Annotated in this window: 52 protein-coding genes (2 of these 52 only partly in view); 27 read left to right on the top strand and 25 right to left on the bottom strand. The window is 69.9% G+C overall.

Annotated elements, in window-relative coordinates:
• A protein-coding gene (locus CIW48_RS02630; RefSeq protein ID WP_149309281.1) for an RNA methyltransferase crosses the window boundary here: on the bottom strand, positions 1–694 show its 5' portion. The gene continues 131 nt to the left of window position 1, outside the view; only the first 694 of its 825 coding nucleotides appear in the window; the start codon lies at positions 692–694; the stop codon falls past the left edge of the window.
• Positions 695–698: 4 nt separating this feature from the next.
• Positions 699–1,172 (bottom strand): 3-hydroxybutyryl-CoA dehydratase, encoded by a 474-nt coding sequence (gene croR, locus CIW48_RS02625; RefSeq protein ID WP_091775021.1) that lies wholly within the window; start codon positions 1,170–1,172, stop codon positions 699–701.
• Positions 1,173–1,361: 189 nt separating this feature from the next.
• Between croR and CIW48_RS02620 the strand changes: the two genes are divergently transcribed.
• The 3 genes from CIW48_RS02620 to CIW48_RS02610 all read left to right on the top strand — a co-directional run bounded on the left by CIW48_RS02620 (position 1,362) and on the right by CIW48_RS02610 (position 3,876).
• A complete protein-coding gene (locus CIW48_RS02620; RefSeq protein ID WP_091775018.1) occupies positions 1,362–1,967 on the top strand; it encodes a cation transporter in 606 nt (201 codons plus the stop codon).
• 22 nt (positions 1,968–1,989) lie between these two features.
• Positions 1,990–2,841, top strand: a complete 852-nt coding sequence (locus tag CIW48_RS02615; RefSeq protein ID WP_173009160.1) for a metallophosphoesterase — start codon at positions 1,990–1,992, stop codon at positions 2,839–2,841.
• A gap of 141 nt (positions 2,842–2,982) precedes the next feature.
• Entirely contained in the window at positions 2,983–3,876 is an 894-nt protein-coding gene (locus tag CIW48_RS02610) for a transporter (protein WP_149308813.1), read from the top strand.
• 288 nt (positions 3,877–4,164) lie between these two features.
• Here CIW48_RS02610 and CIW48_RS02605 read toward each other — a convergent pair whose 3' ends face one another.
• Positions 4,165–5,610, bottom strand: coding sequence for a saccharopine dehydrogenase NADP-binding domain-containing protein (locus CIW48_RS02605; RefSeq protein ID WP_149308811.1), 1,446 nt, complete (start codon positions 5,608–5,610; stop codon positions 4,165–4,167).
• Between the two features lie 376 nt (positions 5,611–5,986).
• Between CIW48_RS02605 and CIW48_RS33085 the strand changes: the two genes are divergently transcribed.
• The 4 genes from CIW48_RS33085 to CIW48_RS02590 all read left to right on the top strand — a co-directional run bounded on the left by CIW48_RS33085 (position 5,987) and on the right by CIW48_RS02590 (position 10,993).
• Positions 5,987–6,163, top strand: coding sequence for a hypothetical protein (locus tag CIW48_RS33085; RefSeq protein WP_173009159.1), 177 nt, complete (start codon positions 5,987–5,989; stop codon positions 6,161–6,163).
• A 101-nt stretch (positions 6,164–6,264) separates the two neighbouring features.
• Entirely contained in the window at positions 6,265–6,984 is a 720-nt protein-coding gene (locus tag CIW48_RS02600) for an invasion associated locus B family protein (protein ID WP_149308809.1), read from the top strand.
• 137 nt (positions 6,985–7,121) lie between these two features.
• Positions 7,122–10,517, top strand: a complete 3,396-nt coding sequence (locus CIW48_RS02595; protein ID WP_149308807.1) for a hypothetical protein — start codon at positions 7,122–7,124, stop codon at positions 10,515–10,517.
• The gene (locus CIW48_RS02590) at positions 10,514–10,993 is read left to right on the top strand and encodes an AAA family ATPase (RefSeq protein ID WP_149308805.1); all 480 of its coding nucleotides are present in this window, start codon (positions 10,514–10,516) and stop codon (positions 10,991–10,993) included. Before CIW48_RS02595 ends, CIW48_RS02590 begins: the two co-directional genes overlap by 4 nt.
• Before the next feature lie 19 nt (positions 10,994–11,012).
• On the opposite strand, the gene fliP is transcribed toward CIW48_RS02590, so the two are convergent.
• Genes fliP through CIW48_RS02575 form a run of 3 tightly spaced genes read right to left on the bottom strand, consistent with a single transcriptional unit; the run spans position 11,013 to position 13,346 of the window.
• Positions 11,013–11,732: a flagellar type III secretion system pore protein FliP gene (fliP, locus tag CIW48_RS02585; RefSeq protein WP_173009171.1), complete on the bottom strand. Its 720-nt coding sequence runs from the start codon at positions 11,730–11,732 to the stop codon at positions 11,013–11,015.
• 59 nt (positions 11,733–11,791) lie between these two features.
• Entirely contained in the window at positions 11,792–12,859 is a 1,068-nt protein-coding gene (locus CIW48_RS02580) for a lysylphosphatidylglycerol synthase domain-containing protein (protein ID WP_149308801.1), read from the bottom strand.
• A gap of 55 nt (positions 12,860–12,914) precedes the next feature.
• Entirely contained in the window at positions 12,915–13,346 is a 432-nt protein-coding gene (locus CIW48_RS02575) for a hypothetical protein (protein ID WP_149308799.1), read from the bottom strand.
• Between the two features lie 191 nt (positions 13,347–13,537).
• On the opposite strand from CIW48_RS02575, the gene CIW48_RS02570 reads away from it, so the two are divergent.
• Together CIW48_RS02570 and CIW48_RS02565 are read left to right on the top strand one after the other, a co-directional pair.
• Complete coding sequence (locus tag CIW48_RS02570; RefSeq protein ID WP_149308797.1) at positions 13,538–14,848, top strand: capsule biosynthesis protein; 1,311 nt, start codon at positions 13,538–13,540, stop codon at positions 14,846–14,848.
• A gap of 101 nt (positions 14,849–14,949) precedes the next feature.
• Positions 14,950–15,234 (top strand): hypothetical protein, encoded by a 285-nt coding sequence (locus tag CIW48_RS02565; protein ID WP_091774992.1) that lies wholly within the window; start codon positions 14,950–14,952, stop codon positions 15,232–15,234.
• A 247-nt stretch (positions 15,235–15,481) separates the two neighbouring features.
• On the opposite strand, the gene CIW48_RS02560 is transcribed toward CIW48_RS02565, so the two are convergent.
• The 8 genes from CIW48_RS02560 to CIW48_RS02525 form a co-directional block, all read right to left on the bottom strand.
• Positions 15,482–16,843: a sigma-54 dependent transcriptional regulator gene (locus tag CIW48_RS02560; RefSeq protein ID WP_149308795.1), complete on the bottom strand. Its 1,362-nt coding sequence runs from the start codon at positions 16,841–16,843 to the stop codon at positions 15,482–15,484.
• A 58-nt stretch (positions 16,844–16,901) separates the two neighbouring features.
• Entirely contained in the window at positions 16,902–17,234 is a 333-nt protein-coding gene (gene fliN / locus CIW48_RS02555; RefSeq protein WP_012321962.1) for a flagellar motor switch protein FliN, read from the bottom strand.
• Between the two features lie 10 nt (positions 17,235–17,244).
• Positions 17,245–17,856 carry a FliH/SctL family protein gene (locus tag CIW48_RS02550; protein WP_091774983.1) on the bottom strand — a complete coding sequence of 204 codons (612 nt, stop codon included), beginning with the start codon at positions 17,854–17,856 and terminating at the stop codon, positions 17,245–17,247.
• Positions 17,853–18,911 carry a flagellar motor switch protein FliG gene (locus CIW48_RS02545; RefSeq protein ID WP_149308792.1) on the bottom strand — a complete coding sequence of 353 codons (1,059 nt, stop codon included), beginning with the start codon at positions 18,909–18,911 and terminating at the stop codon, positions 17,853–17,855. The genes CIW48_RS02550 and CIW48_RS02545 overlap by 4 nt, the downstream gene beginning before the upstream one ends.
• A gap of 25 nt (positions 18,912–18,936) precedes the next feature.
• Entirely contained in the window at positions 18,937–20,568 is a 1,632-nt protein-coding gene (gene fliF / locus CIW48_RS02540) for a flagellar basal-body MS-ring/collar protein FliF (protein ID WP_149308790.1), read from the bottom strand.
• A gap of 361 nt (positions 20,569–20,929) precedes the next feature.
• Positions 20,930–21,205 (bottom strand): DUF1153 domain-containing protein, encoded by a 276-nt coding sequence (locus CIW48_RS02535; RefSeq protein WP_007569077.1) that lies wholly within the window; start codon positions 21,203–21,205, stop codon positions 20,930–20,932.
• Positions 21,206–21,296: 91 nt separating this feature from the next.
• Entirely contained in the window at positions 21,297–21,983 is a 687-nt protein-coding gene (locus CIW48_RS02530; RefSeq protein WP_149308788.1) for a flagellar hook capping FlgD N-terminal domain-containing protein, read from the bottom strand.
• An 89-nt stretch (positions 21,984–22,072) separates the two neighbouring features.
• The gene (locus CIW48_RS02525; protein WP_149308785.1) at positions 22,073–23,644 is read right to left on the bottom strand and encodes a flagellar hook-length control protein FliK; all 1,572 of its coding nucleotides are present in this window, start codon (positions 23,642–23,644) and stop codon (positions 22,073–22,075) included.
• A 238-nt stretch (positions 23,645–23,882) separates the two neighbouring features.
• On the opposite strand from CIW48_RS02525, the gene mnmA reads away from it, so the two are divergent.
• The 4 genes from mnmA to CIW48_RS02505 all read left to right on the top strand — a co-directional run bounded on the left by mnmA (position 23,883) and on the right by CIW48_RS02505 (position 28,218).
• The gene (gene mnmA, locus CIW48_RS02520) at positions 23,883–25,037 is read left to right on the top strand and encodes a tRNA 2-thiouridine(34) synthase MnmA (protein ID WP_149308783.1); all 1,155 of its coding nucleotides are present in this window, start codon (positions 23,883–23,885) and stop codon (positions 25,035–25,037) included.
• Positions 25,038–25,062: 25 nt separating this feature from the next.
• Complete coding sequence (locus CIW48_RS02515; RefSeq protein ID WP_091774963.1) at positions 25,063–25,716, top strand: class I SAM-dependent methyltransferase; 654 nt, start codon at positions 25,063–25,065, stop codon at positions 25,714–25,716.
• Positions 25,713–26,531: a TVP38/TMEM64 family protein gene (locus CIW48_RS02510; RefSeq protein ID WP_149308781.1), complete on the top strand. Its 819-nt coding sequence runs from the start codon at positions 25,713–25,715 to the stop codon at positions 26,529–26,531. Before CIW48_RS02515 ends, CIW48_RS02510 begins: the two co-directional genes overlap by 4 nt.
• A gap of 211 nt (positions 26,532–26,742) precedes the next feature.
• On the top strand, positions 26,743–28,218 hold the full coding sequence (locus CIW48_RS02505; RefSeq protein ID WP_149308779.1) for a HAMP domain-containing sensor histidine kinase: 1,476 nt from the start codon (positions 26,743–26,745) through the stop codon (positions 28,216–28,218).
• A 77-nt stretch (positions 28,219–28,295) separates the two neighbouring features.
• Here CIW48_RS02505 and bioB read toward each other — a convergent pair whose 3' ends face one another.
• From bioB to CIW48_RS02490, 3 genes are all read right to left on the bottom strand, one after another.
• Entirely contained in the window at positions 28,296–29,309 is a 1,014-nt protein-coding gene (gene bioB, locus CIW48_RS02500) for a biotin synthase BioB (RefSeq protein WP_091774957.1), read from the bottom strand.
• Positions 29,310–29,340: 31 nt separating this feature from the next.
• Positions 29,341–30,456, bottom strand: a complete 1,116-nt coding sequence (locus CIW48_RS34455; protein WP_149308777.1) for a methyl-accepting chemotaxis protein — start codon at positions 30,454–30,456, stop codon at positions 29,341–29,343.
• 214 nt (positions 30,457–30,670) lie between these two features.
• On the bottom strand, positions 30,671–31,555 hold the full coding sequence (locus tag CIW48_RS02490) for a fumarylacetoacetate hydrolase family protein (RefSeq protein WP_149308775.1): 885 nt from the start codon (positions 31,553–31,555) through the stop codon (positions 30,671–30,673).
• A 422-nt stretch (positions 31,556–31,977) separates the two neighbouring features.
• On the opposite strand from CIW48_RS02490, the gene CIW48_RS02485 reads away from it, so the two are divergent.
• Positions 31,978–33,291, top strand: a complete 1,314-nt coding sequence (locus CIW48_RS02485) for an OmpP1/FadL family transporter (RefSeq protein WP_173009158.1) — start codon at positions 31,978–31,980, stop codon at positions 33,289–33,291.
• A gap of 288 nt (positions 33,292–33,579) precedes the next feature.
• Here CIW48_RS02485 and phaC read toward each other — a convergent pair whose 3' ends face one another.
• On the bottom strand, positions 33,580–35,421 hold the full coding sequence (phaC, locus tag CIW48_RS02480) for a class I poly(R)-hydroxyalkanoic acid synthase (RefSeq protein WP_149308773.1): 1,842 nt from the start codon (positions 35,419–35,421) through the stop codon (positions 33,580–33,582).
• A 141-nt stretch (positions 35,422–35,562) separates the two neighbouring features.
• On the opposite strand from phaC, the gene CIW48_RS02475 reads away from it, so the two are divergent.
• From CIW48_RS02475 to CIW48_RS02460, 4 genes are all read left to right on the top strand, one after another.
• Entirely contained in the window at positions 35,563–35,964 is a 402-nt protein-coding gene (locus CIW48_RS02475) for a hypothetical protein (RefSeq protein WP_149308771.1), read from the top strand.
• Between the two features lie 111 nt (positions 35,965–36,075).
• The gene (locus CIW48_RS02470) at positions 36,076–37,293 is read left to right on the top strand and encodes an LL-diaminopimelate aminotransferase (protein WP_149308769.1); all 1,218 of its coding nucleotides are present in this window, start codon (positions 36,076–36,078) and stop codon (positions 37,291–37,293) included.
• A 134-nt stretch (positions 37,294–37,427) separates the two neighbouring features.
• The gene (locus tag CIW48_RS02465; protein ID WP_012321979.1) at positions 37,428–37,640 is read left to right on the top strand and encodes a hypothetical protein; all 213 of its coding nucleotides are present in this window, start codon (positions 37,428–37,430) and stop codon (positions 37,638–37,640) included.
• Positions 37,641–37,754: 114 nt separating this feature from the next.
• On the top strand, positions 37,755–38,114 hold the full coding sequence (locus CIW48_RS02460; RefSeq protein WP_149308767.1) for a hypothetical protein: 360 nt from the start codon (positions 37,755–37,757) through the stop codon (positions 38,112–38,114).
• Between the two features lie 21 nt (positions 38,115–38,135).
• Here CIW48_RS02460 and CIW48_RS02455 read toward each other — a convergent pair whose 3' ends face one another.
• Positions 38,136–38,474 (bottom strand): DUF3140 domain-containing protein, encoded by a 339-nt coding sequence (locus tag CIW48_RS02455; RefSeq protein ID WP_149308765.1) that lies wholly within the window; start codon positions 38,472–38,474, stop codon positions 38,136–38,138.
• Between the two features lie 197 nt (positions 38,475–38,671).
• Between CIW48_RS02455 and prfB the strand changes: the two genes are divergently transcribed.
• Positions 38,672–39,800 (top strand): peptide chain release factor 2 gene (gene prfB, locus CIW48_RS02450; RefSeq protein WP_139173889.1). Its coding sequence is split into 2 segments (ribosomal slippage): positions 38,672–38,740 and positions 38,742–39,800, totalling 1,128 coding nucleotides; the frame shifts between segments, so codons are not numbered across the junction.
• Between the two features lie 222 nt (positions 39,801–40,022).
• On the opposite strand, the gene CIW48_RS02440 is transcribed toward prfB, so the two are convergent.
• From CIW48_RS02440 to CIW48_RS02415, 6 genes are all read right to left on the bottom strand, one after another.
• Positions 40,023–41,624 (bottom strand): gamma-glutamyltransferase family protein, encoded by a 1,602-nt coding sequence (locus CIW48_RS02440; protein WP_149308763.1) that lies wholly within the window; start codon positions 41,622–41,624, stop codon positions 40,023–40,025.
• Between the two features lie 194 nt (positions 41,625–41,818).
• The gene (locus CIW48_RS02435; RefSeq protein ID WP_149308761.1) at positions 41,819–42,742 is read right to left on the bottom strand and encodes an ATP-binding cassette domain-containing protein; all 924 of its coding nucleotides are present in this window, start codon (positions 42,740–42,742) and stop codon (positions 41,819–41,821) included.
• Entirely contained in the window at positions 42,739–43,755 is a 1,017-nt protein-coding gene (locus CIW48_RS02430) for an ABC transporter ATP-binding protein (protein ID WP_149308759.1), read from the bottom strand. The genes CIW48_RS02435 and CIW48_RS02430 overlap by 4 nt, the downstream gene beginning before the upstream one ends.
• Positions 43,752–44,681 (bottom strand): ABC transporter permease, encoded by a 930-nt coding sequence (locus CIW48_RS02425; RefSeq protein WP_149308757.1) that lies wholly within the window; start codon positions 44,679–44,681, stop codon positions 43,752–43,754. The genes CIW48_RS02430 and CIW48_RS02425 overlap by 4 nt, the downstream gene beginning before the upstream one ends.
• On the bottom strand, positions 44,678–45,622 hold the full coding sequence (locus CIW48_RS02420) for an ABC transporter permease (protein WP_149308755.1): 945 nt from the start codon (positions 45,620–45,622) through the stop codon (positions 44,678–44,680). The genes CIW48_RS02425 and CIW48_RS02420 overlap by 4 nt, the downstream gene beginning before the upstream one ends.
• Positions 45,622–47,109, bottom strand: a complete 1,488-nt coding sequence (locus tag CIW48_RS02415; RefSeq protein ID WP_149308753.1) for an ABC transporter substrate-binding protein — start codon at positions 47,107–47,109, stop codon at positions 45,622–45,624. Before CIW48_RS02415 ends, CIW48_RS02420 begins: the two co-directional genes overlap by 1 nt.
• A 324-nt stretch (positions 47,110–47,433) precedes the next feature.
• Here CIW48_RS02415 and CIW48_RS02410 point away from each other — a divergent pair, with 324 nt between their 5' ends.
• The 8 genes from CIW48_RS02410 to CIW48_RS02375 all read left to right on the top strand — a co-directional run.
• On the top strand, positions 47,434–47,973 hold the full coding sequence (locus tag CIW48_RS02410; protein WP_149308751.1) for a PilZ domain-containing protein: 540 nt from the start codon (positions 47,434–47,436) through the stop codon (positions 47,971–47,973).
• A gap of 136 nt (positions 47,974–48,109) precedes the next feature.
• Positions 48,110–48,718, top strand: a complete 609-nt coding sequence (locus tag CIW48_RS02405) for a HupE/UreJ family protein (RefSeq protein WP_149308749.1) — start codon at positions 48,110–48,112, stop codon at positions 48,716–48,718.
• A 62-nt stretch (positions 48,719–48,780) separates the two neighbouring features.
• Positions 48,781–49,104, top strand: a complete 324-nt coding sequence (locus tag CIW48_RS02400; RefSeq protein WP_197739343.1) for a LysR family transcriptional regulator — start codon at positions 48,781–48,783, stop codon at positions 49,102–49,104.
• Between the two features lie 121 nt (positions 49,105–49,225).
• On the top strand, positions 49,226–49,915 hold the full coding sequence (locus tag CIW48_RS02395; RefSeq protein WP_149308745.1) for a metal ABC transporter permease: 690 nt from the start codon (positions 49,226–49,228) through the stop codon (positions 49,913–49,915).
• A gap of 416 nt (positions 49,916–50,331) precedes the next feature.
• Entirely contained in the window at positions 50,332–51,987 is a 1,656-nt protein-coding gene (locus CIW48_RS02390) for a porin (RefSeq protein WP_149308743.1), read from the top strand.
• Positions 51,988–52,952: 965 nt separating this feature from the next.
• The gene (locus CIW48_RS02385) at positions 52,953–54,608 is read left to right on the top strand and encodes a porin (RefSeq protein WP_149308741.1); all 1,656 of its coding nucleotides are present in this window, start codon (positions 52,953–52,955) and stop codon (positions 54,606–54,608) included.
• Positions 54,609–54,917: 309 nt separating this feature from the next.
• On the top strand, positions 54,918–56,300 hold the full coding sequence (locus CIW48_RS02380) for a 2-hydroxycarboxylate transporter family protein (protein ID WP_149308739.1): 1,383 nt from the start codon (positions 54,918–54,920) through the stop codon (positions 56,298–56,300).
• Between the two features lie 24 nt (positions 56,301–56,324).
• On the top strand, positions 56,325–56,733 hold the 5' end (the start) of the coding sequence (locus tag CIW48_RS02375) for an MFS transporter (RefSeq protein WP_149308737.1). It continues 899 nt past the right edge of the window; the window shows 409 of its 1,308 coding nt (coding positions 1–409); the start codon lies at positions 56,325–56,327; the stop codon falls past the right edge of the window.

Below are 56,733 nucleotides of genomic sequence, written 5' to 3'. Positions count from 1 at the left end.
CCGCGTCGAGGCCTGGCCCCTCGGTGCCGAGGATCAGGAGCGCCCGCGCCGGCACCGCGAGCCCGTCCAGGGGCTCGGGCGCCCCCGGGCTGAAGGCCAGCGGCTGGAGGTCGAGGGCTTCGGCGAACCGCAGCCAATCCTGCTCCGCCGGGAGCCGCGCGAAGGGCTGGATCAGGGCGGCTCCGGCCGACACCCGGATGCTCTTGCGGTAGAGCGGGTCGCAGCTCTCCCCGTCGAGGAATACCGCGTCGGCTCCGAAGGCCGCCGCGTTGCGGAAGGCAGCGCCGACATTGTCGTGGTTGGTCAGGCCGGCTAGGCCGACCACCAGGGCGGGTGCGGGCGAAGGCGGTACGAGGGCGGCCGCCTCGGGTTCCGCGCCGCGCAGGCCGACGGCCAGGACCCCGCGATGGATCGGGAAGCCCGTGACGGCGCTCATCACCGCCTTGGTGGCGCAGTAGACCGGCGGCGGCGCCGGTAAGGCTGCGATGTCGGCGGCGAGGCCGGGCCAGCGCTCCGGCGCGATCAGGATCGATTCCGCACGAAACCGGCTGCGGCGGCCGAGGAGCAGCCGCAGCGTGACCTCGCCCTCGACGATGAAGCGCCCGGTACGGCCCACGAGGTCGCGCTCGCGCATCCGGGTGTAGGGCTCGAGGCGGGTGTCGTCCGGGTCGCTGAGGGTTTCCGGGTCCGGGATCACCTCAGCCCTGGGAGCGCTCGGTGCGGCTCGCGAGCGGGTCGGCCTCGGCCTTTGTCGGCACCTTCACCAGCGCCTCGCCGTCGAGAACGGTCTCGCCCCCCACCGAGCACCGGCAGGCGAGGCGTGCACGCCGCCGCTCGGGCATGAGTTCGGCCACCGTCACGGTGACGTCGACGACGTCGCCGATCCGGACCGGCGCGCGGAAATTCAGGGTCTGAGAGATGTAGACCGCGCCGGGGCCGGGCAGGCGCGTGCCGAGCACCGCCGAGATCAGCCCGGCCGTGTACAGGCCGTGGGCGATGCGGGTGCCGAAGGGCGTGCGCGCGGCGAAGTGCTCGGACAGGTGGATCGGGTTGCGGTCGCCGGTGATCTCGGCGAAGCCCACCACGTCCGAGGAGGCGATGGTCTTCGACAGGGTCTCGGACAGTCCGACCTCGAGATCCTCGAAATAGAGCACGCGCAGTTCGGGCAGCATGACGCGGCAGACCTCCGGTTCCGGCCGGTCATTCGTCTCGTGCGGCCGGCTCCGGCAACGGCGTCGCACGATCGCGGCGCCGAATCCACCCGGACAAAGGCGTAACGGCCTCGAACTTTCTTGAGCCGCGGACAGGCTTTTCTCAACGGCTGCTCGACAGGGCCGCGCGCGTCAGCGAAGAGGCGTCCCGTGATCGCCGATGATGCGCCCCGGCCCGCTCCGCCCGCCCTCCGCCCGGTCGTCGCCCGCGTGGCGGCGCTCAACCTCGGCTATTTCGGCATCGAGATCGCGGTGGCGCTCGCCATCGGCTCTGTGGCGCTGATCGCCGACAGCCTCGATTTCCTCGAGGACGCGGCGCTCAACCTGCTGATCTTCGCGGGCCTCGGCTGGAGCGCGCGCAATCGCGCCCGGCTCGGCACCGCCATGGCGGGGATCCTGCTCCTGCCGGCCCTGGCGGGCGCCTGGGCGGCCTACGGAAAGGTCGCCGACTTCACCGCCCCTGCCGCTTTGCCCCTGACCCTCGCGGGGTTCGGGGCGCTCGCCGTCAACCTCACCTGCGCGCTCCTGCTCGCCCGGCACCGCTCCGGCTCGGGCAGCCTGACGCGGGCGGCCTATCTCTCGGCCCGCAACGACGCCTACGCCAATCTGGCGATCATCGCCGCCGGTCTCGTGACGGCTCTCCACCCATCCCCCTGGCCCGACCTCGTCGTGGCGGCCGGGATCGCGATCCTTAATGCCGACTCGGCCGCCGACATCCTCAAGGCGGCCGCGGCCGAGCGCAGAGCCGCGCGATAGCGGACCCTCAGCAGCGACCATCATGCGCATCTTCCCCATCTCGGACCTGCACCTGGAGCGGCGGCGCCTCGACCTGATCGCGCCGCCCGCGGCGCCGTTTGACCTGCTCGCCTGCCCGGGCGATCTCCATGAAGGGCATCCCGAGCGGGGTCTCACGGCCCTGCTGCATCTCGCGCAGGGCCGACCGGTCGTCCTGGTGCCGGGCAACCACGAGCGCTATGCCCCGACCGGGGATCGGCGCACCGCACCGGAGCTGCTCGCCGCCCTGGAGGCCGAAATCGGGCGGCTCAACGGGCTCGGCGCCCGGATCCACCTTCTCCAGCGCTCGCAGAGCTGCGTCATCGACGGTGTCCGCTTCGTCGGCACCACCCTGTGGAGCGACTGGGCGCTCGCCGGGCGCTGGCTCGGTCCGGACAGGCCGGACCGGCCCGACGATCCGGTGGCCTACGCCGCGGCCCGCATGACCGATCCGGTGACGGGATCGCGCGAGTATCTGGGCTCGATCCGCAAGGCTGACGGCAGCCTCTGGCGGCCCGCCGACGCGATGGCGGAGCACCGGACCGAGCGGGCGGCCCTGCATGCCGCGCTCCGGATCCCTCACGATGGGCCGACCGTCGTGGTGACCCATCATCCGGCGAGCCCGCTGGCCGCGGACCGGTTCCGGGACGCGCCCGGCGTCCCCTGGTGGGTGCCGGCCTTCTACGCCAGCACGGCCCTCGACGACCTCTCCGATGCCGAGCGGCCGGAGCTGTGGATCTCCGGGCATTTCCATGCCGGCCACGACCTCGCGGTCGGCCGCTGCCGGTGGGTCTCGAACCCGGTTGAGGGCACGACCTACCGCGGCGATTTTCTCGTGGAAGTCGAGGGTCGATGATTTAGTCCCGGTCTCAAGAGATCGGATCGTCGATCCCGTGCCGTTGCGCACAGCTTGGCCGTAACGGCGGGATGTTGGTGGAGTGAACGCCCGTCCAACCCTGATCAGCTCCGTGTTCCGGGGCTCAGGTTCGGGGCTTTCATGGTCGGATTTAGCCTGACATCACGTGGGATCGCGGCGGCGGCTCTTGCCGTCGCCGTGCCCATCGCGGTCACGTCGCGTGCGACGGGCGCCCGGGCGGCCTCCGCGGCGCAGCCGGGGCAGACGGTCGGTCTGCCGGTCGGCGATCAACTGCCGGTCGGCCTGTATTTCGTGAATCTGTCGAGCTTCGGCGTGCGCAGCACGCGCCCGCGGGACTCGTCGACCAGCGTCAACCTGCCGACCTTCGCGTGGGCGACGCCCTGGGACGTCGCGGGTGCACGCCTGCAGTTCTTCTTCACCCAGCCGATTGCGGCGGCGAGCAGCCAGGGAGCGCCCTATCAGAGCGGCGTCGGTCAGCAGCTGCTGGCGGCCCAGCTCGCCTGGGACCTCGGTGGCGATGTCGGCTTCAGCTACCTGTTCGGCGGCTACCTGCCGATCCAGACGCGCTTCCTGACCCAGTCGGCCTCGCTGACCCACCGCTTCGCGCTCAGCTACACCGGCCAGGGCTGGAACCTGACGGCAAACATGCTCTACGGCGTCTTCCTCGACACGCGCTCGCCCAGCGGGACCCTGTACCCGGACTATCTGAATCTCGACCTGACCATGACGAGGAAGTTCGGCCAGTGGCAGGTCGGCGCGGTAGCGTTCGGCTCGACCGATCTGCCAACGGGTATGGGCAGCTACCGCCCGCAGGGGCAGATCGCGGTGGGCGGCCTCGTCGGATACAATTTCGGTCCGGTGAACCTGCAGGCCTACCTCACCCGCGACGTGGCCGAGCGCAATTACGGCGGCCGCGAGGTTCGCGGCTGGCTGCGCGCGATCGTGCCGCTGTATCAGGACAAGAACGAGGTCGAACCGGGCCGGACCCTCGTGACGCGGCGGCAGGCTGAGTAGCCGAGGCCCCCTTCAGGCACCGGCTCGTTTCCCCTCCTCCGACCGGGCAGAGGGCGCACGCGGAGCCGGTTTCATCTCCCGCTCGGGGAATGTCTTACGCCTTGTGGACGCCTCGCAGCCGCTTCGCCCGTCATCCCGGGGCCGGAAAGCGGCGCCCGGGATTCCTAACCGCCGACGGCCCATGGGGGAATGAGCCGACCGCCAGCCCCACCCCGCTCAGATCGGACTTGCCCGATGGGCAGGCCCGAGATCTGCGGAGCGGGCCCGGCGAAGGCGGTGCGCGAAGCCTCAGCCGTGCACCAGCACGTTGCGGAACTGCCAGGGATCGCTGGTGTCGATATCCTCCGGGAACAGCCCCGGGCGGTCGGTGAGCGGCGTCCAGTCCGTGTACACGCCAACGACCGGGCCGAGATACGGCGTCTGGACCTCCAGGCAGCGGCGGAAATCCATCTCGTCGGCCTCGACGATGCCGGCCTCCGGGTTCTCCAGGGCCCAGACCATGCCGGCCAGCACCGCCGAGGTCACCTGCAGGCCGGTGGCGTTCTGGTAGGGGGCGACCCGGCGGGTCTCCTCGATGGAGAGCTGCGAGCCGTACCAATAGGCGTTCTTCTTGTGGCCGTAGACGAGTACGCCGAGCTCGTCGATGCCGTCGACGATCTCAGTCTCGTCGAGGATGTGGTGCTGCTCCTGCACCTTGGCGGCCTTGCCGAACATCTCGTGGAGCGATAGCACGGCGTCGTCGGCCGGGTGGTAGGCGTAGTGGCAGGTGGGCCGGAAGACCGGCTTATCGCCGTCGCGCACCGTGTAATAGTCGGCGATCGAGATCGCCTCGTTGTGGGTCACGAGGAAGCCGAACTGCGAGCCGGCGGTGGGCACCCAGGTGCGCACCCGCGTGTCGGCGCCCGGCTGCAGCAGGTAGATCGCGCAACGCGAACCCTTCTCCTGCTCCCGGGCATTGGCGGGCTTCCAGGTCTCGTGCGTGCCCCAGCCTAGCTCCGCCGGCTGGTTGCCTTCGGAGACGAAGCCCTCGACCGACCACGTGTTGACGAAGACGCCGCGCGGCTTCGGGGTCTTGGCGCGCTGCGTGTCACGCTCGGCGATGTGGACGCCCTTCACGCCCAGATCCTTCATGAGCGCGGCCCACTCGGCCTTGGTCTTGGGCTCGGGCCGCTGCAGGCCGGTATCCTGGGCGATGTTCAGGAGCGCCTGCTTGACGAACCACGAGACCATGCCGGGATTGGCGCCGCAGCACGACACCGCCGTGGTGCCGCCCGGCTTCTGCGCGCGGGCGTCGAGGATGTTCTCGCGGAGCGCGTAGTTGGTGCGGTCGCCCTGGCTCTTGCTCTTGTCGAAGTAGAAGCCCGGCCAAGGCTCGGCCACGGTGTCGATGTAGAGGGCGCCGAGCTCGCGGCAGAGCTCCATGATGGCACGCGAGGAGGTGTCGACCGACAGGTTCACGCAGAAGCCCTGGCCGCCGCCCTCCGTGAGCAGCGGGGTGAGCACGTCGCGGTAGTTCTCCGGCGTGAGGGCCACCTTCTCGAACCGCAGGCCGTGATTCTCGGCGAGAGGCCGATGGGTGTCGACCGGGTCGATCACGGTGAAGCGGGCGCGGTCGTATTCGAAATGGCGCTCGATGAGCGGCAGGGTGCCGCGGCCGATCGAGCCGAAGCCGATCATCACGATGGGGCCGCTGATACGGCCATGGATCGGGTGACGGGTCGGCTGGTCGGTCATGCGGGATATCCTCGTCTGGCGGATGCCGGGCGCGTCCGCTCATCTGGCTCGCGGGCGGGTTATGGCGCGCGTGTGACAGTGCGGCGACAGGCCCCGCCGCCGGAGTGGTGCCGGTGCGCTTCAGGGTCCGAGTCGCCGGAAACGCGCTCAATGGCGGCTTGCCCGTCGCCGGTCAACCGCGCCCGCCCCGTCCTTCCTTAACGTCCACTTGCCTGGTCCCGGAATTGCCCATGAACTCGGTGCATGCGTCCCCAGCCTTATCGCCGGTGGCAGGCTCCGAGCGCGGGGCTCATATTGCAGTGCAGCAGGGTCGCGCAGAAGACCACCGAAATCGGGGAGCATGGAGACGCCTGGGACCTCGCATCAGGAGTCCGTCATGCTCGCGCTCATCACCTCCCGGATCCCCGGCCCGGTCGTCGAGACCGCCGACCGTGATCCCGGCTTCCTCACTCTCGTCTTCGCCGTCGGCCGCGCCCTGCGCAGCGGTTCCGAGACCGCCTTCGCGCGCCGCTGCGCGCTCGCCCGCGCCGTCGGCGGCCCGAATCCGCTCTGAGACCGGCACGCACCCGACAACGGTGCGTCCGGCGATTGCGTCGCCCCGGCTTGGGCATTAGGCGGCACTGCCGTCCAGTGGCTCCGGGGGATCGTGATTCCATGCCGACATTTCGTGCGCTCCTGCGTCTCAGCCTGATCGCGACTGCGCTCATAGCGGTCCCGAACCTGGCGGCGCGGGCGCAGGATGCCGAGCCCGAGGCCGCCCCATCCGCCGAGGCTCCTGCCGATGCGCCTGCCAAGGCGCGTCCGAAGCCTCGGGCGAAGCCGGCCCCTCACAAGGCATCCAAGCCGCCGGAGGCCGCCAAGCCGCCGGAGGCCGCCAAGCCCGAGGAGGCCGCGACCCATGCGGCGGCGCCAGCGCACGCCGTATGGCCGACCGGGGCCAGCACCGTCAGCGAGAGCTACGGCGACTGGACGATGACCTGCACGCGCCCGAACGAGAAGGTCACCTGCATCGTGGCGCAGGCGCAGGGCGATTCGCAGACCGGCCGGCGCAAGTTCGGCTTCGAACTGCAGACGCCCGCGAACGGCCGCTCCGAGGGGGTCGTGCTGATGCCCTTCGGGATGTCGATCGAGCCCGGCGTGACCTTCAAGCTCGACGAGCAGGCCCTCGGCAAGGGTGCGCCCTACACGACCTGCGGCGCAGAGGGCTGCATCGTGGCGATCAGCTTCCCGATGCTGGCCCTCGACGGGATGCGTACCGCCAAGGCGCTGACCGTGATCGCTCAGAAGGCGGGCAGCGCCGATCCGGCCAGGATCACGGTTCCGCTGACGGGCTTCTCGCAGGCCTTCGACCGAGCCGTCGCCCTCAGCGCTTGAAGCGCGCCGCGCTCCGCCGCCTTTTCCCGTTACGGTTAAGCCAGCGTTAGCCGCGGTGCCGCAGGATCCCGCCGAGATGTGGCGCCGCGCGCCGCGGCCCGTGCGGTGCCGCGCGCCGGGTTCGGATCGGCGAGGCGATGGGATCGGTGGGCGGGCGACCCCGGGTCGGTCGAGGACGTGGCGCGCGGCTGCTGGCCGCGTCGCTGGCGCTGCTCGCCCTGCTGGCGGCAGTCGACCCGGCCCTGGCCGCCCGGCTGATCGGCGCGAAGGGCAGCGAGATCGGCAGCGGTGCCGGCGGCTACGGCCGGATCGTCCTGACCTTCGACAAGCCGGTCGCGCTCAAGGCCAAGCTCGCCGGCGGCGTGCTGCTCGTCGGCTACGGCGAGCGGATCGCCCCAGGGCCCGAGCATCTCGCCGACGAGATGCCGGCCTTCGTCGCCAGCGTCCGCCGCGACCCCGACGGCACCGGCCTCCGGCTCGCCCTGCAGCGACCCTTTCGGTTCAACGTCCAGACGGCCGGCGAGCGCGTGTTCTTGGACCTGCTGCCGGAGGGCTGGTCCGGCCTTCCGCCGCCGCTCCCGCCCGAAGTGGTGGCCGAACTCGCCCGCCGGGCTCGGGCCGCCGAGGAGGCGCTCAAGGCGCGGATCCCTGAACCGGTGCGCCGGCCCCTGTCGCTCGAACTGGCGCGGCTTCCGACCCTGACGCGGCTGTCGCTGCGCCTGCCCGCGGAAGCCGTTTCCGTGGTCACCGCCGAAGGGCCCGCGACGCGGGTGCGGGTGATCGGTGCCTGGACGATCGATCCTGGCGCGACCCGCGGCCGCCCGCGGCCGGGCATTGCCAAGCTGGCGACGGAGATCGACGCCACCTCGGCGAGCCTCCTCGTTACACCCGAGGACGGGTACACGATCGGCACCGAGCGGGAGGACGGCGCCATCTTCGTGGACGTGGTCCGGCGCAAGCCGCTGGAGTCAGCCGCGGTCGCCGTCGACGTGCCGGGCCCTGCCACTGGGACGCCGCTCCCGGCCGTGCCTGTCCCGCCACGTCCGGCGGCGCCGGTCGCCGCGCCCCGCCCGCCCGAAGCGCCGCCGACGCGCCGCGCCGGCAGCGGTCTGGTCTTCCCGTTCCAGTCCCTGCCGCCGGCCGTCCTGTTCGAGCGCGGCGGCATCGCGACGCTGGCCTTCGAGACCGCGGAGCCGGTGATCGTGCCACCGGCGAGCCAAGGCCTCGCGCCGATGGGACCGCCGGCCCGGACGGGCCCGCTGACCGTTCTGCGGTTCCCGATCCCGTCCGGCCGCCTCGTTGATCTGAACGCCGTCATCACCGGAAACGGGGTGGCGTGGGAAATCTCGGCGGGCGATACGCTGAGTCCGAGCGACACGATCGATCCGGTCCGCAAGCCCGATCCGTCCGGCCGTATCGCCGTCTCCCTCGCGCTGCCGCGACCCGGCTCGGCGACATGGCTCGCCCTCGACGGCGAGCGGATCGCGGTGGTCACCTCGGCGGCGGCGCAACCGGTCGGCAATCCGAAGAGCCGTCGCTTCGTCGATTTCGAGATCCTGCCGAGCCGGCACGGCCTGGCGGTGCTCGCCGGCTCTGACGATCTGGCCGTGCGGCCCGAGCTCGACGGCGTCTCGATCGGCCGCGAGGGCGGCCTTGCCGCCTCGATGGCGGCCCGCAAGCCGGACGTGGTGCTCGCCGATGCAGGGGCGCTCACAATCACGATGGAGGCCTGGGAGCGCGCCAGATCCGGGAACGTCCGCGAAACTCTGCGCCGCCTCTTCGATGCGGCCGTCGCGGCGACGCCGTCCGAGCGCGGGCCGGCACGGCTCGCCCTGGCACGCGCAGAGTTCGCCAACGGCCTCGATTACGAGGGCCTCACCGCGCTCGAGATCGCGGCCGCCGACGATCCCCTCCTGGCCGCACAGCGCGACACCGCCCTCCTGCGGGGCATGGCCCTGGTGCGGATCGGCCGGAACGCCGAGGCGCTGAAGGCCCTCAGCGTGCCGCTCCTGATCGATGATCGCGAGGCCGCTCTGTGGCGCGCGATGGCGGCCGCCGGGACGGGCGACTGGAAGACGGCGGAGTCCGGTTTCCTCAATGTTCTGCCGCTGGCCAATGGCTATCCCGCGGATGTCGCGCAGCTGATCCGGGCGAGCGCGGCCGAATCGGCGATCGAGAACGGCGATGCCGAGACCGCCGCCGCCCGGGCGGAGGCGGAACGCGATCTGTCGCCCTGGATCCGGGACCGGCTGGCCCTGGTCCGCGCCCGCGTGGCTGAGGCGACCGGCCAGACCGAGGCGGCTCTGGACGCCTATGCGCGCCTGGACGAGTCGGCCGTGCGTCCGGTCTCGGCCGAGGCCGTGCTCCGGGGGACGCTCCTGGCCCGGGCTGCCGGCAAGCTGGCCCCCGATGCCGCCGTCGAGCGGCTGGAGCGGTTCGCCCTGACCTGGCACGGAGGCCCGGTGGAGGACGGCATCACTGCCGGTCTCGCCCGCCTCTATCTCGCGGCCGGCCGGTGGCGCGACGCTTTCACGGCGGTGCGCCGAGCCAACGCCTTCGCGCCCAATGCCCCCGGCACTGCGGCCCTGGCGCGGGAGGCGCAGGCGGCGTTCGAGAGCCTCTACCTCACCGACAAGGGCGACAAGCTCTCCGGGATCGAGGCCGTGGCGCTCTTCTTCGATTTCCGCGAACTGAGCCCGATCGGGCGGCGCGGTGACGAGGTGGTGCGCCGCTTGGCCGACCGCCTCGTGAGCCTTGACCTGCTCGATTCCGCCGCCGACCTCCTGCAGTACCAGATCGACAACCGCCTCACCGGCCCGGCCCGTTCCTCGGTGGCGGCGCGGCTCGCGACGGTGCGGCTGATGGACGACAAGCCCATGGAGGCGCTGAAGGTCCTCGATGCCACCGAGCTGCCCGAACTGCCGGGCGAGCTCAAACGCGCCCGCGCCCTGATCCGCGCCCGTGCCCTGTCGGACCTGACCCGGACCGACTTTGCGCTGGAGACGATCGAGGGCGAGAGCGGCCCGGATATCGAGCGTCTGCGCGCCGACATCTATTGGGGTGCACGCCGCTGGCGCGAGGCCGGCGAAGCCCACGAGGCGCTGCTCGGCGAAGCGTGGCAGTCCGGCCAGCCCCTGGACGATCAGGCACGCGCCGACGTCGTGCGTGCCGCCATCGCCTATGATCTCGCGCACGAGGCCATCGGCCTGGAGCGGCTGAAGGCGAAGTTCTCGCAGGGGATGGCGGCGAGCCCGGATGCCCGCACCTTCGCACTCCTGACCGGCACGGACCCGACCCGGGCACCGGGCTTTCGGGACATCGCGGCGCGCGCCACGAAGGCCCAGACCCTGTCGGCCTTCCTGGCCGAGTATCGCAAGCGGTACCCGGACGCCGCCACGCCCGATCGCGGCCGGCCGGAGGCACCGGGTGCGGGCGTCGAGGCACCGGGTGCGGGCGCCGAGGCACCCGCGGGTGGTCCGCAGGGCGGCCAGCAGCAGAGCAGCGCCGAAACACCCGGCGCGCCGCCCGGGTGAGCGCGGCGGTCGTCATCGACCCGGACGCCTTCCTGGAGATCGAGGACGGCCGCATCTGGACGCCCGAACGGAACGCCGAGGCGTGGCGACTGGCCCTCGCGGCGCTGCGCGCGGCGCTCGCTGCGGACTCGGTGGAGCGGCTCGTGGTCGTGTGCGGCCTGCAGGGGGCCGGAAAGTCCACCTGGATCGCCCGGCAGCTGCCCCAGGCCGGCCGCGTCTACCTCGACGCCGCCTTGCCCGGCAGGCGGCACCGCGCGCCGATCCTCGCTGTCGCGCGAGCCTGCGGCGTCGCCGCGGAGGCCGTCTGGATCCGCGCGCCGCTCTCTGTCGCCTTCGAGCGGAACCGGCGGCGCGCCCCGGACCGGCAGGTCCCGGAGGCGAGCATCCGCTCCGTCGACCGTCTGTTCGAGCCGCCGTCGGACGCGGAGGGCTTCGCGGCGATCCGGATCGTCGACGCGACGTCCCTCGCCGGCTGACGGCCCGGCGCGGCCGCAATCATCCGCCGTAGCTCTGGACCAGGGAGCCGGCGACCAGGGTCCAGCCGTCGACCAGCACGAAGAAGATCAGCTTGAACGGCAGGGCGACGGTGGCCGGCGGGACCATCATCATGCCGACGGCCATCAGCACCGAGGCGACCACGAGGTCGATGATCAGGAACGGGATGAACAGCAAGAAGCCGATCTCGAAGGCGCGGCGCAGTTCCGAGATCATGAAGGCCGGTGTCACGATCTCGAGGCCGACATCCTCCGGGCCCTTCGGCGTCTGCACCTTGGCGAGGTCGAGGAACAGCTTCAGGTCCTTCTCGCGCACGTTGCGCAGCATGAAGGTCTTGAACGGCGCCGAGGCGCGCTCGAACGCCTGGGCCTGCGTGATCCGGCCGGCGATCAGCGGCTCGATGCCGGCGCTGTAGGCCGCGCGGCCCGTCGGAGCCATCACGAAGGCGGTCAGGAACAGCGCGAGGCTGACGAGCACCGCGGTCGGGGGCGCCGTCTGGGTGCCCAGCGCCGACCGCAGGATCGACAGCACCACGACGATGCGGGTGAAGGCCGTGGCCATCACGAGCACGGAGGGCGCCACCGCCAGGACGGTGATCAGCGCCACGAGCTGCAGGGCCCGCTCGGTGGTGCCGCCGGCGCCGAGGTCGAGGGTGACGCTCTGCGCCAAAGCGGGGCCGGCGGCGAGCAGGCCGCCGGCCAGTCCGGCCACGATGAGCAGCCGCCGGTGCGACTTCGAGACGGTGCGCGTCGGACGGGTCGGGTCTGGGGTGTGTGAGGTCACGGACGGTCGCAGCTGGGTGTGGCCGGGCGCACGCCGGCGCGGCGCGCCTCGAGGTTCTGCCAGACGAGCAGGGCGGGCAGGCCGAGGACCACGTCGGGTACGCGGCGTGCGAGCGACAGGGCGAGGGCGGTGCCCGCATCGATGCCGAACAACCCGCAGACCAGCACGAGTCCGCCCTCCTGAACGCCGAGCCCGCTCGGGACCAGGAAGGCGGCCGCCTTGATCGCTTGGCTGAGCGCCTCGATCACCAGGATGTCCGCCAGGCCGACATGCTCCACACCGATGCAGGCGAGGACGACCGCGACCTCGGCGGTGCCGAGCAGCCAGGCCAGCGCGTGTAGGACGAAGGACTGGGCGAGATGACCCCGGCGGCTCCGCGCCCAGACCAAGTCCAGGGCGCCCTGGATCCGTGGGGCCGGCTCGGGGCGCGCCTCGGTCTCGCGGACGAAGCGCCGGCCGAGGGCGGCGAGCCGATCCTCGATCATCCGCACGATGCCGGTCCGCTGGAGGGCGAAGAATGCCGCCACCGCTAGGCCAGCCACTGCGAGCGTCCGCAGCGTCCAGCTGGCGAGGGCTGCCGCCTCGGCGCCCTCGACCCGGCTGAGGAGGCCCGCGCCGAGGCTGGCGAACAGGGCGAGGGTTCCGACTTGGAACAGCATGTCGGCCAGGACGGAGGCCGCCGCCAGCGAGCCGGCGACACCCCAGAAGGTGAGGAGGCGCGCGCCGAGGACGTCGCCGCCCACCGAGGCCACGGGCAGCAGCACGTTGATGCCTTCGCGGACGAAGCGCAGGATCAGGCAGGCCGAAGCCGCCGCCGGCGTCAGCCCGTCGAGGATTCGGGCCCAGGCGAGGCCGCAGAGCAGAATCACGAGGACCCTCACCAGCGTGACGCCGGCAAAGCCCGCGACTCCGATCCGCCCGAAGGCCGTGGCCACGGCGGCGAGATCGTTGGTCGCCACGAGCCAGATAGCGAGGCCGAGGCCGATCAGGGTGCCGAACAGCGGGAGGCGGCGCAGCACGGCGTGGGTCGCCCGCCGCTTCCGGGAAACGTGGTCGCCGGTCACGGTGTGCGGGCCTCGCGTCGAGAGGCGGGCAAGAGCGCGCTCCAGGTTGCGCCGGTCAGCGGAGTGGCGGCGATTCGTCGGGTCGTACCGCCGCTAGAGCGGTATTGGGGCCGAATTCGGGGACCACACGGCGCGGCAGGACGGGATCGAGCACGGCGGCGAGCGCCTCGGCCGGGCCGGCGGCGGGGTCGAGCAGGATGACCCGGCCCGCGGCGAGGCTGGCCCCGGTGGCGACCGCCACGGCGCGCTTCGGACAGGGACCGAGGCAGCCCGCCTCTACGATGCAGAGCTTCCCCCGGTGGCCCGGTGCCCCGTCCCGGGCAGCCTTCTTTCCGGCCTTCTTCAGCAGGGCGCACAGGTCCCGCCCGCGCAGGCCCTGCCGCTTGGCGCATTTGGCGCACACGACGACGATCTCGGAGAGCTTGGTCTTGGCCGAGCGGCCGGCCGCGCGGCCGGCCACGCCCGTGACATGCGGTTCTGTCATCATTCAGAGACTGTAGGCCGCGATACCCGCCCTGGGCTACGGCGCCCGTCGCCGCGGTGCAGCAGCCGAGGGCGGACCGGGCGAGGTGCCATAAAAAGGGCCTAAAAGAACGGGATTCCGGTAACCGCGCACGGGCCGCCCCTCGGCCGGCGCCGCGGCAGCGGAACCGGCGCAGACCCAGGAACAATGAGCGGATGAGCTTCGACGACGTCAAGGACGACACGCGCGAAGGCGAGATCGTGACGTTCGCCGCTCCGACCATGACGGAGCTGCGGCGCAGCGCGGAGACGATCCGGCCGGTGCCGGAGAAGCGCACCGCGCGGGCGCTGGTCGCCTCGGTGCGGCAGCGCCTGGACTGGAACCGGCTGCCGGGCCTGCGTCCCCGCGAGGAGGACACCTCGACCTACGGCGCACGGATCATCCGCCGTGTCAGCTTCTTCGTTCTCCTGCCGACCCTCGTGGTCGGGCTCTACCTGTTCGTGTTCGCGTCCAACCAGTACGTCGCGGAAGCCCAGTTCGCGGTCCGCGGCAACGTCGAGCCGATGGAGAACATCTCGCTCGGCCAGTACACGAACCTAATTCAGAAGCACAACAGCCAGGACAGCTTCATCGTCCGCGACTACATCAACAGCCAGACGTTGGTCGAGGCGCTCGAGAAGAGCATCGGCATCTCCAAGATGTTCTCCCGGCCCGAGGCCGATTTCTGGACGCGTTTCGATCCCACCGACCCGATCGAGGATCTGACCAAATACTGGCGCAAGCACGTCGAGGCGCATATCGACTCGATTTCGGGCGTGATCCGCCTGTCCGTGCGCGCCTTCACGCCCGAGGATGCCCTGACCATCGCCCAGGCGGTGGTGTCGCGCTCGGAGGCGCTGATCAATGACATCTCGAAGCGTGCGCAGGCCGACATGGTCACCCAGGCCGAGGCCGACGCCAAGGTCGCCCAGGATCGGCTGACTAAGGCGCATGTCGCGCTGCAAGCGTTCCGCAATCAGTGGGGCGTGATCGATCCGATCAAGACGGCCGAGGGGACGCTGACCACCCTGACGCTCCTGCGGAAGGACAAGCTGAAGGCCGAGAACGACCTGCAGGTCCTGCGCGGCTCGAATCTGGACGAGCGTTCACGCTCGATCCAGACCTACGTCGCCAACATCGCGGCTATCGACCAGCAGATGAAGGCGCTTCAGGACGAGCTGACGAGCACCAATGCCAGCGCGGGCGGCCAGAATCTGACCGAGGCGCTGCTTCAGTACGAAGGGCTGCTGGTCGAACGGACGATCGCCGAGAAGCTCGAGGAATCGGCCCACAGCCTGCTCGACCGCGCGCGCATTTCGGCCAGCAAGCAGCACATCTTCCTGGCCACCTTCGTGCCGCCGGTCCTGCCTACCGACAGCCTCTATCCCGAGCGGGGCCACGCCCTGCTGGTGTCGTTCTTCTGCTTCCTGGTGATCTGGAGCTCGTCCTCGCTGCTGATCGCCGGCATCCGCGACCAGAGGATGTAGCGTCGACCGCCGCCCGGGATCTGGATCCCGGGCGGCGCGATCCTGTAGAGGGAGGCGGCCCGGGACCCGGGTGCCCCTGGATGAGCGAAGTCTAACGATTCATGTCGGATTTCTCCGATCTCGTCGCGAAGGCGATTCAGCCGTCGATGACCCGTGAGGAGCGCGAGGCGGTCTACACGGTCGTCCGGCAGGCCGTGCTCCGGCTGCAGGAGCGGGAGGCGTTCCCCCCGGACGATCCGCGGGTCGCCCTCCAGCGCCACCTCGTCGAAGAGACGATCCGCGACGTCGAGGGCGATGTGGCCCGCTACGAATCCCTGCGCAAGCTCGACGCGGCCTTCGCGGCCCAGACCGAAGCCCATAAGGCGGCACAGAGCGGGCGGCGTTAGAGCCCCGCGGGCCGATTCCGCTCCGACCCCTTTTCGGCGCGGGTGCGCGCGCCCATTCATATCCGTGACGAGTTTGGACGGCTGACAGGACGCACGGTCGTTCCGCGGCGCTGAAGGCGGGTCCGGAAGCCAAAGACACTGCCGGCGCTCGGCTCTCGCGCCTCGGCGTGTCTGAGTCCCGGGCTCCGCTGCACGGCCCCGGGCTGACGGAGTGACGCCGCTGCGAAGCGGCGAAACTGAGCCGCACTCAGCCGCAGGCGACGTTCGCCCGGACCCCGCCTGGCTCGGCCACATCGAGGCCCGACGAGACGTACTCGTTGAGCTTGTTGCGCAGGGTCCGGATCGAGATGCCGAGGATCTTGGCCGCGTGGGTCCGATTGCCGAGGCAATGGTCCAGGGTATCGAGGATCAGGTCGCACTCGACCTGCGCCACCGTCCGTCCCACCAGACCACGGGTGGCGGCCTCGGCAACCTGTGCGGCGCGCGCCGCCGGTCCCTCGGCGGCGAAGGTCTCGCCGTCGGGTGAGAGAATCGCCTCCAGACCGATCGTGTCGCCCGAGGCGAGCAGCACAGCCCGGTGCAGCGTGTTCTCCAGCTCGCGGACATTGCCGCGCCACGGGTTCTTCAGCACCAGCGCCCGGGCTTCCGCGGAGAGCGGACGGACCGGCATTCCGTTCACCGCGGCGTATTTCCGCGCGAAGTGCGTGGCGAGTTCGATGATGTCGGCCGGACGCTCGCGCAGCGGCGGCAGCCGCAGGGCGACGACATTGAGCCGGTAGAGCAGGTCCTCGCGGAACGTGCCCTTGCGGACCTCCTCGGCGAGGTTGCGGTTCGAGGTTGCGAGCACGCGGATATCGACCCGCACCGGTGCGGTGCCGCCGACCCGGTCGATCACCCGCTCCTGCAGCGCCCGCAGCAATTTCGCCTGCAGACGCACATCCATCTCGGAGATCTCGTCGAGGAGCAGCGTCCCGCCATTGGCTTCCTCGAACCGGCCGATGCGCCGGGCGACCGCGCCAGTGAACGCGCCCTTCTCGTGGCCGAACAGCTCGGATTCGAGCAGAGCCTCGGGGATCGCGGCGCAGTTCACCGAGACGAAGGGCTTGCCTGCCCGGTTGGACTTCTGGTGCACGTGGCGGGCCAGCACCTCCTTGCCGGTGCCGCTCTCGCCGGTGATCAGCACCGAGGCTTCGGAGCGGGCGACCTGCTCGGCGAGCTTGACCACCCGCTCCATGGACGGGTCGCGCCAGATGAAGGCGGCTCGATCTGTGGCGACCGCCTCCAGAACCGCCGCGATCATCTCGGGATCGGGTGGAAGCGGGATGTACTCCTTGGCGCCGGCCCGGATCGCCGCCACGGCGGCCGAGGCGTCCGCCGAGACGCCGCAGGCGACCACCGGCGTACGGATCCGCTCCGCCTCCAGCGCGGTGACGAGCTCGCGGATCGGCAGACTCACGTCGATCATGATGAGATCGGCGCCCCGCGCACGCAGGACGGTGAGGCCCTGCGGGACGGCGTCGGCCTGCGTCACGGCGGCGCCGCGCTGCATGGCGATCTTCGAAGCGGTGATCAGCTCGCCGTTGAGCCGCCCGATCATCAGGAGCCGCATGGTTCGTCCCTCTCAAATACCGTGGCGCGGACAGCCACCCGGCGTCCGCACCGAAACATCACTCACCCTTGACGATCTCGGTCATCGTCACGCCGAGCCGGTCCTCGACGAGGACGACCTCGCCGCGGGCGACCAGCCGGTTGTTGACGAACACGTCGATCGCCTCGCCGACCTTCCGGTCGAGTTCGAGCACCGCGCCGGGCGCAAGCCGGAGAAGGTCGCCGATCGGCATCCGGGCGGAGCCGAGCACCGCCGAGACCATCACCGGCACGTCGAAGAGCTGCTCCAGGTCCGCCGCCGTCTTCGGGGTGGTGGGCGCGTCGCGAATCGAGCCCGCGGCGTAGTCGGTGTCGTGCTCGCCGAGCTGGGGCAGGCTGAAATCGTCGGACATCAGGATCTCCTCACGGGCTCGTCGGCAGGCCGAGGGCGTCCAGCACCGCCGCCTCTATGCGGGCGCGCTCCCGCACGATGCCGCCGTCCGCCCATTCGATGCGGGCGTCCCCCGCGGCCATGTCGGGGTCGCCGAGCACGACGAGGCGACCCTCGTAGCCGCGCTCGCGCGCGAGGCGCTTCACCAGGATCTCGGCCTCCTCGACCAAGCTCTCATGCACCCGCACCACCAGGTGCGGCACGCCGCGCAGATGCTGGAGCGCCGTCCGGGCCGCCTCGCCGATGCCGGCGAGCGGGGCGGCGTCGAGGGCATCACCCGCCACCTTGCGGGCGATCAGGATGGCCACCTCGACCGCCTGCGCCTCGCGCTCGGCGTCGCGCGCGTCGGCCTGGGCGATCAGGCCGGCTGCGGCCAGCGCCAAGCGGGTCACGGCGTCGGCGAGCCGTCCCTGGAGCTGCGCCTCCGCCTGGATCCGCCCCTCCTGGACGCCGCGGGCATGGGCCTCCGCCTCGGCATGGGCGGCGGCCTCGGCGGCGCGCCGGGACTCGGCGCTCGGGCGGGCGCTGCGGAAATCGGTCTCGAACAGGAACGGCTTGGCGCTCCGGGCGGATTGGGCGCTCAATAGACCAGTTCCTCCTCGGCGCTATTCTTGGCGATCATGATCTCACCCTTCTCGGCGAGGTCCTTGGCGGTCTCGGTCATCTTCGCCTGCGCCTCGTCGACCTCCTTGAGCCGAACCGGCCCGAGCGAGGCCATCTCGTCCGTGAGGTTCTTGGCGGCGCGGGTCGACATCTGCTTCATGAAGAAGGCCCGGGTCGGCTCGTTGGCGCCCTTGAGCGCCCGGCACAGCGTGTCGCCGTCGATATTGCGCATCAGGGTCTGGACGCTGCCCGGATCGAGCTTGAGCAGGTCCTCGAAGGTGAACATCAGCTCGCGGATGCGCTTGGCCGAGCCGCGATTGGCCTGGTCGAGGGCGGCGAGGAAACGACCTTCGGTCTGCCGATCGAAGGCGTTGAACACGTCGGCCATCATCTCGTGGGCGTCGCGGCGCTGGGTCTGCGCGATGGTCGACACGAACTCGACCCGCAGGGTCTCCTCGATGTGGCGCAGGGCCTCCTTCTGCACCGTCTCCATGCGCAGCATCCGGTTGAGGCAGTCGATGGCGAAATCTTCGGGCAGGATGGTCAGCACCTTGGCGGCGTAGTCGGCCCGCACCCGCGACAGCACCACCGCCACGGTCTGCGGGTACTCGTTGCGCAGGAACGAGGCGAGAATCTCCGGGTCGACCTGGGCGATCGAGGCCCAGACGCGCTTGCCCGACGCGCCCTTGATCTCCGCCATGATCAGCGAGACCTGGTCGCTCGGGAAGATTTTCAGGAGCAGCGCCTCGGTCCGCTCGAAGTTCGACGAGATGCCGCCGCTGTTGCCGAGCTTCGTCACGAACTCGATGATCAGCCTCTCGACGGTCTGCGCCTCCAGCGTGCCGAGCTGGACCATCGCGTGGCTGACCTTTTTGATCTCCTCCTCTTCCAGCATCTGCCAGATCGGCGCGCCTTCCTCCTCGCCGAGCATCAGCAGGAGCGCGGCGGCGCGCTGCGGACCGGGCATGGATGCGAACGAATCGCCGCCCGCCGTCGCCAGCGTGTTCCCCAGACCCAGTGCCGCACCTGCCGCCATCGTTCTGCCCTCGACGCCTTACGCTTCACTCTTCCTGGATCCAGGTGCGCAGCACCTCGACGGTCTCGGACGGGCTCGCCCGGACCATGTCGACCACGCGCTGGACCGTCTCGGCCTGGACCTGGCCGTTGATCTTGGCGAACTCCATCAGCCGCGCCGTCGGGCTGTCCCGGTCGATGACCGTCACGGTCCCGCCCGGGCCGGCGATCGCGGAGGCGTCGCCGGGGAGTGCCAGCCCTGACGGGGTCAGGGCCGGCTCGTCCGGCATCGGTGCGAGCACCTGGCGCAACAGGGGGCGGACCACCGTAAGGAGGACGATGAGGGTCAGCAGCGCCAGGACGCCGAGCTCGGCCATGCGCAGCACGTCCTCCTTGGTGGGGGCGAGCAGCGACTGGATCAGCGTAGGCTCGGTGAATTGCGGCACGCTCGGAGCCTCCGCGAAGCGCAGGTTCACCACTTCGATCTGGTCGCCGCGGGCCTTGTCGAAGCCGACCGCGCCGCGCACCAGGGCGGTGATCCGCTCGATCTCGGCGGGCGTGCGCGGGTTGTAGGTCTGCTTGCCGTCGGGCGCGGTGGCGTAGACTCCGTCGAGCACCACGGCGACCGACAAGCGCTTGATCCGGCCCCCCTCGGCGATCTCGGTCTTGGTGACCCGGGAGATCTCGTAGTTCGTGGTTTCCTCGTTCTTATTGGTCGCGTCCTTGGGCGTCGGCGTCTTGTCGCCGCCGTTGGCGCCGGGCAGCTCGTTGCCGACGCTCACCTGCCCCTCGGCATTGCCAGTGACCGCCGATTCCGTGCGGGTCTGGGCGGAGCGCACGACGCGGCTCTCGGGATCGAAGGTCTCGGAGCGGCTCTCGACTCGGCTGAGGTCGAGTTCCGCGCTGACCTGAACGCGGGCCCGGCCGGGGCCGACGATGCCGGCGACCACGTCCTCGATCTGGCCGCGCAGGCGCCTTTCCAGCGCGACCTGCCGGTCCTCGAACCCGCCGGCGACGTCGGTCGCGGCGTCCCGGGCACCGTCGGCCAGCAGCCGGCCGCGCTCGTCGACGATCGAGACCCGCTCGGGCTTCAAACCCTCGACCGCCGAGGCCGCGAGGTGGCGGATCGCCCGCACCTGCCCGGCGTCGAGGTCACCCATCAGCTTCAGCACGATGGCGGCGCTTGGGCTCTCCCGGTCGCGCTCGAACAGGCGGCGCTCCGGCAGGACGAGATGGACGCGGGCCGCCTGGACCCGGCCGATCGCCCGGATCGAGCGGGCCAACTCGCCCTCGAGCGCGCGCAGGTGATTCACGTTCTGCACGAAGTTGGTGGACGAGAATGCGTCGCCCTTGTCGAAGATCTCGTAGCCGACGCCGGCCTGGGTCGGCAGGCCCTTGCCGGCCAAGTCCATGCGCAGCTTCGCGAGATCCGGCCGGGGCGCCAGGATGGTCTGACCGGCGTCGCCGCGGGTCTCGTAGCGGATCCCGCGGCTGTCGAGTTCGCGAACCACCGAGGCGGAATCCTGCATCGACAGGTCGGAGAACAGCACGCCCATATCGGGGCGCGAGACCCGCAGGATGATGAAGGCGAAGAAGCCGATGAGGGTCAGCGTCACCGCTACCATGGCGGCGATCCGGGCCGGTCCGAACTTCGTGACGAGATCGAGGACCGGCTTCACGGGCGGATTCGCTGCACTCTAACGCTGGCGGACCCCAGCGGCCCGCTCGGCAGAAATTGCCCAGGTCGTGGTTAGCGAGGCGTTAATGCCACGCGTCCGGCGGGCAAGAAGGCGGGTGCCGGAACGCCACGAAGCCGCGTCCGGAGGTCCGGACGCGGCTTCGTGGGCTCTCGGATTCGCTCAGCCCGCTCCGGCGAAGGTCGTCGCTTCGGGAGGGGCCGTCGCGTCATTCCGGGACCGCGGAGCAGAGCCCGGAACCCAGAACCGCCGACGCGCCGGGTTTCTGTACCCTCGATGTTTGTGGGTTCCGGGATCGCCAGAAGCGCCCCGGAACGACGGTGTCCAACCAGGACGCCGGGATTCAATGCCGGTAATGCTGGATCCGGGTCGTCCGCAGGCCGGCGAGGCCGTGCTGGTCGATGGAGAACTGCCAGCTTAGGAATTCCTCGGTGGTCAGCGTGTAGCGCTTGCATGCCTCCTCAAGGCTGAGGAGGCCGCCGCGCACCGCGGCCACGACTTCGGCCTTGCGCCGGATCACCCAGCGACGGGTGCTCGGGGGCGGAAGATCCGCGATCGTCAGAGGGCTGCCGTCGGGCCCGATCACGTACTTCACTCTCGGGCGGCTCGGTTCGGTCATGATACGCTCTACACTCGACTGACCTGTCGAGCATTGAAGGTACTTGCGCCCGCTTAAGAGATGTTGAAGCGAGTCACTCAGATATGATTCGTTAAGTGCCACTTGTGGACAACCCGATGGTCTGCACGCTGGACAGCGGCACTTTCTGCGAGCCCATCACCAGCACAGGCGTCGTCCCGCTGAGATCGACCTCGTCCACGGTGCCGGTCAGGCTCGTATCGACCGCCACCGCCGCGCCGGTCGCATCCGTGGCCGAAACCTTGATCGAATAATTCCCGTTCGCCGCGCTCAGGCCCGCCGAGGTCTTGCCGTTCCACGTGTAAGTCTGGCTGCCGGCGGTGAGCGCGGTGGTCTGCGTGGCCACGACGTTGTTCTTGGAGTCCAGGATCGTAATCACCGCCTTCGAGGTGGCCCGGGCGGGGGAGAGCGTCCAAGAGGCCGAGCCGTTCGACAGCTGCGAGGCGCTGCCATCCGCCGTCACGGTCTTGCCGATGTAGCTCGTGGCCGAGGCCGAACTCGCCGATTGCGACGCGCTCAGGATGCTGTCGAGGCGATCGTTCGACTTGAGCTGCTGCTCGACACCGGCGAACTGCACCAACTGCTGCGTGAACTGGTTGGTGTCCATCGGGTCGAGGGGATTCTGGTTCTTGAGCTGCGTGGTCAGCAGCGTCAGGAACTGCGTGAAGTTGCTGGCGATCTCGGTCGCGTTGCCGCTGCTGCCCGACGACGAGCCCGTCTTGGACGTCGTGCTGGTGAGGCTGGATATGCCGCTCGTCATGCTGGTCTCTCCCATGCCGCGTCGTGGCGCAGGGCCCGGACGCGCGCTGTGTCTGTGCCGGTCCGCGAGGCGGTTGCCGCCCGCGCCGCCTAGATTCTCATGTCGACGCCGCCGTAGCCGCGCAGGAAGCGGATCGGGGCGACGTCCTGTGGGGCCTCGGCCTGATCACGGGGCCAGTCCGCTCCGCCGCCGCGGGGAGAGTCGCCCTGCTGGCCGCCGCTGCCGCCGTTCGGAGCACTGCCGTCGCCCCGCAGCGACAGGTTGAGGCCGCCGCCGGCGGGATCGAAGCCGGCTTGGGACAGTGCCTGCTGCAACTGGCCGGCATCGCGCTGGAGCAGGGCGAGCGTCTCCGGCCGGTCGACCACGAGGTGGGTCATGACCCGGCCATGCGCCTTGTCGATCTCCAGCTTGACGTCGATGCGCCCGAGTTCGGCCGGATCGAGCCGGATCTGGAACTCGTTGGATCCGCGCAGGGAGCGCAGGCCGATGGTCATCGGTACCTGACCGATGGGGATCGGCGTGTCGGTCTGGACTGGCGCGGCGGTCTGGGTCGGGGCAGCGGCGCCCTGCGCGGCATTCGTCGCGCCGGCGGCCGCGCTGGGCGGCACCGGCGGCGTCGGGGCGCCCTGCGCGGCCGGGGGCGTGCCCTCAAGCGGATTTGCGCCCCGGCCCGCGTCGGCCAGAGCGGCGAGGAAATCCTGGCCGTCCCGGTCCGATGACGCAGCCGCGGAGCCGCCGGCCGTGGGGCCGTCGACCGGGATGCTGCTCTTCTCGGCCTTGCCCAGCCCGCTTCCAGCACCTGCCGCCGTCGCGCCGGGGGGGATTCCGGCGATCCCCGGCACTTCACCGCCAGCGTGGCTGCCGCCCTGTGCACCCGTGCCGGGGAGGCCTGCGGCCGCGCCCGTTCCGGAGGGCGCCGCCCCACCGTCCTGCACGGTCGCCGCGCCGGTGCCGGCGTCCGCGTCGGTCTTGCCCGTTCCGGTCGCCGCACCGCCCTCGGTCAGCGCGGCGATGAGGGCCAGCAGAGAGGCGGAAGGGCCAGAACCAGGCGGCTGGGCAGCGGCGTCGGCCTTCTGCGGCAGCGCCGTCGTCTCCGTCGGCGCCGTGTCACGAGCCGCCGTGTCGCTTGTCTTGGAGGCCGGATCCTGTGCGGTCGCGGCCGCCTCGGAGCGCGGCTGTGCAGTGGACTCCGTCCGGCCTGTCTCCGCGCCGTGCGTCGCCGCCGGTGCCCGAGCTTCCGCACGCGCGTCAGCGGCGGAGCGCGGTGCATCGGCCTGCGTTGCACGCGTCGTCGGAGCCACCGCATCCGCCTGCCGGGCGAGGCCGGCCTTCCTGTCGGCGGCCCGGGCGTCGGTCTGCAGCGCCGAATCCCGCGCACGGTCGCTCGCCGCACGCGCGGCCTCGGCCTGATCGCGCTGATCGGCCTGACGGGTGCGGGCCGACGCGGCCATGTCGCGCTGGTCGGCCGCGCGGGCGCGCGTCTCCGCCGCGTCGTCGCGGGCCTGGGCGGCGCTCAAGGCGGCGCCGAAGCGCTCCTGCGAGGACGTATCGGCCCGGGCGGCCACGCCCGCCGCCTCCCAGCCCGACCGCGGGGCGGACGCAGGCCGCGCGGACGGAATCCAGGTGGTGACATCCAAACGATCCGCCGTACCGCTCGCCATACCGGACTCCTCTCGGCCGCTCCGCAGCAAACCGCGCGCCACCGGATCTTTCGGCTAAGGTGCTGAAAAGCCTCGGTCTCTTTCGCGGCGCTCGGCGCGGCCCTGATCGAACCTGCCGCCCGCCCGGCAGGATCTGCCGAGTGCCGAGGCCGGCTGGCCTGGAAAGCCGGACGAAGTCCCGCTATAGACGGCCCGTGCAGCCAGGGCGCCTCCGGGCCGGCGGCTGCGGATCCTCGCGATGAACGCCCTCGATCTTCCCAAAGCCCCCCACGAGACGCGCGTCGTCGTCGCCATGTCGGGCGGCGTCGATTCCTCCGTGGTCGCGGGCCTGCTGAAGCGGCAGGGCTTCGACGTGGTCGGCGTGACGCTCCAGCTCTACGACCACGGCGCGGCGAGCCACCGCAAGGGCGCCTGCTGCGCCGGCCAGGACATCCACGACGCACGGGCGGCGGCGGAGCATCTCGGCATCCCGCACTACGTCCTCGACTACGAGGACCGCTTCCGAGACGCGGTCATCGAGAAGTTCGCCGAGAGCTATTTGGCTGGCGAGACGCCGATCCCCTGCGTCGAATGCAATCGCACCGTGAAGTTTCGCGACCTCCTGGGTCTTGCCCGGGACCTGAATGCCGACGCCCTGGCCACCGGCCATTACGTGGCGAGCCGGGCACTGCCGGGCGGCGGCCGGGCGCTCCACCGCGCCCTCGATCCCGCCCGGGACCAGAGCTACTTCCTCTACGCCACCACGGCCGAGCAGCTGGATTTCCTGCGCTTCCCCCTCGGCGAGATGGAGAAATCCGAGACCCGTGCGCTGGCGAAGGATCTCGGCCTGTCGCTCGCCGAGAAGCCGGACAGTCAGGACATCTGCTTCGTGCCGCAGGGCCGCTACAGCGACGTGATCGCCCGCCTGCGCCCCGACGCGGCGCGGCCCGGCGAGATCGTCGATCTCGCCGGCCACGTGCTGGGCCGGCACGACGGCATCGTCCACTATACGGTAGGGCAGCGGAAGGGCCTCGGCCTGTCCGGGCCGGAACCGCTCTACGTGGTGCGTCTGGAGCCGGATACGGCGCGGGTGGTGGTCGGACCGCGCATTGCGCTGGCCACGACCCGGATCCGCCTCTCGGATCTGAACTGGCTCGGCGAGGGCCCGGCCGAAACCGTGCGCGACCTGTCGGTGGCGGTGCGCGTGCGCTCGACCCGGCCACCGCGCCCGGCCATGCTCACGGTCGGGCCGGACGGCGCGGCCGAGATCGTGCTCGCCGAGCCCGAGGACGGTGTGTCGCCGGGGCAGGCCTGCGCGATCTATGCGGATGACGGCCCGCGGGCCCGGGTTCTGGGCGGCGGCACCATCCGGCGTGTCGACGCGTTGTCGGCCCGGCCTCGCGAGGCCGCCTGATCTCAATCTCTGGAATCTTTGAACGATGCTGAGCGAGCCGCAGATGGCCGGGCCGAGCACGGCCCTGATGCGCAAGGCCTATGCCCGCTGGGCCCCCGTCTACGACGTGGTCTACGACAAGCTCACCGAGCCCGCGGCCCGCGCGGCGGTGGAGGCGGCGGCCGAGCACGGGCCGCGGATCCTGGAGGCCGGCGTCGGCACCGGGCTGGCGCTGGGCTACTACCCGAAGGCGAGCTTCGTCTGCGGGGTCGACCTCTCCGAGGACATGCTCAAGCGCGCCCGCGCCAAGGTCCGGCGCCGGAACCTGTCCCACGTGAAGGGCCTCCAGGTGATGGATGTCTGCCACCTGGGCTACGCCGATGCGAGCTTCGACGCCGTGGTGGCGCAGTTCCTGATCACCCTGGTGCCCGATCCCGAGGCCGCAATGTCGGAGTTCCTGCGGGTGGTGCGCCCGGGCGGCGGCATCGTGCTCGCCAACCATTTCGGCCAGAGCGAGGGTCCGGTCGCCCGGGTCGAGGAGATTGTGGCGCCGCTCTGCACGAAGATCGGCTGGTCGTCCGACTTCAAGGCGACCCGGATCGAGGCCTGGGCCCGGCGCAACGGCGTCGAGGTCCTGGGATTGAAGCCGACCTTCCCGGGCGGGTTCTTCAAGATTCTGCGGATGCGCAAGCCCGGGTGAGCGAGACCGGCAACGCGCCCGCCGCCGAAGGGCGCGGCAAGGGGCCTGGCGAAGATCGGGGCGAAGGACGCTGGAAACGGCTGCGGCGCTGGCTGCCGCTGGTCCTTCTCCTGACGGTGTCGGTGATCGTCCTGCTCTCAGGGGCCGCCCAGCTCCTGAGCCTCGACCGGCTCCTCGCCTCGCGGATCTGGCTGCGCGGCTTCGTCGACGCCGGCTATCTCCGCGCCCTGGTCGCAGCCTACTGCCTCTATGTCGGGGCCGTGGTCGTTTCGGTACCGGCCACGCTGATCCTGACGATGGTCTGCGGCTTCCTGTTCGGCATCGTTCCGGGGGCGCTCACCGCGGTCTGCGCCGCCACAACGGGCGCCGCCATCGTGTTCGCCATCGGTCGGGGGCCGGGCGCCGACCTGCTGCGGCGCATGGGCGGCACGCGCCTCGCCGGGCTGGCCGAGGGCTTCCGGCGCAATGCCTTCGGCTATATCGCGGTCCTGCGCCTCCTTCCGCTGTTCCCCTTCTGGGTGACCAATCTCGCGCCCGCCGCCTTCGGGGTGAAGATGCGGATCTTCGTGCTCGCGACCTTCCTGGGGCTGCTGCCGGGCGCCATCGTGTACGCCACCACGGGCGCGGGTATCGAGGATGTCGTCGCCGTCCATGAGGCCGCCAGAGCCACCTGCCTGGCGGCGGGGACCGACAACTGCGACAATGCCCTGACCCTGCGGGCGCTCGTCACGCCCAAGATGGTGGCGGGGCTCGCGATGCTGGCCGTTTTCGCCTTGTTCAGCATGCTGCTGAGCCGGCGCGCCAGACGCGGCTGAGAAAGGCGGCCGAGCTGCGCAAACCTCCCCCGGCTGTGTTTTTCCGTGTCTTAAGGGCACATGCAACCGCCTGCGGGTTGATATCGTATAGTGCTCACCGACGAGAGCCTGTATTCCCGCCTGCGAATCTGTGGCTTGCGAACATGTATCCCGCGAAGGCCGGACCCGGCTCGAGCTTTCTTAATCCTCCCTCCGCTGATCCTCATCTGCGATGCCCGCGCGGAGCGTGAACGGCGTGTCCGTCGAGTCCGATCAGGCCGCGGCACCGGTTTCGCCGGCCTCCGCTGAAACTCGCGATCTGCCCGAGCGGCGCACGGCACGTCTCGGCCTGTCGGGGCGGCTGTTCCTCGTCACCGTGGCGTTCGTGGTGGTGGCGGAGGTTCTCACCTACGTGCCGGCGGTGGCCAATTACCGGATCGAGTGGATGTCGGACCGGCTGGCGGCGGCGCAGGTCGCCGCCCTGGTTCTGGACGGCCGGACCGGCGAGCCGGTCTCAGAGGCACTGGAGGGCCGGCTCCTGGCCGGCGTGAATGCCCGGGCCATCGCCGTCCGCGGTGGGGGCGCCCAGCGCCTGCTCGCCATTGAGCCGATGCCCGAGCAGGTCGCCGACACCGTCGATCTGCGCGATGTCACCGCACTGTCGGCGATCCGGGGGGCGTGGCGCACCCTCGTCGCCCCGGTTCAGGAGCCGATCCGCGTGGTCGGAGAGGGGGGCGGCGGTTTCGACCGGGTCGAGATCCTGCTCGACGAGGCGCCGCTGCGCACCGCAATGATCGATTACGCGCTGCGCCTGCTGGTCTCCTCGCTGATCATCGCGGCCGCGGCGGCGGCGCTCGTCTTCGTCGTCCTGCAGGTGCTGATCGTGCGGCCGGTGCGGCGGCTCGCCACCAGCATCACGGCCTTCGCGGACGATCCCGAGGATGCCGGGCGGATCATTGCGCCGTCCCGCCGCAGCGACGAGATCGGCCAGGCCGAGCGGGCGCTGGGACGGATGCAGCGCAGCCTCGCCGATCAGCTCCGCCAGAAGCGGCGGCTCGCCGAACTGGGGCTCGCAGTCAGCAAGATCAGTCACGAGCTGCGCAACCTTCTCACCGGCGCCCAGCTCCTGGGCGACCGCCTGGAGGGCACCGAGGATCCGACGGTGCAGCGCGTGGCCCCGCGCCTCGTCGGCACGCTCGCCCGGGCAATCCGCTTCTGTGAGGCGACGCTCGCCTACGGGCGCGTCTCCGAGCGGACGCCGCTCCTGGCCAGCACGCCGCTGGCGCCCCTCTTCGCGGAGCTTCCGGATCTCGCAGCGCTGGCGGCGCACCCGGTCTCCGTGGAGGTCGCGGCGGCCGATCTCTCCGTGCAGGCGGATCCGGAGCAACTCGGGCGGGCGCTGGCCAATCTCGTGCGCAACGCCGTGCAGGCGCTGGACGGGGCCGCCGTGCCGGAGGCCGCGGTGCGCGTCGTGGCCTCCCGCGCGGCGCCGGGCCGGATCACGATCTTGGTCGCCGATAATGGCCCCGGCCTGCCCGCGCGCGCCCGGGAGAACCTGTTCGCGCCGTTTCAGGGGTCCATGCGCTCCGGCGGCACGGGTCTCGGCCTGCCGATCGCCGCCGAGCTGATCGGGATCAACGGTGGCACGCTCACCCTCGACGCAAGCGAGGCTGGGGCGCAGTTCCGGATCGTACTGCCGGAGGGTTGACGCGGTCCCGCCCTGCCGACCCCCTCACGCCGTCGTCGCTCCCTCGCGAGGAGGCGAACGGAAACGCGCCCGCGGGGTTACTCGGCCGCGGCCCGGACCGGCTCGCCGACCCGGATGCCGAGATCGGCCAGCAGGGCCGCGTCGTCATCCTGCCCGTTATTGGCGGTCGTGAGCAGCCGCTCGCCGTAGAAGATCGAGTTGGCGCCCGCGAGGAAGCACAACACCTGCGCCTCACGGGTGAGGCTCTTGCGGCCGGCGCTCAGACGGACCCGGGACCGGGGCATCACGATCCGCGCCGTGGCGCACATCCGCACGAGGTCGAACGGATCGACCGCCGGCTGGTCTTCCAGCGGGGTGCCGGGCACCGCCACCAGGGCGTTGATCGGCACGCTCTCGGGGTGGGGCGCGTGGTTGGAAAGCACCTGGAGCATCGCGGCACGATCGGTGACGCCCTCGCCCATGCCGACGATGCCGCCGCAGCACACGCCGATCCCGGCTTCCCGGACATGCGCGAGGGTCTGCAGACGCTCGTCGTAGGTGCGGGTGGAGATGATGTCCTCGTAGTAATCCGGACCGGTATCGAGGTTGTGGTTGTAAGAGGTCAGGCCGGCCTCGGCCAGCCGCCCGGCCTGGGAGGGCGTGAGCATGCCGAGCGTCACGCAGGCCTCCATGCCGAGGCCGCGCACGCCGCGCACCATGGCGAGCACCGCGTCGAATTCCGGGCCGTCCTTCGGCTGGCGCCACGCGGCGCCCATGCAGAAGCGCTGGGCGCCTGCGGCCTTGGCGGCGGCGGCCTCGGCCAGCACGGTCTCCACCGGCATCAGCCGCTCGCGCGCGACGCCCGCACCCTTGTGATGGGCCGATTGCGGGCAGTAGGCGCAATCCTCCGGGCAGCCGCCGGTCTTGATCGACAGGAGCGAGGCCCGCTGGATGTCGGCAGGATCGTTGTGCCGGCGGTGAACCTGCGCGGCCCGGAACACGAGGTCCATCAGCGGCAGGTCGTGGATCGCGCGGATCTCCGCCACGCTCCAGTCGTGGCGGATGTCGCCGAGGTCGGTCTGCTGGGAACCGGGAAGGGAAGTCGCGCTCATCCGGTGTTTGAGCCGGATCGGCGACCAGAAATCAAGCGGGCCGGGTGCCCGAAATCCCTGCGGACGGGTCAGTCTGGACGATCATGCCGTACCAACCGAGGCCGCGATACGTCTCGTAGCCCGGAGTTCGGTGGAACGCCGTGACCGTCCCGGTCCGCGGATCCTGCACGATCCCGCGCGTGCGACCGTCCAGTCGGCAGGACACCCGCTCGGTCAGGAGCCCGGTCTGATCGGAGGCCGCCAGGACCCGGCCGCCGGCATCCACCAAGAGCGCGCGGGTGCGCCCCCGATCCTCCGGCGCGACACGGATCCCGGAGACGATCGTGTGGGCCTGGGGCGCCCAGTCGAAATGGATCGCCAGGACTCCGAGCGGGGCGCCATCCGCCCGGCCGTCCGCCCGCACGCTCGCCGCGTAGGTGGCGACATGCGCGCCGCCCAGCCCATCCTCCTGACGCACGTCGGCACAGACGAAGGCGTCCCCGCTCTGCAGGGCAACCGCGTCCCGGAACCAGGCTTCGCCCGCGACGCTTCGGCCCTGCAACCCGGGATAGCGATTCGCGCGGCCCGTCGCGAGGATGCGGCCATCCAGGCCGCAAATCCAGAGATCGAGATAAACCGTATAGGCCGAGAGGATGACGCCGAGGCGCTCGCTCGCGAAGGCCGCGGCGGCCGGGCTGGGATCGGCCGCGCAGGCGACGACGGCGGCATCGGTCGCCCACCAGCGCACGTCGCAGGTCCGCTCGTAAAGGTTGCGGTCGATCAGCTCGACCGCATTCAGCGCGAGGTCGACCAGCCGCTCGCCCTGCACCCGGCCGGCCATCGCTTCCACCGTGCGCTGCAGCTCGACGATGCGGCCGGCCAGGTGCAGTTCCAGCTCGCCGGCGATGACATCCACGGATTCGCCGAGCGCGCGCACCTCCTGGGCGACGACCGCGAATCCGCGCCCCTGCTCGCCGGCGCGTGCAGCTTCGATCAGCGCGTTGAGCGCGAGGATCTTGGTCTGCGCCGTGATCCGCCGGATCCGGCCGGTCTTCTCCTGCGCCGCCTGCTTGACGGCATCGGCCAGGATCTCGATCGACCTGAGTGTCGGCGGCTCGGAGTCCGATCCGGGGCCTCGGTTATCAGGAAAATCAGATGTCGTACTCATGCCCGACCCGACCAGCGATGCGGGTATTTTACAGATAGAGTATAACGCGGGCTTAACTGGCAAAAATAATAATATAACTTACAATACTGGAAGCTTGCTGGAATTCAATCGAGAGTATGTAGCATGCCTGCCGGACGGCAGAATCCGACGATCATTGATATCAGTGAGGTTTCATGGGCCGCCGCCGCCCGGATCCGGGCGGCGGCGTGGCATGTCAGTCCGTCGGCTCGCCGGACGAGACCTTGGCGGTCCAGTCATCGAAGGCGATCACCTTCTGGCGCTGCTCGCCGAGCCGGTCGATCCGCAGGACCATCTCGTCGCCGGGCTTCAAGTAGCGTGGCGGCTTCATGCCGAGGCCGACACCCGGCGGGGTGCCGGTGGTGATCACGTCGCCGGGCTCCAGCAGCATGAAGTGCGACGTATAGGCGACGAGTTGGGGCACGTCGAAGATCATCGTCGCGGTGGAGCCGGTCTGGCGGCGCTCCCCGTTCACGTCGAGGCTCATGGCGAGGTTCTTCAGGTCGGGAATCTCGTCCAGCGTCACCAGCCAGGGACCGAGGGGGCCGAATGTCGGCGCGCTCTTGCCCTTGGTCCAGGTCGGACCCCGGTTCATCTGCCATTCGCGCTCGGAGACGTCGTTGCAGATGCAGGCGCCCGCCACGTAGTTCAGCGCCTCGTTGGCGTGGACGTAGCTGGCCCGCCGCCCGATCACCACGGCGAGTTCCACCTCCCAGTCGGTGCTGTGCGAGCTCTTGGGGATGATCACCGTGTCGTTTGGCCCGCACAGGCTCGACGGGGCCTTGTTGAAGATGATCGGCTCCGCGGGGATCGGCGAGCCGGTCTCGGCGGCGTGGTCGGCGAAGTTCAGGCCGATGGCCACGACGTTGCGCGTGCCGCCCACGCAGGGGCCGAGCCGCACGTCCGGCGGCAGCTTCGGCAGGGTCTCGGGATCGAGGGCCCGCAGTCGCGCCAGCGACTCGGGCGCGAGCGCTGGCCCGGCGATGTCGCGCACGATGCCCGAAAGGTCGCGCAGCCCGCCGTTCGCATCCACGAGGCCGGGCTTCTCGTCGCCGCTCGGGCCGTGCCGGAAGAGCTTCATGGCCGCACTCCTCATCCTTCCCTGAACCGGTCTGCGCCGGACGGCGGGACCATGGCCGGGCCTCGACCTAGGTGCAAGGCCGGCGGCGGCGGTGCTGCGTCGGTGCGGCGCCCCGGCGTGTGTCGCAGCCGGGCAACAGGGCGGCGGAAAAGTGCATGGTCCGCAGTCTCAGGATTTATTGTTCCTGTCGCTGCATGTTCGGATCAGTTCGGCGCAAGACTGAGTAAGACAGGTATCTCTTGGATTTCGGGTGTCACGAAGCCACGCATTCCGATTGCTCCATTGATCATCTTCTCGGTCTGCAAACTGAACAGGATCATTGCGGTCCTGCCCTCGAAACCGGCACCATGCGGGGAAGGTCGCCGCATAACGGGTCTCGAACAATCGACGGCGCCCATCAGAACGAAGATGTGGGGGACGAGATGGGTGGGACAGTGCGCGCCGCGTTGCTGGCGGCGACTGCGGTGATCCTCGGCGCCGGGCAGGCGCAGGCGGGGGCGTTCGGGATCCGGGAGCAGAGCACGCAGGCCCAGGGGCTGTCCTACGCGGGCGCCGCATCGGGATCGGGCGGCGTCTCGTCGATCTTCTGGAATCCCGCGACCATCACGATGAATCCGGGCTTCGTCGCGGAGCAGAACTTCACCTATATCGGCCTCTCCTCCGAGATCCGCCCCGCGCCGGGCACCAATCCGGGCTTCGCGCGGCTGGGCGGCTCGGGCGAACTCGGCCAGGGCGCGATCGTGCCGGCAGGCGCGACCTCGTACCAGCTGAACGACCGCCTGTGGCTCGGACTCTCGACGGGCGCCCCTTTCGGCCTCATCACCAAGCCGAACCAGTTCTGGTCCGGCGAGGTCTATGGACGCTCGTCGCGGATCTTCTCGCTGGCGATCAACCCGGTTATCGGGTTCAAGGTCAACGAGTGGCTCTCGATCGCGGCCGGCCCGAACATCGAGTATTTCCGCCTGACCCTGCGCCAAGCGCTGCCGATCCCCGGCATCCTGCCGACCTCCTACCCGAGTTCCTTCCTCAAGGGTGAATCCTGGGGCGTGGGCTTCACCGCGGGCGCCACGCTGACGCCGCGCGACGGGACCGTGCTGGGCATCGGCTACCGCTCCTCGGTCCACCACGACATCGACGGTTCGATCGGCGTGCCGCTGGTCGCCCTGGCACCCCTCGCCGGTCAGGTCCGCGCGCGGCTGAACACGCCCGACAAGCTGAGCGTCGGTCTTACGCAGGCAATCTCGCCTGTGGCCCGGGTGAACCTCGGATTCGAGTGGGACAATTGGTCGAGGCTCGGCAATATCGGCATCGTGTCCAAGACCCTCGGCCTGCCGGTGAACAACCTGCCGCTCAACTACAAGGACGGGTTCACCTACGCGATCGGTGCCGAGTACGATGCATCGCCGAACCTGACGCTGCGGACCGGCTTCGCCTACGAGACCTCGCCGATCGACTTCCGCAACCGGTCGGTGCGGCTTCCGGACGGGGACCGCTACATCGCCTCGCTCGGCGCCAGCTACCGCTGGAGCCAGCAACTGACGCTGAACCTCGCCTACTCGCACTTCTTCCTCGACCGGTCGCGGATCCTGGCGGGCATCGGCCGCGACTACAACGTCAGCAACATCGCCTTTGCGGGCGTCGTGGATTCCAGCGCCGACATCGTCTCGGTGGGCTTCCGCTACGTGTTCGGCGCCCCGCCGGCCCCGGCTCCGGCGCCGCTCGTGCGGAAGTACTGAGGGCCTGTCCAAGCCCGAAGTCCCGTCGCGCACCATTCGGGCGCGACGGGAAAAGTCCAATCCCTGTGCCCCTCCCGTGGCGTCCGCGGCGCTGGGCTTCGCAATAGACTTTCCGGCGTCTTACTGCCTTCCGGTGGCCTCCTTCGAGGCTGCTGCACAGCACCTCAGGACGCGGCCCCAATTGGGTTGTTCCGCGTCGGACGGGACCGAGGCCGTACCGAGGAGCCGCCGGACCTGCGCCGGCTCGTTCGGTCGGCACCGCCGACCCCCACCGGAAAGGCGCGACGCTCAGGCGCGCATCCGCACATAGGTCCCGGGCGCTGGACCCAGGGATTGCAGCGCATCGCCGCCCGGCTGACGGGCGGGCACCCGCTCCGGGGCCTGCGCCTCGATCCACTGGAACCAGTAGGGCCACCACGAGCCCTTGGTCTCGACCGCGGCCCTGATCCACTCCTCGAGGGTTCCCTTCACGGGGCCGCCGGTCCAGTAGCCGTATTTCGGCTTGGACGGCGGATTGATCACGCCGGCGATGTGGCCCGAGCCCGCGAGCACGAAGTCGACCTTACCGCCGAACACTTTCGAGCCCTCGAAGACCGAGAGGGCGGGCGCGATGTGGTCCTCGCGTGTGGCGAGGTTGAAGATCGGGACCTGCACTTTCTTGAGGTCCAGGCGAACGTTGCCGAGTACCATCCGCCCCTGCGCCAGCGTGTTGTCGAGGTAGCAGTTGCGCAAGTAGAAGGAATGATTGGCCGCCGGCATGCGGGTGGCGTCGGAATTCCAGTACAGCAGATCGAAGGCCGAAGGCGCCTTGCCCTTGATGTAGTTGTTCACGACGTAGGGCCAGATCAGATCGTTCGGCCGGAGCATGTTGAAGGCGTTCGCCATCCGGGCGCCCTCCAGGTAGCCATGCTCGGCCATGCGTGCCTCGACCTGTCGGATTTGCTCCTCGTCGGCGAAGACCTTCAGGTCGCCCGCATGGGTGAAGTCGACCTGCGTGGTCAGCAGCGTCGCGCTCTTGATGCGCCGGTTGCCGGTGGCGGCCTGCATGGCGAGCGTCACGGCCAGCAGCGTGCCGCCGACGCAGTATCCGGCCGCCGTCACCTGGTTCTCGCCGGTGGCGACCCCGATCGCGTCGATGGCCGCCTCGATCCCCTCACGCATGTAGGACTCGAAGTCCTTGTCGGCGTGCCGCGAATCCGGGTTCACCCACGAGATGCAAAAGACCGTCAGGCCCTGGTCGACCATCCATTTCAGGAAGCTCTTCTGCGGATTGAGGTCGAGGATGTAGAACTTGTTGATCCAGGGCGGCACCATCAGAAACGGGCGCCGCAGCACGGTCTCGGTGGTGGGCGCGTACTGGATCAGCTCGATCAGGTCGTTGCGGAACACCACCTCGCCGGGGGTGACCGCCATGTTGCGACCGACCTCGAACCCGCTCGGGTCGGTCTGGCGTACGCGCAGCTGCCCGCCGCCGGCCGCCAGATCCTCCTCGTACATCTTCAATCCGCGGACGAGGTTGGCGCCGTTCTCCTGCAGGGTGTGGCGGATCAGCTCCGGGTTGGTCGGCAGGAAGTTCGACGGCGAGAGCATGCTGCTGAGCTGGCGCAGGTAGAACTGCGCTTTGTGGCGCGTATGTGCGTCGAGCCCCTCGGCCTCGTCCACGAGGCTCTCGGCCCAGCGGGTGGCGAGCAGGTAGGCCTGCTTGATGAAGTCGAAATACGGGTTGCTCGACCACTCGGCATGGGCGAAGCGCGCGTCCCGGGGCTCGGGCAGCGCCACCGGTTCAGCGGGCTGGCCCTGCAGGCGCAGGTAGGTTGAGCCCCAGAGCGACAGGAAAGCCTGCGACAGGCGGGCCTGGGCCTCGGCGCTGCGGTTCGGATCGGCGAGCCAGGTTTCGGCCACCTGACCGAGCACCTTGGCCGCCTCGTTCATCTCGCCGCCGGGCGTGCCCGCCTGCCCCTCTGGCCCGAGGAGGCGGGCGACGTTACGCCCCATCGCCTCGACGAACTGTCCGGCATTGCGGGAAATGGCCTCGAAATCCGGCATCGGGGCGACCGTGCCGTCCGGCATCGGGCCGTTCGAGACCGACTTCGGAGGGGCGGTCCGATCCGGCGCCTGCGGGCTCGTCAAGCGTGCCTCCCTGTGCTTCATCTGTTGACCCGATGGCGCGGGCCTCGTTTCCGACAAAATAAGGAGCGAGCCAGAGTTTTCGCCAGCCCGGCTCTGGACGTCGCCGAAACATCCGGCCGATCTTTTCATACGCATGTGACGATGGATCGTGCCATTTTGAACCCCGCCGTCCGTCCGCATCGCGCCGGTCCGTTGTCTCGCCTGACCTGCACGGTCGGCCTGGGACTGCTGGTCGGCGCGCTCGGAGCCTGCTCGGGCGACGTCGTCCGCTCGCTGGCCTCCGATGCAGGCTACGGGCCGCGGGTCGTTGCGGCCCCGGATTTCGTCACGGACACGCGGAACAAGGCGCAGCCCGACTTCATGCCGGTGGGCGTCGACGCGCCGAAGCGGCCGGTCCGGGCCAAGTCGGTTTTGGGCCAGAAGGCCCTGGAGGCGGAACTGGAGGGCGCCCGCGGCCGCAACGAGGCCCGGGGACGGGCCGCCGCGAGCGCCGGGCGAGGCGCCGCCGCCACCATCAAGCCGGCCCCGGCGGCGCCGCAATAGCCGGCCTTTTTTCAGGGTCGGCGGCGGCCCACAACTCTGCTAGAGCAAGTGGTTCGCGCGACCGGCCCAGACGAGAGACGCCAGATTCGGGACGCGCCGATGGACACGCCCATGACCGACTTCCACCGCATCAAGCGACTGCCGCCCTACGTCTTCGAGCAGGTCAACCGGATCAAGGCCGCCGCCCGAGCGCAGGGTGCCGACATCATCGATCTCGGCATGGGCAACCCGGATCTCGATGCTCCGAAGCACGTCATCGCCAAGCTGTGCGAGACGGCCGGGCGGCCGCGCACGGATCGCTACTCGGCCTCCAAGGGCATTGCCGGCCTCCGCAAGGCCCAGGCCAGCTACTACCAGCGCCGCTTCGGCGTGACACTGAACCCCGACACGCAGGTCGTGGCGACCCTCGGCTCGAAGGAGGGGTTCGCCAACATGGCCCAGGCGATCACCGCCCCGGGCGATGTCGTGCTGGTGCCGAACCCGAGCTATCCGATTCACGCCTTCGGCTTCCTGATGGCCGGCGGCGTCATCCGCTCGGTGCCGGCCGAGCCGACCCCGGCGATGTTCCCCGCCCTCGAGCGGGCCATGCGCCACTCGATCCCGAAGCCGGTGGCGCTGGTCGTGTGCTACCCGTCGAATCCGACCGCCTACGTGGCGAGCCTCGACTTCTACCGGGACCTCGTGGCCTTCGCGAAGCAGCACGAGCTGATCCTGCTGTCGGACCTCGCCTACGCGGAGGTCTATTTCGACGACAACCCGCCGCCGTCGGTGCTGCAGGTGCCCGGTGCCATCGACTGCACGGTGGAATTCACCTCGCTGTCGAAGACCTACTCGATGGCCGGCTGGCGGATGGGCTTCGCGGTGGGCAACGAGCGCCTGCTCGCGGCGCTCACCCGGGTGAAGTCCTACCTCGATTACGGCGCCTTCACGCCGATCCAGGTCGCCGCGACCGCCGCCCTCAACGGGCCGGACGACTGCATCCACGAGATGCGCAGCATCTATCGGAAGCGCCGCGACGCGCTGGTCGAATCCTTCGGCAAGGCCGGCTGGACCATCCCGTCGCCCGCCTCCTCGATGTTCGCCTGGGTGCCGATCCCCGAGCGCTACCGGGAGCTGGGCAGCCTCGAATTCTCCAAGCTGCTCCTGGAGAAGTCCGATGTGGCGGTCGCCCCCGGCATCGGCTTCGGCGAGTTCGGCGACGAGTATGTCCGCATCGCGCTCGTGGAGAACGAGCAGCGCATCCGGCAGGCGGCGCGCAACATCCGCCGGTTCTTCGACGGCACCGACAAGACGCTGCACAACGTCGTTCCGATGGCCCGGGCCGGCTAGCCGGGCCCGCGCAGATTGTTGCCGCGGGGCGACAGGCGCCGTCAAAGGCGTCGGCGCCCCGCGCCGGCGCTTGTCAGGGCGGGGCGCGATGGCCAGGGTCAGGTGCGGGGGTCTTCCCGCGTCCCGAGTGTCGCATGCGCCGCCTGAACCTGATCGCCGCCCTGCTGCTCGCCGCCGCGGCCTCGGCCTGTGCGCCGAACCCGATCATCGCCCGGGATCCGATCCCCGCACCGGGACCGGCGGACGTGTACGCGTGCGACTCGAAGCCGTTGCCGGTCAACGCCTTCATGACGGATTGCCGCCCCGTTCCGGCGAGCCCGCAGGTCGTGCTGCGCGCGCGCGGCTGATGCCGCCCGGGAGTTTCGGTAACCGGTCGATTCGGATGCGCCGGACAAGCCGCCCGCGATCAGCTAGACTGTAGGCCAGATGCCGGCTCGTCCGGCCCCCTGACGGAGCATCGCGTGAGCACCAAGACCCTGATCGCCGCCGGATTCCTCGCCCTCCTGGCGGGGCAGGGCGCCTCGGCCTCCGACGCCGCCTACCCGCCGGCGCCCTACCAGCCCCGCGCCTTCGTGTTCACCGCCCCGAACGGGCCGACCGTTCTGGAGACGGAGGGCTGCTGCCAGGTCGTCGTACCGCCGGGCCGGCCCGATCTCGCCCAGCCCGCGGTGCCGGTGGTCGAGGTGATGAACGGCGGCGGCTTCGGCTACACCGGGTTCGACTACTACAACGACCAGATCACCGAGGGGCGGTTCGGCGCGCGCAAGCGGCCGAAGGAGTACGTGATCGCCCCATCCTACATCGTGCCGCCGCGCTACTGAGCCGCCAGGTCTCCCGGGGTCTCAATCCTTCTGCGGATTGTGGCCCCAGTTCATGAGCGACATCCGCCACGGCGAGTCGGGGTCCTTCCGGGCCTCGCCGCCCTGCTTGAGGTGGCGATGGACGTAGCCCACGACCTTCCGCATGGCGGCGTAGTCGTCATCCGTCAGGTCGGCCTTCTTCGTATCCTTGATCGCCAGGATCCGCCGGCCCATCTCGTGGCCGGTCGACTCGCCGCCGTCCTTCTTCTGGCCGACCTCCCGGCTCGCCTCGCTGTCGAGATGCTTCTTCAGCGCCGCCGGCGTCATGTTGACGGCCTCGTTGAAGTCCTGCCACGTCGCCGCGTGATCGTCGTCCGCCATCCGCTTGCCTCCTCGGCCGTGTCGCTCGTGCCCGACAACGCGCCTGACAGGCGCCGGCTCGGGACCATCCCTGCGGTCGGGCGCCGCACAGGCGCCAGGCGACGCGGCACGGAAGCGTTTACAGCCCGGCCCCCGGGGGGTATCACCCCGGCCCACGAGCCCTTACGCCTTTCCCACCCCCATTCCCGAAAAACCAGATGCGCGCCGAGATCGAGCAAGCCTCGGATGCCGCCAAGCAGTCTATAGGGCTGCTGAGGAGGCATCTTTGACTGGGATACAGTCGATAAACGCCTCGCGGAGCTGAACGCCGCTTCCGAGAACCCGGACCTCTGGAACGATGCCGAGGCCGCCCAGAAGGTCATGCGCGAGCGCCAGCAGCTCGACGAGGCCGTCACGGCGATCAAGAAGCTCGAGCGCGATCTCGAGGACGGCGCCACGCTGATCGAACTCGGCGAGATGGAGGGCGACGAATCCTCGATCCGCGAGGGCGAGGCCGCGATCCTGGCCGTCGAGAAGGAGGCCGCGAGCCGGCAGGTCGAGACCCTGCTGTCCGGCGAGGCCGACGGTTTCGACACCTATCTCGAGGTCCATGCCGGCGCCGGCGGCACCGAGAGCCAGGACTGGGCCAACATGCTCCAGCGCATGTACGCCCGCTGGGCCGAGCGCCGGAAGTACAAGGTCGAGGTCGTCGAGATGACCGACGGCGAAGAGGCCGGAATCAAGGGCGCCACGCTCCTGATCAAGGGCCACAACGCCTATGGCTGGCTCAAGACCGAGTCCGGTGTGCACCGGCTGGTGCGGATCTCGCCCTACGATTCCAGCGCCCGGCGGCACACCAGCTTCGCCAGCGTCTGGGTCTATCCGGTGATCGACGACCGGATCGAGATCGAGATCAAGGAATCCGACTGCCGGATCGACACCTACCGGTCGTCGGGCGCCGGCGGCCAGCACGTCAACACCACCGACTCGGCGGTGCGCATCACCCACAATCCCACCGGGATCGTGGTGGCGTGCCAGCAGGAGCGCTCGCAGCACAAGAACCGGGCGACCGCCTGGAACATGCTGCGCGCCCGGCTCTACGAGGCCGAGTTGAAGAAGCGCGAGGAGAAGGCCAACGCCGAGGCCGCCTCCAAGACCGATATCGGTTGGGGCCACCAGATCCGGTCCTACGTGCTGCAGCCGTACCAGCTGGTGAAGGACCTGCGCACTGGCACCCAGTCCACCGATCCGGACGAGGTGCTCGACGGCGACCTCGACCCGTTCATGGAGGCTTCGCTCGCCCAGCGGGTCTACGGCGGCAGCGAGGCGGTCGAGGATATCGACTGATCGGCCGGCAGGGCGTGACCCTGCCGGAGATCGTCGTTTCAAGTCTTGGTACCTCCAATCAGAACACCTCATCCCGAGGTGCCGGAGCGCAGCGGAGGCCTCGAAGGAGCCCTCCGGCCGGCCGCGCGATCCCTGGAGGCCTCCTTCGAGGCCCGCTGACGCGGGCACCTCGGGATGAGGGTGTCGTTGGGATAGAGCCCCGCATCCCCGGACTGATATCCCTCAATATCCCAGCGCGGCCCCATCCTTGCGCGGGTCCGATCCGGCCGCCAACGTGCCGGACTTGCGGTCGATCCAGATGACCTGCCCGCCGCCGAGCGGCAGCGGCGCGCGGATCGCCGGGTGGCCGCGTTCCTTCAGCCCCGCCATCACGGTGTCGGAGATCCCGCCCTCCACCTCCAGGCTGCCGCCATAGGCGAAGCTGCGCGGGGCATCGAGTGACTCCTGCACGTCGAGCCCCCGGTCGAGGAGACCGGAGAGCAGCTCGACATGCCCCATGGCCTGGTAGTGGCCGCCCATGACGCCGAACGGCGCGACCGCCTGCCCGTCCTTCATCAGCATGCCGGGGATGATCGTGTGCATCGGCCGCTTGCCCGGTCCGACGCTGTTCGGGTGACCGCCCTCCGTGCGGAAGGACAGGCCGCGATTGTGCAGCAGCACGCCGCTCTCCGGCGCCAGGATGCCCGAGCCGAAGCCCTGGAAGATCGAGTTGATCAGCGACAGCGCGTTGCCGTCCCGGTCGACCACGCAAAGGTAGACCGTGTCCTTGTGGGCGCGGCCCTCGGCCATTTCGCGGGCGATCTCGGGATAGATCTCCGGCTCGCGGGCCCGGCCCATGTCGATCGCCCCGTGGGCGGCGGCCCTCCAGGCGTCGGAGAGCAGGTGCTCGACCGGCACGTTGGCGAGGGCCGCGTCGCCGAACAGCACGTCGCGGTGATGGTAGCCCTGCTTGCACACCTCGGCGAAGAGGTGGAGCCGGTCGAGCTCCGACAGCGCGCCGACATCGTAGTGCGACAGCACGTTGAGCATCATCAGCGCCGCCAGCCCCTGGCCGGCGGGCGGGCACTCGTAGACGTCGTAGCCGCGGTAGCGGGTCGAGACCGGCACGACCACGTCGGGCCGGGCGGCGGCGAAGTCGTCCAGGGTGTGCAGGCCGCCGAGGGCCTTCAGCCGGCTCACCATGTCCTCGGCGACGGGGCCCGTGTAGAAGGCGCGCGCGCCCGCCTCGGCGATCTTCCGGAGCGTCGCCGCGAGCTTCGGCAGGCGGACCACGCTGCCGATCGCCGGCGCCTGTCCGCCGGGCAGGTAGGTCCCGGCGGCGTGCGGATCCGCGGCCACGCGCTCGGCGCCGCGCAGCCAGTCCCAGCCGACCCGCTGCTGGATCACGAATCCGTCCTCCGCGTAGCGGATCGCCGGCTGAAGCAGCTCGCCGAGGGACCGGGTCCCGTGCTCGCGCACCAGCAACTCCCAGGCCGCGACCGCGCCCGGCACCGTGACGGCGTGGGGCGAGGTCGGGGTGATCGCGACGCCGTGCTCTGCGTACCAGTCGGGCGTCGCGGCGGCCGGGGCCCGGCCTGACCCGTCGAGGGCGATGGGCTTCGTCGCGCCCGCGGGGGCATAGAGGGCGAAGCAATCGCCGCCGATGCCCGTCATGAGTGGATCGACCACGCATTGCACGGCGACCGCCGCGATCCCGGCATCGACGGCGTTGCCGCCGCCGCGCAGAACCTCAATGGCGGCGAGCGTGGAGAGCGGGTGCGAGGTCGCGACGGCAGCGTTGGCGGCGTAGACCGGGGAGCGGCCGGGGGCGGAGAAGTCTCTCACGGGATGTCCTGCTGTACTGAACGGGTTAGAGGCTGCCTGATCCAAAATGCGCCCTCATCCTGAGGTGCCGGAGCGAAGCGGAGGCCGCGAAGGAGGGCTCCAGAGATCGCGCGGCTGGCTGGGGCCCTCCTTCGAGGCCCGCTTCTCGGTCACCTCAGGATGAGGTGGAGAATGGGAGAGGCCGTGTAAGGCGCTCACGCGTGCTGCCCGCACGGCATCGCCACCCAGTGCCCCGGCGCCACTTCGGTGAGCGGCCCGTCGGGCGGCTGACCGTGGCCGGCGAGGTCCCGCGCGGCGAGGCGGGCGCGCTCCTCGGCCGGATGCGGCACTGGCACAGCGGCGAGCAGGCGGCGCGTGTAGGGATGGCGCGGATCCGCGTAGAGCGCGTCGGCCTCGGCCAGCTCGACGATCCGCCCGCGCCAGAGAACTGCGACCCGGTGGCAGAGGTAGCGCACCATCCGCAGGTCGTGGGAGATGAACAGGTAGGACAGGCCCATTTCGTCCTGCAGGTCCTGCAGCAGATTCACCACCTGCGCCTGGATCGAGACATCGAGCGCCGCGATCGGCTCGTCGGCGACGATGAAGCTGGGTTTGAGGGCGATCGCCCGGGCGATGCAGATGCGCTGCCGTTGGCCGCCCGAGAATTGGTGCGGGTAGCGCCCCATGAAACGCGGATCGAGCCCGACCCGCTGGAACAAAGCCGCTACCGCCTCCCGCCGCTCCGGGCCGCGCATGTCGCGCCGGTGCAGCTTGAACGCCTCCGCGACGTAGTCGCCCGCGCTCATCCGCGGGTTGAGGGCCGCGTAGGGGTCTTGGAACACCGTCTGGATCCGGGCGCGCATCTTCCGCATTGCGCCGGCCGAGAGCTTGGCGAGGTCGGTGCCCTCGAACGCGATGGTGCCGGAGGTCGGCGGATTGAGCATCGTCACGGCTCGGCCGATGGTCGACTTGCCGGAGCCGGATTCGCCGACGAGGCCCAGGGTCTCGCCGGGGCGGATGTCGAAGCTGACACCCTCGACGGCGCGGAACACCGAGGCCTTGCCACCCCACCACGAGCGCAGGGGATAGTGCTTGGACAGGTCGCGCACCGAGACGATCGGACGATCCTGAACGCTCACCGGGCCACCTCCTGACGCAGCAGGTTCGGCAGGTCGTACCAGGCGGCGACGAGATGGCCGGGGGCGGCGCCGGGCGCCTGCGCCAGGGGCGGCATCTCGGTCCGGCAGCGCGGAGTCGCGAAGGCGTTGCGCGGCGCGAAGGGATCGCCCGGCGGCAGGTGGCGCATGTCCGGCGGCGCGCCCTCGATCTGGTGCAGGCGGCGGCGCCCGGCGCGGCCGCCAGAGAGGTCCGGCAGGGAGCGCAGCAGGCCGAGCGTGTAGGCGTTGCGCGGATCGGCGAAGATGTCGTCGACCGGGCCGCGCTCCAGGATCCGGCCGGCATACATCACCTGGACGGTGTCGCTGATTCCCGCCACCACGCCGAGGTCGTGGGTGATCCAGATGATCGCCATGCCGAGCTCGCGCTTCAGCTCCTGCACCAGGGCGACGATCTCGGCCTGGACGGTGACGTCGAGGGCCGTGGTCGCCTCGTCGGCGATCAGCAACTTCGGGCGGCAGCTGAGGCCGATGGCGATCATCACGCGCTGGCGCTGGCCGCCGGAGAACTCGTGCGGGTACTGGTCGAGGCGCGAAGCTGCGTTCGGGATGCGCACGAGGTCGAGCAGCTCCCTGGCCCGGGCGCGGGCCGCGCGCGCGTCGAGGCCGAGATGGATCCGCAGCGGCTCGATGAGCTGGGCCGCCACGGTCATGCCGGGGTTGAGCGAGCTCATCGGGTCCTGGAACACGAAGCCGATCGCGCCGCCGCGGATCTTTCGCAACTCCCGCTCCTTCAGCGCGAGCAGGTCGCGGCCCTCGAACAGCACCTGACCGCCGGTGATCCGACCCGGCGGGCGCGGGATCAGGCCCAGCATGGCCAGCACGTGCACGCTCTTTCCGGAGCCGGACTCGCCGACGATCCCCAGCGTCTCGCCCTCGTGCAGGGTGTAGGAGACGCCGTTGACCGCATGGACCGCGCCGCCGTCGGTGTCGAAGGCGACCGCGAGGTCGCGGACGTCGAGGAGAGGCTTGGTCATGTGCGCTGCCTCGGATCGAGGGCGTCCCGCAGGCCGTCGCCGAACAGGTTGAAGGCGAGCACGGCGAGGAAGATCGACAGGCCGGGCCAGATCGCCATCCAGGGCGCCTCGTCCATGAAGTTCTTGGCGGTGTTGAGCATCGCCCCCCAGGACGGCTCGGGCGGCTGCTGGCCGAGGCCCAGGAAGGACAGGCTCGCCTCCGCGATGATGGCGGCCGCGATGGTCAGCGTCGCCTGGACGAGGATCGCCGGGACGATGTTGGGCAGGATGTGGACCCGGGCGATCCGCCAGGGCGGGTTGCCCATGGCGCGCGCCGCCTCGACGAACTCCTCCGCCGCTACGGCGCGCACCTGCGCCCGGGTCAGCCGGATGAAGATCGAGGTCGCCGACAGGCCGATGGCGATCATCGCGTTGACGAGGCTCGGTCCCAGGAAGGCGGCCAGCGCGATCGCCAGGATCAGGAACGGGATCGCCAGGAGGGCGTCGGTGAGGCGGGAGATCGCCCCGTCCACCCAGCCGCCGGCGTAGCCGGCGAGCATCCCGAGCGGCAGGCCGAGGGAGACGGCCAGAGCCACCGACACCAGACCGGCGCCGAGCGACGCGCGGGCGCCGAAGATGATCCGCGAGAGCACGTCGCGCCCGACCTCGTCGCCGCCGAACGGGTGCGCGAGGCTCGGCGCGCCGCGGACATTGCCCCAGTCGGTGGCGGTGGGGTCATAGGGGGCGATCCAGGGCGCGAACACCGCCATCAGCACCAGCAGGCCGACGATGACGAGGCCCGCGACGGCGCTCCTGCGCGCGCGCAGGCGGCGCCAGAAGGCCGCGAGGGTGCCGGGCTCCTGGATAAGGGTGTGGGCGGGGCTGCCGGAGGGGGCGGCCTCCAGTCCGACGGCCTCGGCGCGGGCGATCTCGCTGCCGGTGCTCATGCCCGCCTCAACTTCGGGTTCACGGCCGCCGAGAGCAGGTCGGCGGCGAGGTTCAGGGCGATGTAGGTGGCGGCGGTGCAGATCACGACGCCCTGCACGGTGGCGAAATCCCGGTTGAACACGGCGTCGACCATCAGCTTGCCGAAGCCCGGCACGGAGAAGACCTGCTCGGTGAGCACAGCCCCCGACAGGAGTTGCCCGAATTCGAGCGCCCCGAGGGTGATGATCGGGATCGCCGCGTTGGGCAGCGCGTGCCGCAGGGTGACCCGCAGCGGCGAGACGCCCTTGGCGCGCGCCGTCCGGACGTAGTCGGAGCCGAGCACGCCCAGCATCGCCGCGCGGGTGTGGCGCATCATCACCGCCGCGATGGCGTTGCCGAGCACGAAGGCCGGCATCACCATGGCGGCGAGGTTCTCCGACAGGCTCTCGAACGGCGAGACGTAGCCGGAGGCCGGCAGCCAGCCGAGCTCCACCGAGAACAGCAGGATCAGCAGGATCCCGAGCCAGAAGTTCGGCACCGACAGGCCCCAGAGCGCGATTCCGTTGGCAACTGTGTCGGCGGCCTGACCGCGCTTCACCGCCGAGAGCACGCCCATCGGCACTCCGATGGCCAGCGCCACCAGCATGGCGAGACAGGCGAGTTCGAGCGTCACCGGCAGCTTCTCGACGATCAACTCGGAGACCGGCTTCTGCAACCGGATCGACTCGCCGAAGTCCCCGCGCAGCACGCCGCCGGCCCAGTAGGCGTAGCGCACCGGCAGCGGCTCATCGAGGTGGTACTTCTCGCGGATGAAGGCGATCACCTGCGGGTCGCGCTCCTCGCCGGTGAGCGCGGTGGCGACGTCGCCCGGCAGCAATTGCTGCAGGGCGAAGATGATCATCGAGGCGAGGATGAGAGTCGGGACCGCCAGGGCGAGGCGTCTGGCCAGGAACTGCAGCATCAGTTGAGCTTCAGCCCGGTGAAACGCACCAGTCCGTCGGGGTAAGGCACGAAGCCCGTGAGCTTCTGGCTGTAGGCCCAGAGCAGCTTGCGGTGCAGGATATAGATGCCGGGCCGGTCCTTCAGCACCTGATCGGCCAGCGCCTTCCAGGCGGCCTTGCGCTTGGCCGGGTCGACGGTGCCGCGCTCAGCCTGGAGCGCCGCGTCGGCCTCCGGGCTGCAATACTTGGGATAATTCAGCGCCGCCTTGCAGGCCAGGAAGCTGTATGTGTTGCCGTCCGGGTCGGAGCGGCCGCTCCAGGAATAGAGCTGCGCCTCGTAATTGCCCTTGTCGGCGGCATCGAGCGCCGTGGTGAAGTCCACGGCCTGAATCTTCACGTCGAACCCGGCCTCCTTGGTCATCGCCTGGATCACCTGCCCGACCTGCGGCGACTCGCTGTTGGCGTAGACGGTGAGCGTGATCTGCGGGTTCGGCTTGCCGGCCTCGGCGAGCAGCGCCTTGGCCTTCGCGACGTCCCGCTTCGGGATCGGGTACTCGGCGACGTAGTTCGGGTTCTTCGGGTTGACCCACTGGTTCCCGGCCAGGAACTCGCCATTGTAGACCACCTGGTTGATGGCGTTGCGGTCGAGGGCCGCCTCGAAGGCCGCGCGGACCTTCGGGTCGGCCACCGGCGAGCCGGCCTTGTTGGGATTGAACAGGATCTCTTGGAAGCCGAGTTCGTAGGTGGATTCGAGCTTCAGCTTGGCGTCGCGCTTCACCTGCGCCACGTCGGTGGGGGCGAGCCGCTCCAGCAAATCGAGCTGTCCGGCGCGCAGGTTGGTCAGGCGCACGGTGGCGTCGGGGATCGGCCGGAACTCGATCCGCTGGATGTGGATCGCGTCCTTGTTCCAGTATTCGGGGAAGCGCTCGACCACGATCCGGTCCTGCGGCACCCGCTCGACGAACCGGTACGGGCCCGCGCAGACCGGCGCGGAGGCGAACTTGTCGCCGAGGCGCTCGGCGGCTTTCGGCGAGACCATCATGCCGGCCCGGTCGGTGAATTGCGCTATCAGCGGCGCGAAGGGCTGCTTCAGGTTGATGCGGACGGTGAGGTCGTCGACCACGTCCACCGAATCGATCGGCGCGATCTCCGAGCGGCGCTGCGAGCCCGGCATCTTCATGTGGCGCTCGATCGAGTATTTGGCCGCCGCGGCGTCGAGCTTCTCGCCGTCCTGGAACAGCACGTTCGGGCGCAGGTGCAGGGTCAGCGCCTTCTCGTCGGGCGACAGCTCCCAGGACGTGGCGAGCTGCGGGACCGGTTTCAGGTCGGGCCCGATATCCACGAGCTTGTCGCAGAGCGCGGCGAAGACCATTCGGCTCGCGAAGGTGCGGGCGAGCGTCGGGTCGAGGGCGTCCGGATCCTCCATCATGCCGTAGCGCACGGTCTGCGCAGCGGCCGGCGCCGTGAGGGCGATTCCGGCGAGGAGACAGGCGGCGAAACGCAACATCAGACCGGTCCGGATGCAGGCGAGAGGGACGGGAGGGATAGGCCGTGGCCGATCCACCGGGCGCCCGACACTGTCGCGCGGCCGCGTGGCATGCACAATCCCAGGCAGCATCCATGCCATTCGGTCAGGATGCATCTTGTATCCAGTTTTCTGCCACGGGCCGATCAGGTTCGGCGGCTCGGGCGGCGGAGGGCGATCGACACGGGCCGGGATAAGGTCAATTTTACAAATCGCCTGAACAGCCCGGAAAATTCTTCGGCCGCACAAGATGGCTGAGGTATTCCTCACGATGATGCAGGTGTGATGGTCCGGCGGCACGTCGTCATGTTGCCTGCGTTGTGCTGGAACCAACGGCGCCGCGACTTCTACGCCGTGACCGCCGATGTCTCGACCGAGGGCATCCGCTTCCGCTCCTCCTCCCTGCTGGCAGCGGGTGAGGATCTCACCTGCAGCATCCGCCATGTCGGGACGCTCGAAGCACGCATCGCCCGCGCGGCCGGCCAGGAATTCATCGTCAGCGTCCGGGGCGGCCGCGCGACCCTCGCCGAACTCGCCCGCCAGTTTGTCACGCTGGCGCGGGCCCAGGACCTGCAGCCTGAGCCGGTCCGGGCACACCGGCGGATCGTGCCGAGGCAGAAGATCGTCCAGATCACGACGGCGTCGGGCCAGGCCTTCCTCGGGCATGTCCTCAACGTCTCGGCCTCCGGCATTGCCCTGCTCGTAGACCACGAGCTGGAGATCGGCGCGATGATCCAGGTCGGGCAGAAATCCGCGACGGTGATGCGCCACTTCACCCACGGCGTCGGAGCCGCCTTCGCGGAGCCGTTCGCGCCGAGCGCGGTCCACGAGGCGATGGCGTTCTGACGCATCGGCCCGAGCAGCCCTGAGCAGGAGGGCCGCGCCTCTGCCGCGAGGGGCAGCCGGCGCTCATCCGCCGCCAGCCCCTCGCGGCAGAGGCGGAACGGCGCTACATCTTCGCAGACCCAGCCAAGGATCTCCGATGAAGCGTCTGCTCTCCTTCCGCACCGCCGCGCCTCTGGCGCTCCTGCCGGCCGCGCTCATCCTCCTTCCTCAGGCGGCGCTCGCCCATCCGGGCCACGGTCCGGCGATGGGCGCGGAGGCGGGCTTTCTCCATCCGCTGCTGGGCACGGACCACGTGCTCGCGATGGTGGCGGTCGGCCTCCTCGCGAGCCTCCGCGGCGGACGGGCGCTCTGGGCTCTGCCCCTGTCCTTCCTGGCGCTGATGGGTGTCGGGGCCGGCGTCGGCATGGCCGGTGTCGCGCTGCCCCATGTCGAGGTCGGGATCGCCCTGTCGATCGTCGCGTTCGGCCTCGCCGCCATCGTCGGTCTGCGCGCACCGGTCGCCCTGCTGGCCGCCCTGGTCGGCGTCTTCGCGGTGTTCCACGGCTTCGCCCACGGGGCCGAGATGCCGGAGACCGCCTCCGGCCTGTCCTTCGGCTTCGGGTTCCTCGCGGCCACCGCGCTCCTGCACGCCGCCGGGATCGGCCTCGGCCTCGCGACGACGCGGATCGGAGCGACACGGGCGGCGCCGGCCCTCGGTGCCTGCCTCGCCGCGGCCGGTCTCGCCCTGCTGGCGCTTCCGGCCTGAGCGCTTCCGCCGACCCGCTCCGGGGGCGGGCCTCCGCCGCCGGAGCGGGACCGCGCCTGAGTATCCGCATCGATCTCGGGCCGGGGCATCGCCTCGGTCCCGGGAAGGTGCGGCTTCTGGAGATGATCGCCGAGCACGGTTCCATCGCGGGCGCCGGCCGCGCGCTCGGCATGTCGTATCGGCGCGCGTGGCTGCTGGTCGAGGCGATGAATACCGGCTTCGGCCGGCCGGTGGTCGAGGCGCAGACCGGCGGACGGGCCGGAGGCGGCGCCCGTCTCTCGGCCTTCGGGGCCGACGTGGTCGCCCGGTACTGGGCCGTCGAGGCGGCCGCGGAAGCGGCGGCGGCCCCGTTCCTCGGCCGGCTGGGGCAGGCCGGGGACGCGTAACCGGCCGGGGGCCGGGCGCGATATCCGGTTGCGATGTCCCAGCCCCCGGGGCTGACCGCGCCGCATCCCGACCCACGTCCCGCCGGTCGCAGCAATCCCGGCGGCAAGAAGAGGACCCCCCATGGCAAAGTTCACGACGCTCGCCCTGATGAGCCTGCTGGCCGTCACCACCGGTGCGCAGGCGGCTCCGCAGGTCGAGCGCCTGCGCGGGACCGTCGAGGCGGTGGCGGGCGGCGGCTTCACCCTGAAGACGCGCGACGGCGCAGCGGAATTCCTGGCGCTTGCCCCCGACGCGAAGGTCTCCTGGGTCGTCCCGTCGAGCCTCGACGCGATCAAGGACGGCGTCTTCATCGGCACCGCCACGAAGGGCGAGCCGCCGGTGGCGCTGGAAGTGTTGCTGTTCCCCGAGGCGATGCGCGGCACCGGCGAGGGGCACTACGACTGGGATATGATCCCCGACCACACGGCGGGCGGCGCACCGGTGAAGAGCGCCATGACCAACGGCACCGTGAAGACGGACATGCGCTCGACCGCGGCGGACGCGCCCCGTGTGAAGAGCGCGATGACCAACGGGACCGTGAAGGCCAGCAGCGGCGGGGCGGAGCGGACCCTCACGGTCGATTACGGCAAGGGCCAGTCCCTGCAGATCCTGGTGCCACCGCAGGCGCCGGTCGTCAGCTTCGAGCCCGCCAGCGCCGCGGCCCTCGCGCCCGGCGCCAAGGTCTTCGTGCTCGCCGCGCGCGGGAATGACGGCCGCTTCACCGCCCGGCGCGTCGCCGTCGGCAAGGATGGCCTGACGCCGCCCATGTGAGACGGCTCTCACGCCCTGTCCGCGGAGCGGCCGACCGGCGCCGCCCCGCGGACGAATCGCCGGAAGGCTCGTGTGCCGCGCCCGCCGGAATCGGACTCGGCGAGGCGCTGCCCGTCGAAGCGGCACATCCGCCGCTCAGGACAGCATTCGTGCGCATTCGGCGAACCCTTGCCGACTAAATCGTCCTCAGAATGTTGCCAGGCCGCAACATCAGGCTGGAACTGCCAAGGCGGCCGCGAATCCTCGTTGCTCGCGGAAACCCGTTCGCACATGGTGATCGTGCACGGGGGCATCGCCAAGCGAGAGCCCGCAGGAGCCTGCCACTTAAGACGCGGGCCAAACCTACAGAACGTGCGGCTAGACCCGGATAACCGGGCACGTCCGCATCATTGGGTCTCGAAGCTTTGGAGATGTCTATGAAGCTCTTGAAGAGCTCATTGCTCGGGTCTGCTGCTGCGTTCGCGGCGGTGGGTGCTGCTCATGCCGCCGACCTCCCGGTCAAGAAGGCGGTCCCGATCGAATACGTCCGCGTCTGCGGCGCGTACGGCGCCGGCTTCTTCTACATTCCCGGCACCGACACCTGCCTGCGTCTCTCCGGCCGCGCCCGGTTCGAGGGCGGCTACATGACCAGCTACTCGCGCCAGAACGGCACGAACGTCGGCGACACGTCGGGCTACCAGGGTCGCCTGCGCATCAACCTTGATGCCCGCACCCAGACCGCCTACGGCACGCTGCGGGCCTTCGTCCGCCTCGATGCCGGCGCCCGCACCGGCTATTCCGGCGTCGGCACCTCCGGCACCCAGCAGCGCATCGGTCAGGCCTTCCCGGGCCTCGGCATCGACAGCTTCGGCCGTGACCAGCAATTCGTGAACGTCGACAAGGCGTTCATCCAGTTCGCCGGCATGACCGCCGGTCGCGCCTCCTCGTTCTTCGACTTCTACGCCCACGATTTCGAGTTCGCCGGCGCCACGCTCGGCTCGGACAACGCCTCCACCAACCTGCTCGCCTACACGGCGACGTTGGGCAACGGCTTCTCCGCCACGATCTCGGCCGAAGACCCGGTCTTCCGCCGCAGCCCGATCTTCTCGCCCACCAACAATCCAGGGGGCGTCACCAACAACGCGTCGATTGCGAACTTCGCCCAGACGAACTCGCCGGCCGAGGTGTTCATCGGCTACACCAATGGCGTGCCGACCCGGTACAGCTTCGTCGACGTGATCCAGCGCTCGCGCATCCCGGACGTCGTCGGCGTGCTGCGCCTCGATCAGGCCTGGGGCTCGGCTCAGGTCTCGGCTGCGATGCACGAGCTGAACGTCGGCAACGTCGCCAACGGCGCGGGCACCGGCACCGGCTCGAACATCAGCATCCCGCACACGAACAACTCCTACGGTTGGGCTGTTCAGGGCGGCCTGAAGATCAACACGCCGTTCATCGCCCCGGGCGACGCGCTCTACCTGCAGGGCGCCTACGGCTCCGGCTCGCAGCTCTACACCGGCTACTCCGCGTTCAGCGGCTCCTACTCGCAGAACGCGGCCACGATCCAGGGCCAGAAGTTCAACCAGTTCTTCAACGACGCGACGGTGAACCCGTTCACGGGCCAGCTGGAGCAGTCCACCAGCTTCACCGTGACGGCCTCCTACCTGCACTACTGGTCGCCGGAATGGCGTTCGGCCTTCTTCGGGTCGTACGGCGAGATGGATTTCCGCAGCGGTGCCCGTCTGGCTCAGGGCGCAGCCTTCGCACTGGCCAACCCGGCCGGCGCCAACTCCTTCGGCACCAACGCCGTCGGCGCGCCGGGGACCCGGTTCTTCCAGCTCAGCGAGGCGCTGCGCGACACCTACCAGTTCGTGGCGGGCGGCAGCATCATCTGGTCGCCGGTCAAGGATCTCGATATCGGTGTCGAGGGCTTCTACACCCAGATCGGCGTCAAGAACGGCCGCGTGATCGACAAGGACAAGAGCCCGACCGCCTACGCGAACGTCGCCGGCATCAACAACGGCACCTTCGTGCCGCGGACCACGACGGCGGACAGCGTGTCCACCTTCCGCTTCCGCGTCCAGCGCGACTTCTAAGCCAAACCACCGGCGCCGGGGCTTCGGCCTCAGCGCCGGTCCCCGTGCTTCAGAGACCTCAAGGCTCGGCTTCGGCCGGGCCTTTTTCGTTGTTGTCGGTGGGCCTGGACGCCTGAGGCATCGCGCTGCCCGCCTCCGGATCGAGCGGGCCTCCGGCTGGGGATGCCGCTGCGCTGCCGCGATGCGGAGCGTGACGCGGGAGAGCCCCGCGCCCGACTGCTCTCGTGGGGGCGCGGCCGAAGGCGGCCCGGCAGGGGGCGCTGCGGCCGACCGTGAGCGGGCCGGCCTGTCGGCTGGTCGGTGATTGAGCCGGTGCCTGGGACGCGCCGTGCCTCCGGAGTCGTCGCATGAGGGGCACAGCGCCGTGCCGCACGGCCCCGACCTCCGGATCCGGTCGGGGTCATTGATCCGGGCCGAGCCTGCGCGAACCTGACCCGGCCATCGAGTCCCGCATTCCGGTCTGCGAACCGGACGCACGCCGCTGGTGCCCCGAATCGTCATCCGGCTGCCGGGATCCCCTACGCTGCCACGCGCCGGCTTTGGTCGCGGCTATCCATGCCTCACGGGCCGGACGCGGCCTCTCCGAGGGGATTCCAGGGCCGCCCCCGATCGGCCGTCTTTGCTTCATGAAGATCGATCTTGATGTCATGAGATAAAACTAAGCTTATGACTCATTAAATATTCGAGATCGATCTACAAAAACAGTATGCGATTCGTTGTTGTCCATAATCTTCACTGAAAGTGTTGTGTCACTGCAACATAGATATGGAACGTCTTGCAAAAATATAGATCCATGTTGCCTGCATCGAAGATGAAGCACAGTGTCGTCTGGCGAATGGGCATCAAGATCGCTGAAGCAAGCCAGAGCATGCAAAAATTATGCGTATAAAACGCAAGTTGTTCTTGGCAAGACCAGATTGCGTCTGCCGTTTGCGACTTTTGAGCTTTCAGTTCCGGAGACATCGATGACATTGCTGAGATCATCGTTGCTGGGGTCCGCAGCCGCGTTCGCGGTCATGGGCGCTGCGCACGCCGCCGATCTGCCAGTCAAGAAGGCGGTTCCGATCGAATACGTCCGCGTCTGCGGTGCGTACGGCGCTGGCTTCTTCTACATTCCTGGCACAGATACTTGCCTGCGGATCTCGGGACGTGCGCGCTTCGAGGGCGGTTACCAGGCCAGCTATTCGCGCCAGAACGGCACGGGCAACGGCGACACGTCGGGCTACCAGGGCCGGATGCGCATCAACCTCGATGCCCGCACCCAGACCGGCTACGGCACGCTGCGCGCCTTCGTGCGCCTCGACGCCGGCGCCCGCACCGGCTACGCCGGCATCGGCCAATCCGGCACCCAGCAGCGCATCGGCCAAGCCTATCCGGGCCTCGGCATCGACAGCTACGGCCGCGACCAGCAATTCGCCAACGTCGACAAGGCGTTCATCCAGTTCGCGGGCCTGACCGCCGGTCGCGCCTCCTCGTTCTTCGATTTCTACGCCCACGACTTCGAGTTGGGCGGCGGCACGCTCGGGTCGGACATCGCGTCGACCAACCTGCTCGCCTACACGGTGACGGCCGGAAACGGCCTGTCGGCGACGCTCTCGATCGAGGACCCGGTCTTCCGCCGCACGCCGATCTTCTCCCCGACGGTCAACCCGGCGGGTGTCACGGTCAACACCAACCTCGCGAACTTCGCCCAATCGAACGCGCCGGTGCCGGTCTTCATCGGATACACCAACGGCGTCCCGTCGCGGTACGGCTTCGTGGACGCGATCCAGCGGGAGCGCCTGCCCGACTTCGTCGGCGCCCTGCGTCTCGACCAGGCCTGGGGCTCCGCCCAGCTGTCGGCCGCCTCGCACGAGCTGAACGTCGGCAATGTCGGCAACGGCGCCGGGACCGGCAGCGGCTCGAACCTCAGCCTCCCGCACACCAACAGCGTGCTGGGCTGGGCCGTTCAGGGCGGCCTGAAGGTCAACGCGCCCTTCGTCGCGCCGGGCGATGCCCTCTACCTCCAGGGGGCCTACGGCGAAGGCGCGCAGCTCTTTACCGGCTACTCCGCCTACAGCGGCTCGTACACGCAGAGCACGGCGACCATCCAGGGGCAGAAATTCGCCCAGTACTTCGCGGATGCGACGATCAATCCGTTCACCGGCCAGCTGCAGACCTCGCAGAGCTTCACCGCTACGGCGGCGTACCTGCACTACTGGTCGCCGGAATGGCGCTCGGCCTTCTTCGGCTCCTACGGCGAGCAGAGCTTCTCGCAGGGCGCGCGCCGGGCCCAGGGCGCGATCTTCAATCTCGTGAACCCGAACGGCGCCAACGCCTTCGGCTCCAACGCCGTCGGCGTACCCGGCACGCGGTTCTACCAGCTCAGCCAGGCCCTGCGCGACACCTACCAGTTCGTGGCGGGCGGCAGCGTGATCTGGTCGCCGGTCAAGGATCTCGATATCGGCGTGGAGGCTTTCTACACGCAGATCGGCCTGAAGAACGGCCGGGCGATCGACACCGACAAGAGCCCGACGGCCTATTCCAACGTCGCCGGCATCAACAACGGCACCTTCGTGCCGCGCACCGCGACCCAGGACTCGGCCTCGATGGTCCGCGTCCGCGTCCAGCGCGACTTCTGATCGGCAATGCCGGTAGCGGGGCCTCGGTCCCGCCGCCTGTCTCCGTGCGCCACGCCCTCAAGGCCCGGCACCGCGCCGGGCTCTTTTTCATGCCCCGTGACAACGATGGAGGCCGGTCTTTAATCCGGGCTCGCGGAACAGGTCGGGCCCTTTGTTCCCTGGATCGCGTTGCCGCCTCCTGTTCCCGCTGATACGCCGAATGTCACTTTATCTCCGCTGATCGTGCGGAACTCGACGAACCGCGGCCCATCGCGTGGCCGCGGCGAAGGGCGGCAACGGCCCGCATGCGGTCAGATATCGGGGGACGCCATGACCAGCACCGCTTCGCCGAGCCCCCTTCCGTCACCGGCGGACCGTCGGGCGGATGAAGCGCGCGCAATCCGATTCTGGCCGGATGTCTGGTGGCGCCTCATCGACTTCAAGATCGGCATCATACCGCTGCCGATCTTCGTCGTGCTGGCGATCCTCCTCACCGTCCTGGTTCAGGAGGGCGAGATCAAGCCCGACGGGCCGACCATGATCGCCGTGCTGGTGATGGGCGGCTTCACCTGCGCGGAGATCGGCAAGCGGATCCCGATCCTGAGGAATATCGGCGCCGGCGCGATCTTCGCGACCTTCATCCCCTCGGCGCTCGTCTACTACGCGCTGGTGCCGCCGCAGATGGTGAAGGCGATCACCGATTTCACCAAGTTCACCAACTTCCTCTACATCTACATCGCCACCATCATCGTCGGCTCGATCCTCGGGATGGACCGCGAGGTCCTGATCAAGGGCTTCCTCAAGATCTTCGCGCCGTTGGCGCTCGGATCGGTGGCGGCGGCCCTGGTCGGCACGCTGGTCGGCACGCTCCTCGGCCTCGGCCCCTACAAGACGTTCTTCTTCATCGTCGTGCCGATCATGGCCGGCGGCGTCGGCGAGGGGGCGATCCCGCTCTCCATCGGCTACGCGGCGATCCTCGGCCTGCAGCAGGGCGTGGTCTTCGCGCAGGTGCTGCCGCCGGTGATGCTGGGGTCTCTCACCGCCATCATCTTCTCCGGCACCCTCAACTCCGTCGGCAAGCGCTATCCCCACCTCACCGGCGAGGGCCGGCTCCAGCCCGATTCGGACGGCATCACGTCGAGCGACGCGCAGGCCAGGGCCGAGGCGGCGAAGGGTCAGATCGACCCCGCCACGATCGGGGCGGCCGGGCTCACGGCGATCACCCTCTACCTGCTCGGCGTCATGGCCCACCACCTCGTCGGCCTGCCGGCGCCCGTGGCGATGCTGTTCCTGGCGGTCTTCGCCAAGCTCGCCAGCGCGGTATCGCCCCATCTCCAGGCCGGCGGATTCGTGGTCTACAAGTTCGTGCAGGTCTCGATGACCTACCCGCTGCTCTTCGCCATCGGCGTCGCGCTGACGCCCTGGCACGAGCTGATGGCCGCCTTCACCCTGGTGAACCTGATCACCATCGTGTCGACCGTGGCGACGCTGATGGTGACGGGCTTCTTCGTCGGGCGCTGGCTCGGCATGTATCCGATCGAGACCGCGATCGTGAACGCCTGCCACAGCGGTCAGGGCGGCACTGGCGACGTGGCGATCCTCACCGCGGCCAACCGCATGGCGTTGATGCCCTTCGCGCAGATCGCCACCCGGATCGGCGGTGCCCTCACCGTGACCGGAACCATCGTCGCCATGAAGTGGATCGGTGCCTGACGGGCACCCAGGGAGAAGTTGGTCATGGCCGGTGATCCGGGGGCCGTCGGGGCCACGCTGAAGTCCAGGATCGGGGCGATCCTCCGCTCGACAAGCGGCAACTTCCTGGAGATGTTCGACTTCTTCCTGTTCGGGTTCTACGCCACCTACATCGCGCGGGCGTTCTTCCCCGCGGGCAACGAGACCACTGAGCTGCTCCTGACCTTCGGCACGTTCTGGCTCGGGGCGCTGATGCGGCCGCTCGGGGCGATCGTGCTGGGCGCCTATATCGACCGGATCGGGCGTCGGAAGGGCCTGATCATCACCCTGGCGATCATGGCGAGCGGCACGGTGCTGATCGCCTTCTGCCCAAGCTACGACACCATCGGCCTTGCGGCGCCGCTGATCGTCCTCGCGGGTCGCCTGCTGCAGGGCTTCTCGGCCGGCGTCGAGA

Origin of the sequence: Methylobacterium sp. P1-11, from assembly GCF_008329595.1 — a bacterium.
Lineage (GTDB): Bacteria > Pseudomonadota > Alphaproteobacteria > Rhizobiales > Beijerinckiaceae > Methylobacterium.
The sequence above is the reverse complement of the archived record's forward strand: the minus strand, read 5'-3'. Positions and strand labels throughout refer to the sequence as shown.

Bases quoted from the DNA above. Each gene is read 5' to 3' on its own strand.
- croR (WP_091775021.1), bottom strand. From the start codon at position 1,172: ATGCTGCCCGAACTGCGCGTGCTCTATTTCGAGGATCTCGAGGTCGGA.
- CIW48_RS02615 (WP_173009160.1), top strand. From the start codon at position 1,990: ATGCGCATCTTCCCCATCTCGGACCTGCACCTGGAGCGGCGGCGCCTC.
- CIW48_RS02610 (WP_149308813.1), top strand. From the start codon at position 2,983: ATGGTCGGATTTAGCCTGACATCACGTGGGATCGCGGCGGCGGCTCTT.
- CIW48_RS02605 (WP_149308811.1), bottom strand. From the start codon at position 5,610: ATGACCGACCAGCCGACCCGTCACCCGATCCATGGCCGTATCAGCGGC.
- CIW48_RS33085 (WP_173009159.1), top strand. From the start codon at position 5,987: ATGCTCGCGCTCATCACCTCCCGGATCCCCGGCCCGGTCGTCGAGACC.
- CIW48_RS02600 (WP_149308809.1), top strand. From the start codon at position 6,265: ATGCCGACATTTCGTGCGCTCCTGCGTCTCAGCCTGATCGCGACTGCG.
- CIW48_RS02595 (WP_149308807.1), top strand. From the start codon at position 7,122: ATGGGATCGGTGGGCGGGCGACCCCGGGTCGGTCGAGGACGTGGCGCG.
- CIW48_RS02575 (WP_149308799.1), bottom strand. From the start codon at position 13,346: ATGATGACAGAACCGCATGTCACGGGCGTGGCCGGCCGCGCGGCCGGC.
- CIW48_RS02570 (WP_149308797.1), top strand. From the start codon at position 13,538: ATGAGCTTCGACGACGTCAAGGACGACACGCGCGAAGGCGAGATCGTG.
- CIW48_RS02565 (WP_091774992.1), top strand. From the start codon at position 14,950: ATGTCGGATTTCTCCGATCTCGTCGCGAAGGCGATTCAGCCGTCGATG.
- CIW48_RS02560 (WP_149308795.1), bottom strand. From the start codon at position 16,843: ATGCGGCTCCTGATGATCGGGCGGCTCAACGGCGAGCTGATCACCGCT.
- fliN (WP_012321962.1), bottom strand. From the start codon at position 17,234: ATGTCCGACGATTTCAGCCTGCCCCAGCTCGGCGAGCACGACACCGAC.
- CIW48_RS02545 (WP_149308792.1), bottom strand. From the start codon at position 18,911: ATGGCGGCAGGTGCGGCACTGGGTCTGGGGAACACGCTGGCGACGGCG.
- CIW48_RS02535 (WP_007569077.1), bottom strand. From the start codon at position 21,205: ATGACCGAACCGAGCCGCCCGAGAGTGAAGTACGTGATCGGGCCCGAC.
- CIW48_RS02530 (WP_149308788.1), bottom strand. From the start codon at position 21,983: ATGACGAGCGGCATATCCAGCCTCACCAGCACGACGTCCAAGACGGGC.
- CIW48_RS02525 (WP_149308785.1), bottom strand. From the start codon at position 23,644: ATGGCGAGCGGTACGGCGGATCGTTTGGATGTCACCACCTGGATTCCG.
- mnmA (WP_149308783.1), top strand. From the start codon at position 23,883: ATGAACGCCCTCGATCTTCCCAAAGCCCCCCACGAGACGCGCGTCGTC.
- CIW48_RS02515 (WP_091774963.1), top strand. From the start codon at position 25,063: ATGCTGAGCGAGCCGCAGATGGCCGGGCCGAGCACGGCCCTGATGCGC.
- CIW48_RS02505 (WP_149308779.1), top strand. From the start codon at position 26,743: ATGCCCGCGCGGAGCGTGAACGGCGTGTCCGTCGAGTCCGATCAGGCC.
- bioB (WP_091774957.1), bottom strand. From the start codon at position 29,309: ATGAGCGCGACTTCCCTTCCCGGTTCCCAGCAGACCGACCTCGGCGAC.
- CIW48_RS34455 (WP_149308777.1), bottom strand. From the start codon at position 30,456: ATGAGTACGACATCTGATTTTCCTGATAACCGAGGCCCCGGATCGGAC.
- CIW48_RS02490 (WP_149308775.1), bottom strand. From the start codon at position 31,555: ATGAAGCTCTTCCGGCACGGCCCGAGCGGCGACGAGAAGCCCGGCCTC.
- CIW48_RS02485 (WP_173009158.1), top strand. From the start codon at position 31,978: ATGGGTGGGACAGTGCGCGCCGCGTTGCTGGCGGCGACTGCGGTGATC.
- CIW48_RS02475 (WP_149308771.1), top strand. From the start codon at position 35,563: ATGGATCGTGCCATTTTGAACCCCGCCGTCCGTCCGCATCGCGCCGGT.
- CIW48_RS02470 (WP_149308769.1), top strand. From the start codon at position 36,076: ATGACCGACTTCCACCGCATCAAGCGACTGCCGCCCTACGTCTTCGAG.
- CIW48_RS02465 (WP_012321979.1), top strand. From the start codon at position 37,428: ATGCGCCGCCTGAACCTGATCGCCGCCCTGCTGCTCGCCGCCGCGGCC.
- CIW48_RS02455 (WP_149308765.1), bottom strand. From the start codon at position 38,474: ATGGCGGACGACGATCACGCGGCGACGTGGCAGGACTTCAACGAGGCC.
- CIW48_RS02430 (WP_149308759.1), bottom strand. From the start codon at position 43,755: ATGACCAAGCCTCTCCTCGACGTCCGCGACCTCGCGGTCGCCTTCGAC.
- CIW48_RS02425 (WP_149308757.1), bottom strand. From the start codon at position 44,681: ATGAGCACCGGCAGCGAGATCGCCCGCGCCGAGGCCGTCGGACTGGAG.
- CIW48_RS02420 (WP_149308755.1), bottom strand. From the start codon at position 45,622: ATGCTGCAGTTCCTGGCCAGACGCCTCGCCCTGGCGGTCCCGACTCTC.
- CIW48_RS02415 (WP_149308753.1), bottom strand. From the start codon at position 47,109: ATGTTGCGTTTCGCCGCCTGTCTCCTCGCCGGAATCGCCCTCACGGCG.
- CIW48_RS02410 (WP_149308751.1), top strand. From the start codon at position 47,434: ATGTTGCCTGCGTTGTGCTGGAACCAACGGCGCCGCGACTTCTACGCC.
- CIW48_RS02405 (WP_149308749.1), top strand. From the start codon at position 48,110: ATGAAGCGTCTGCTCTCCTTCCGCACCGCCGCGCCTCTGGCGCTCCTG.
- CIW48_RS02395 (WP_149308745.1), top strand. From the start codon at position 49,226: ATGGCAAAGTTCACGACGCTCGCCCTGATGAGCCTGCTGGCCGTCACC.
- CIW48_RS02390 (WP_149308743.1), top strand. From the start codon at position 50,332: ATGAAGCTCTTGAAGAGCTCATTGCTCGGGTCTGCTGCTGCGTTCGCG.
- CIW48_RS02385 (WP_149308741.1), top strand. From the start codon at position 52,953: ATGACATTGCTGAGATCATCGTTGCTGGGGTCCGCAGCCGCGTTCGCG.
- CIW48_RS02380 (WP_149308739.1), top strand. From the start codon at position 54,918: ATGACCAGCACCGCTTCGCCGAGCCCCCTTCCGTCACCGGCGGACCGT.